Below are 56060 nucleotides of genomic sequence, written 5' to 3' on the forward strand. Positions count from 1 at the left end.
CTGACCCGGTGAAACCCCTCTCTTGCGATTTCTATCGCTTGGCTCCGCCAAGGCGATGAAATCGCTTTCTCTCCCGCAAGGGGGAGAGAGCGCCCCGCGATCGGCCTCAGCGCCCTTCGATCCGCGATCGGGCCACGGCCCGGACCTTTCCGAGAACCGCATCGAGGTCCCCGGCGACGAGCTCGTTCTCGAACCGCAACGTGAGAAAGTCGGCCGTCGCAAAGGCTTCGTCGCGCCGCGTGTCCTGCGATCGTCCCGCCGCCGTTCCGTCATGTTGCCAGCCGTCGATCTCGACGATCAGCCTCGCCTCGTGACAGACGAAATCCGCGATGAAACCGAGCATCGGAACCTGACGTCGAAATTTCAGCTCGTCGAGCCGGCCGGCTCTGACACCGTGCCAGAACGCCCGCTCGGCCGGCGTCGGATCACGACGCATCGACTTTGCCAAACGGCGATGAGCCGGCGTGATCCGAGCGTGCGTTGCCATGAAGCCAATGCACCCCGGAACCGCAGTGATTGCAACTTTCCTGAAACTCGACCGAATGAAGCGCCCTCTCTCCCCTTCGTGGGAGAGAAAGCCATTCCAAGGAATTGGGCCTCGGCTTGCCGGGGACCAAACCTTGAGAATGGCAAGAGAGGGGTTTCACCGTTGACACTGCCGCCGAGGTTGACGGACCGGCCACCGAGGTAGCGGCGCTGAACCTTGGACTCAAACTGATCCGGTGAAACCCCTCTCTCGCGATTTCTACCGCTTGGCTCCGCCAAGGCGATGAAATCGCTTTCTCTCCCGCAAGGGGGAGAGAGGGCGCCCCGCGATCGGCCTCAGCGCCCTTCGATCCGCGATCGGGCCACGGCCCGGACCTTTCCGAGAACCGCATCGAGGTCCCCGGTGACGAGCTCGTTCTCGAACCGCAACGTGAGAAAGTCGGCCGTCGCAAAGGCTTCGTCGCGCCGCGAGTCGCGTGATCGTCCCGCCGCCGTTCCGTCATGCTGCCAGCCGTCGATCTCGACGATCAGCCGCGCCTCGTGACAGACGAAATCCGCGATGAAACCGAGCATCGGAACCTGACGTCGAAATTTCAGCCCGTCGAGCCGGCCGGCTCTGACACCGTGCCAGAACGCCCGCTCGGCGGGCGTCGGATCACGACGCATCGACTTAGCCAAACGGCGATGAGCCGGCGTGATCGGAGCGTGCGTTGCCATGAAGCCAATGCACCCCGGAACCGCAGTGATTGCAACCGTTCTGCAACTCTACCGACGGGGCGCCCTCTCTCCCCTTTGCGGGAGAGAAAGCCTTTTCGCGGTCTTGGGCCGAGGCTTGCCGAGGTCCAAGTCGCAGAAAAGGCAAGAGAGGGGTTTCACCGTCGACGCTGCCGCCGAGGTTGACGGACCGGCCACCGAGGCAGCTGCGCTGAACCTTGGACTCAAACTGACCCGGTGAAACCCCTCTCTTGCGATTTCTATCGCTTGGCTCCGCCAAGGCGATGAAATCGCTTTCTCTCCCGCAAGGGGGAGAGAGCGCCCCGCGATCGGCCTCAGCGCCCTTCGATCCGCGATCGGGCCACGGCCCGGACCTTTCCGAGAACCGCATCGAGGTCCCCGGCGACGAGCTCGTTCTCGAACCGCAACGTGAGAAAGTCGGCCGTCGCAAAGGCTTCGTCGCGCCGCGTGTCCTGCGATCGTCCCGCCGCCGTTCCGTCATGTTGCCAGCCGTCGATCTCGACGATCAGCCTCGCCTCGTGACAGACGAAATCCGCGATGAAACCGAGCATCGGAACCTGACGTCGAAATTTCAGCTCGTCGAGCCGGCCGGCTCTGACACCGTGCCAGAACGCCCGCTCGGCCGGCGTCGGATCACGACGCATCGACTTTGCCAAACGGCGATGAGCCGGCGTGATCGGAGCGTGCGTTGCCATGAAGCCAATGCACCCCGGAACCGCAGTGATTGCAACTTTCCTGAAACTCTAGCGAACGAAGCGCCCTCTCTCCCCTTCGCGGGAGAGAGGGCACCTCGTTTTGCCCCTGCCAATATCTTCCTATCCATCTCCTCCCAACCCCCTGATTCCGCGCGCCCCTCAGAAAAATCTCATCCCCGCTCCTCACGCCCCGCCCCATACTCCCCCATCGCCGGTCCACCCGACACCAGTCGACGGGAACCGGGCACGGGCGCTCACCGGGAGCGTCTGCGGGCCGGCGATGCGGTCTCCGCGCCGTCTTGCCTTCCGGAGGCAAGGCGTCCCGGACGGCCTTCCGGCGCCGCTGGTCCCTCGCGCACTACGGCGCGGGTGCGGATCGGTCCGCTTGAATCCGCCGCGCTGAAAAGGCGCGGGCGGGTGAAGCGCCAGCCGCCACCTCAACCCGTCGATCCGGCGGGGGACGGTTCGTGGAGGTCCGCAAAGAGCCGCGCGGTGCGCCGGAGGCGAGCCGGAATTCGAGACTACTCGGAGGGCTTGCCTCCGGCGCATCGCCGCCCGAGCCTCGCGAGGGCGGCGACCAGGGACCCGTCAGCGAGCCGCAAGGCGAAGCTTAAGGACGGAATAGAGACTCCGCCCGAGCCTCGCGAGGGCGGCGACCAGGGGCCCACCAGCGACGAGCTTCGCGAGGAGCTTAAGGGTGGGACAGAGAATCAGTTCAACCCCGGCCGCAACGCGGCGCGGGCACGCAGACCTGCGGCCGCACGCCGGCAGGACAGGCAGTGCCACCCCGCCTCGTCATTCGTGGGGCCCCGTTCCGATAATCCAGGGGCGGCCTCCGCATTCGGCCGGGGGGAGAGATGAAAGCCAGAGGCCGAGGATCGGATCCTCGGGAGGGAGCCCAAGGGGGGATCTCAATGGCCCGCCCGCAAATTTGCCGCTTCCGCCCCTCGGATGATAGAGCCTGCCGCTTTCACCCTCAGGACGACCGATGATGACGAGACCCTCCCTCATACCGCGCGAGACAACCCCATGCGTCTAGGCGGGCGGCTCGCTGCGGCGATCGAGGTGCTGGGAGACGTCGAGGCGCGGCGCCGCCCGGTGGCCGACGCGCTGAAGGACTGGGGCCTGTCGCATCGCTTCGCCGGCTCCGGCGACCGCGCGGCGATCGGCAACGTCGTCTACGACGCCTTGCGCAGGAAACGCTCCTACGGCTTTCGCATGGGCGACGAGAGCGCCGCGGCGCTGGGCTTTGCGGCGGTGATCGACGGGCTCGGCATGGCGCCGGAAGCGCTTGCCGCGGCGCTGGCCGGCGATCGTTTCGCGCCTGAAATGCCTGCGCCGGAACGACTGGCCGGCTTCCTTGCGGAAGATCTCGCCGCCGCGCCCGCGGCCGTCGCCGCCGACGTGCCGGACTGGATCGGCGAAAGGCTCGAAGCATCGCTCGGGCTGGCCTGGGTCGAGGAGGCGCAGGCGCTCGCTATGCGCCCGCCGCTCGATCTTCGCGCCAACACGCTGAAGGCCGGGCGCGACAAGGTGGTGAAGGCGCTGGCGCCCTTCGGCGCCGAGCCGGCCGGGCTCGCGCCTGACGGCATCCGCATTGCCGCGATCGCGGGCGAGGGGCGGCATCCGAACGTCCAGGCGGAGGCGGGTTTCCAGAAGGGCTGGTTCGAGGTCCAGGACGAGGGCTCGCAGCTCGCCGCGCTGCTTGCCGGCGCCGCGCCCGGCGAACAGGTGCTCGATCTCTGCGCCGGGGCAGGGGGCAAGACGCTGGCGCTGTCGGCGGCGATGGAGAACACCGGCCAGGTCCATGCGAGCGATGCCGACCGCCAGCGCCTCGCGCCGATCCACGAGCGGCTGAAGCGCGCCGGCTGCCGCAACGTCCAGGTCCGCGATCCGCGCGAGGACCTCGCCGGGCTGTTCGGCCAGATGGACCTCGTCTTCGTCGATGCGCCCTGCACCGGCTCCGGCACCTGGCGACGCCGGCCGGACGCCAAGTGGCGGCTGGCCGAGACTGCGCTCGCGAAGCGCCTCGAGGAGCAGGACGCCGTGCTCGACCGCGCCGCGCGCTTCGTCAGGCCCGGCGGCCGGCTCGCCTACGTCACCTGCTCGCTGTTTCATGAGGAGAATGCCGAACGCGTCGCCGCCTTCCTCGCGCGCCATGCCGACAAGGGCTTTGCCGTCGCCGACGCCGGCGCCAGGTGGAACGCGCTGCTGCCGCAGGCGGACGGGCGCTGCCGGATCGATGCGCTCGGCGGCGGCTCGGTGCTCGCCATGACGCCGCGCCTCACCGGCACCGACGGCTTCTTCTTCGCAGCTCTCGAGCGGGCGCGATGAGCGGCGCGTTTCGGCTTTTCATCGCGGCCTGAGGATGGTCAAATCCGGGCGAGGAACAGTGCGGGCGAGCGAGATGACCGAGACCGAAACGATCGAGCATGCCGTCGAAACCCTCAGTGGGCGCCGCATCCTCTTCGTCATGGCGGCGAGGGCCGAATATGGCGAGAAGCTGAGGGCGCGGATTAGGCCGGTGATGACCGGCGTCGGGCCGATCGAGGCGGCGCTCAACACCGGCATCGCGCTTAAGGTGCTCGAGGCCGCCGGCGAGCCGCCGGATCTCGTCGTCTCGCTCGGCTCTGCCGGATCGCGGGTGCTGGAACAGGGCGAGGTCTATCAGGTCGCCTCGGTCTCCTGGCGCGACATCGACGCCTCGCCGCTCGGCTTTACCAAGGGCGTGACGCCGTTCCTCGACCATCCGGTCGAAACGCCCTTGCCGATCCCGGTCGACGGCGTGCCGGCGGCGCGGCTCTCGACCGGTTCCGACATCGTCACCGGTATCCGCTACGATGCGATCGACGCCGAGATGGTCGACATGGAGACCTTCGCGGTGCTGCGCGCCTGCCAGCGCTTTGCCGTGCCGCTCATCGGGCTGCGCGGCATTTCCGACGGGGCGGCCGATCTCCACCATTACGACGACTGGGCGACGCTGCTTCACGTCATCGACGCAAGGCTTGCCGCGGCGATCGACCGGCTGGAGGCGGCGATCGCCGCGGGGGCGTCGTTCTCGCCCGGCTGAGCCTGCCGGCCGCGTCGCGACGAGGCCCGCCAATCTCGCCGCGCCGTCTGGACAACGGCGCCCCGCTTGCCTAAAGCCTCGCCATGACAGCGCACCCCGACACCGTCCTCATCGTCGACTTCGGCTCCCAGGTCACGCAGCTGATCGCACGGCGCGTGCGCGAGGCCGGGGTCTATTCCGAGATCGTGCCGTTCCAGTCGGCCGAAGAGGGCTTTTCGCGCCTCAAGCCGAAGGCGGTGATCCTCTCCGGCTCGCCGGCCTCGACCGGCGATCTCGGCGCCCCGCGCGCGCCCCAGGCGATCTTCGAGGCGAACATTCCGGTGCTCGGCATCTGCTACGGCCAGATGACCATGTGCGTCCAGCTCGGCGGCCGGGCCGAGCCCTCGGCGCATCGCGAATACGGCCGGGCCTTCCTCGAGATCGAGAAGAACTGCGCGCTGTTCGACGGGATCTGGCCGGAGGGGACCCGCCACCAGGTCTGGATGAGCCATGGCGACCGGGTGATCGACATGCCGCAGGGCTTCACGATCTTCGCCCGCTCGCCCGGCGCGCCCTATGCCGTCTTCGGCGACGAGGCGCGGCGCATGTACGGCATCATGTTCCACCCGGAGGTGGTCCACACGCCGGACGGCGGCAAGCTCCTGTCGAACTTCGTCCACCGGGTCGCCGGGCTGAAGGGCGACTGGACGATGGCCGCCTTCCGCGACCAGGCGATCGAGGAGATCCGGCGAAAGGTCGGAACCGGCAGGGTGATCTGCGGGCTTTCCGGCGGCGTCGATTCCTCCGTCGCGGCGGTGCTGATCCACGAGGCGATCGGCGACCAGCTGACCTGCATCTTCGTCGATCACGGCCTGTTGCGCCTGAACGAGGCGGAGGAGGTGGTCGCGATGTTCCGCGACCACTACAACATACCGCTCGTCCACGTCCGGGCTGAGGACACCTTCCTCGACGCCCTCGAAGGCGAGAGCGACCCGGAGGTCAAGCGCAAGACCATCGGCCGGCTCTTCGTCGAGACCTTCGAGGCCGAGGCGAAGAAGCTCGGCGGTGCCGACTTCCTGGCGCAGGGCACGCTCTATCCGGACGTCATCGAAAGCGTCTCCTTCAGCGGCGGTCCCTCGGTGACGATCAAGTCGCACCACAATGTCGGCGGCCTGCCCGAGCGGATGAAGATGAAGCTCGTCGAGCCGCTGCGCGAGCTCTTCAAGGACGAGGTCCGCATCCTCGGCAAGGAACTCGGCCTGCCGGCGCATTTCATCGGTCGCCAGCCCTTTCCGGGGCCGGGTCTCGCCATCCGCTGCCCGGGCGGCGTCACCCGGGAGAAGCTGCGCATCCTGCGCGAGGCCGACGCGATCTATCTCGACGAGATCCGCAAGGCCGGGCTCTACGACGCCATCTGGCAGGCCTTCGCGGTGCTTCTGCCGGTCCAGACGGTCGGCGTGATGGGCGACGGGCGCACCTACGAATTTGCCTGCGCGCTCAGGGCGGTCACCTCCGTCGACGGCATGACGGCGGACTTCTATCCCTTCGACATGGACTTCCTCGGCCGCGCCGCGACGCGGATCATCAACGAGGTCAAGGGCATCAACCGCGTCGTCTACGACGTGACCTCGAAGCCCCCCGGCACGATCGAGTGGGAATGACGGATTTTCCCGCCGTGGCCGGCTGACGAGTCGGGCCGCTCGGGGACGGGGCGACGGTCGGCCTATCGGCGGGCGGTAGGGCCGGGTCATGGGTTCGGCCGGGCGGCACCCCATCTTCTTAACCGGTGCGTCGCGCCAATGCGTGCGCCCGCTCCGCCGATTCGTCCCGTCCGGCCGGTGCGCGCGGGGGCATACCAGTCCGCCTGTCTCGCGATCGGCGATGACGAACGGTCTGTTCGCTCGGGGCATAAAAGTCGGCCGTCAGCCGGGCGCGCCGGTTCTTGCCGAGCGCTGCCAGTCGAGCGCCGCGAGGAGGACCGAGACGTCCGCGGCGTCCGGCAGGGTCTCGACGGCCTCGAAGAAGCGTTCCATGCCGGCATCGTCGAGGAGGCCCGCGGCGCAGTCGCGGAACTTGTCTTTCACCGCCGCGTCGTCGAGCGGATTGTGCGGGCTGCCGCGATAGGCTTCGTCGGCCCATTTCTCGAAGCGGCGGCCGTCACGGGTCACGAGCGCGATCCTGGAGCGGATGCGGTCCCAGCCCATGTCCTCGATCTCCTGGTCGAAGCGGGTCTCGATGCGGGCCTGCATCGCCTGGCACGCGTCGGAGAGGACGAATTCGTCGGTGAATTCGGCCTTGCCCGCGCCGTGCCGGAGGATGATCGCGGAAAGCAGGAAGGCGAAGGAGAACTTGCCTTCGAGTTCGCTCTTCGCGATCCGGTAGCGGATCGGGCCGAGGACGTTGCGGCCGGCATGGAGCGTCACGCTCTCGATCGCGTCGGCGGCGATGCCGTGCGCCTTCACGAGGGCGAGCATCGCGTCCATGCTCGGATGGGTGAGAACGCCCGAGGGGTAGGGCTTGATGGAGAGCCCCGGCGCCGCCATCGAGAAGGGGCGCCCGAGACGCCCCAGCACCAGCCGCGCGTCGCCGCCGCGCCCGGCGACGGCGAGATAGCCCCACGGGCCGTCCAGCGCCTCGTCGTTGCCGGTGAAGCCCTCGCGGGCGAGCAGCGCGGCGGTGACGCCGTTCTCGGCGGCGCGGCCGACATGCAGCGGCTTGGTCATGGTGCCGAAGCCGGCGCGGATCCCCGATGCCATCGAGGCGGCGATGCCGATCGCCCGGGCGGTCTCGCCGGCATCGAGGCGCATCAGCTTGGCGGCGGTCGCCGCGGCGGCGAAGGTGCCGATCGTCCCGGACGTGTGGAACCCCTTCATGTAGTGGTCGGGATCGATCGCCTCTGCGATCTTGCAGGCGACCTCGAAGCCCGCATTGAAGGCGACGAGAAAGCGCCTGCCGTCGACCGGAGCGCCGGTCTCGCCGGCGACGAGGTCGGCGACCGCCAGCGCCGCGGCGAGCGGCGGGACGGTCGGGTGCATCAGCAGGCCGTAGGGCCGGCCCGGCCCCTCGGCGAGCTGGGTGTCGTCCCAGTCCATCGCATGGCCGGCCGTGCCGTGCCACAGCGCGGCCCTCGGCGCGGGCACGCGCAGGGCGGCATCGCCGAGGAGCCGGCTCTGGCCGGGGCCGCCCTGGGCGGCGACGAAGCGGCCGAGCGGCGCCATGATCGCCTGTTCGGTGCCGGCGATCATCACCCCGCAGCCGTCGATCAGGCACCGCTTCGACAGATGCACGACGTCGTCGGGAAGGTCCTCGAAGCGCAGGCCGTCGACGAAAGCGACGCAGGCCCGCGTCAGGCCGGCGAGCGCGTCGGCGTCCTGCGGCGGCAGATCGGCATTGGCGGTCATCGTTTCCTCCCCTCGATGGTCCGTAAATTTGCGCTCAGAGCGGGATGGAAATGAGCGTCGCTCATCCTCCCGCTGCATCGTCCTGTTTCCCGCATGATCTCTTCCGAAAGCCGGTTCGGACTTTGCGGGATCATGCCCTCATCGCGAATGCCGGGCGGCTGCATCGCAAGCGCGCGCGTGCGGCCGGGCGCCGGCGCCGCGCCGGCGCCGCGCTGATGCGGGCCGGAGGCGACGGAGACCGGCGGACCGTCGCTGCGGTCAGTCGCGGCGGATGTCGGCGTCTCTGAGCGTCGAGACGAAGCGGAGCTTCGCCCGCTGCACGTGCCGGAAGAAGGCCTCGTGCGCCCTCGAGACGTTTCCGGAGGCGAGCGCGTCGACCATCTCGCGGTGCTCGTGGTTCGACACCGCGAGCCCGTTCGCCTGGACGAGGGTGCGGGCTCTGCACAGATGCAGCCGGTCGACGAAGCTCTGATATTCCCGCTTCAGCGTCTTGCTGCCCGTTGCGGTGACGAGATAGGCGTGGAATTCGAGATTGAGCGGATAATAGGCCTCGAAATCCTGTTCCTCGGCGAGCTGGTCCATCCTGACGAGATAGGATTTCAGATCGACCAGCATCTCGTCGGTCAGCCGGTCGGCGAGCAGGCGCCCGGCGAGCCCGAACACCGCCGAGCGCAGATCGTAGATCTCCAGCGCCTCCTCGACCGGGATCTGCCGCACGAAGACGCCGCGATTGCGCACCACCTCGACGAAGCCGCGGGCGTTGAGGCTGCGCATCGCCTCGCGCAGCGGCCCGCGGCTCATGCCGAAGCGGTTGGCGAGCTGGAACTCGTTCAGCCGCTCGCCGGGCTTCAGCGTGCCGCCGAGGATCATCCGTTCGATCTCCTTCTCCACCACGCTGGTGAGGGAGGAGGTCCGAAGCGTCGTCAGTTCGCTCGATTCCGGCTGCGGTTCGATTGCGGACATCGCCTACCTTCTCAGGGCCCATCGTCTCAGTGCACCTTCTACGCGACGCACATCCCCGCGCAAAGGTCCGCATTGGTCGCATATGGTCGATTGCCGACAATTCCTCCACCCTCCGTCGCTTCCGGCCGAGCGGCGTCACGCCGCCGCGGGACGGCCGATGCCGGCGAGGATCGCCTCGACCATGTCGCGCTGGGTGCCGACGCCCCGGATGTCCCGCGTGCGGGATTCCGGCCGCGACAGGGCGTGGTCGACGCCGCGCCTGATCAGGGCGGCGGCCTCGACGGCGGCCGGCACCTCCCGCCGCCGACCCAGCCAGTCGAGCAGCATCCGCGTCGATTCGACCATCGCATAGGGGTTGGCGAGGCCCTTGCCGGCGATGTCCGGCGCCGAGCCGTGCGTCGCCTGGGCCATGGCGATGGCGCCGCGCCCGATGCACAGGCCCGGCGCCATGCCGAGGCCTCCGACGAGGCCGGCCGCCTCGTCGGTGAGGATGTCGCCGAACATGTTGGTGGTCACCACCACGTCGAAGGTCTGCGGGTCGCGCACGAGGCGCATCGCCATGGTGTCGACGATCACCTCGTCGACGGCGACGTCGGGGAACTCGGCGGCGACCTCGTAGCAGCTGTCGACGAACATGCCGCAGCCAAGCTTGAAGACGGTGTTCTTGTGGACGAGGGTCAGCCGCCTGCGGCGGGCGCGGGCGAGCTCCAGCGCGGCGCGGGCCACCTTGCGGCTGCCCTCGCGGCTGATCACCCGCACCGAGATCGTCAGGTCCTCCGTCGGCCGGAATTCGCCGGAGCCCATGACGACGTTGCGGTCCGGCTGAAAGCCCTCGTTGTTCTCGCGCACGATGACGAGGTCGATGTCGTCGCGCAGGCAGCCGATGTCGGGAAAGGAGCGGGTCGGCCGGACATTGGCGAAGAGGTCGAAATGCTTGCGCAGGATCGGGTGCGGATTGATGGCGCCCGGCACCTTCGGATAGTCCCGGTGGCCGATCGGCCCGAGGATGAAGCCGTCGAGACGCGAGAGCGTCTCGAGCGTTCCCTCCGGCATGGTGTGGCCGAGCGTGTCGAGGGCGCGCCGGCCGATCGGCACCTCCGTCCATTCGATCGACAGGCCGGCGGCGCCGGCTGCCGCCCTGGCGATCTCGACGGAGGCCGGGACGATCTCGTGGCCGATGTCGTCGCCTTCGAGGATGCCGAGCTTGAGGGTCTCACTCATTCGTCGCTGCTCCTGTCCAAATTTCATTCTGCGGCGGAGCGGAGCTTGTCCGAGCGGGCCGCCCTCGCCACGTCGCCGGCGTCGCTCGCCGCCTCGATCGCCCAGGCTGCCGCGAGGATGCGCTCGGCATCGGCGGCGCCGACGACGAGTTCGGCCTGGCGCAGGAATTTCGTGTCGAGCATCTCGTTGCTGAGCGGCCGCTCGCGGCTGCCGATCGCCCGGTCGATCTCCTTCGTCATGGTCGAGCCGTCGTCGAAGGTGATTTCGATGACCACGGAGGCCTCGTGGATCCGCCGGTCGGCGGTCGCCCTGACCTTGTCGCGCAGCGCGACGACGGCGGGGTCGGCGACAATCTCGTCGGTGAAGGCGGTCGGCGCGCCGTCGCCGTGGAGCAGCGCGCAGGCCGCGGCGTGGTAGACGCTGAACTTGCCTTCCAGGCCGGTCTTCGGGCTGGTCTTGCCGGTGAGTTCGAGGACCAGCGGATGGGCGGTGAGCTGGACCGACGCGATGGCGCCGACGCGCGCGCCGATCTCCTCGCGGATCTGCTGGCAGCCGTCGATGGTCGGATGGATGACGATCCCGCAGGCAAACGGCTTGTAGCTGTTCAGCGCGGCCTCCCAGCGGCTGCCGAGGTCGTCGAGGATCTCGCCGTAGTCCTGCTTGTCGGACATGACGTTGGCGAAGCCGCGCGGCGCCTCGATGCCGCGCAGCGAGGAATCGAAGCCGGCCTCGGCGAGGAGTGCCGACATCGCGCCGTTCTGCGCCGCGCGGCCGGGATGGAAGCTCTTCGTCATGGTGCCGAACATCTCGCGAAGGCCCGCCGACTGGCTGGCGGCGAGGCCCAGCGCCCACTGCATCTTCGTCGCGTCGAGGCCGATGGCGTGGCCGACGGCCGCGGCCGCGCCGAACACGCCGGCCGTGCCGGTGATGTGCCAGCCGCGGTCGTAGTGATCGGGGTAGACTGCGTTGCCGATCCGGCATTCCACCTCGATGCCGACCAGCATGGAGGTGATCAGCGCCCGCCCGCTCTGCGGCCGCGTCTCGGCGAGGGCGAGGAGGGCGGAGGCGACCGGTCCCGCCGGATGGATGATGGTCTTCAGATGCGTGTCGTCATAGTCGAGGACATGCGAGGAGATGCCGTTGACGAGCGCCGCGTGCATGGCGTCGAGCTTCTCGCTTCGCCCGAGCACGGTCGAGGTCTGGGGTCCCGAGAACGGCGCGACGCCGCGGATGGCGGCATCGACCGTCTCGTGGCTGGCGCCCCCGACGGCGCAGCCCAGCCAGTTGACGAAGGTGCGCACGCCTTCCTGACGCACGTCCTCGGCGATGTCGCCGTCCTTGACGGAAACGATCCATTCGGCGAGGGCGCGGGTGACGGGAGGGGTAGTCATCATAGGATCTCCGATTGAAATGATGGGAAGGGCGGCCCGCCGCGGCCGCCCCTGAAAAGCGTGTCAGAGCAGGCCCTTGGCGATGCCGCCGTCGACGTTGATCGCCTGGCCGGTGACGTAGGCGGCGAGCGGGCTCGAGAGCCAGGTCACCATCACCGCCACCTCTTCCGGTTCGCCGAAGCGGCCGAGCGGGATCTCGCCGGAAAATTCCTTCAGGATCGTCTCGCGGTCGGTGCCGCGTTCGGCGGCCATGGCGTCGGCGCGCTTCGTCCAGAGCGGCGTCAGCGTGCGGCCGGGGGCGACGCAGTTGACCCGGATACCGTCGGCGGCGAACTCGCTGGCGAGCGTCTTGGTGAGGCCGAGCAGGCCGGCCTTGTGGACGTTGGAGACGACCTGGTGCTGATAGGGCATCTTCGAGGCCGCCGCACCGAGCGTGACGATGCTGGGCGCATGGCCGGCCCGCAGCAGCGGGGCGAGGGCGCGGATCGCCCGCACCGCCGACAGCACGTTGAAGGTGTAGTTGCCGAGCCAGTCCTCGTCGGAGAGGTCGGTGAAGGCGGAGCGGATCGAGCCGCCGACCGCGGAGACGAGGACGTCGAGGCCCGTCCACAGCCCTGCCGCCGCCGCCGCGATCGTTTCGCCGGCACCCGGCGCCGTGACGTCGGCGACGACCGTCTCGGGCCGCCGGCCACCGGCCTTTTCGATCGCGTCGGCGGCCTCCTGCAGATTGTCGGCGCTGCGCGAGGCGATCAGGAGGTGGGCGCCTTCGCGCGCCATCTGCGTCGCCGCCGCGCGCCCGATGCCGTAGGTGCCGCCCACGACGACGACGCGCCGGCCCTCAAAGCCGAGATCCATCGCTGCCTCCCTGAAGCCTGGTGTAGATCTGGAAGACCGGCAGGATCGTCGACGAGACGATGGCGATCCGCATGATGTGGAAGGCGGTCACGAGCTCCGCATCGAGATGCAGATACTGCGCGGTCAGGACCATCTCGGTGACCGCCGCCGGCGCCAGCGCGAGAAAGCCGGTGGTATAGGGAAGCGACGTCGCAGCCGAAAGGGCGAAGGCGCCGATCGCGGCGGCCGAGATGAGGAGCGCGGCGATCACGACGCCGGCGGCGGCCACCCGCGGCAGGGTGACAATGATCTCGCGCTTGAACTGGCAGCCGAGCCAGGTGCCGATGGCGATCTGTGCGACGACGATCAGCGGCGAGGGGACGGCGAGACTGAGCATGCCGCTGGCGCTGAGGACGAGGCCGAGGAAGATCGGCCCGACCAGCCAGGGATTGGGCAGCGGCGTCGGCTTCAGGAGGCGCGCGACGCCATAGCCGGCGACCAGCGCGACGACCAGGAGGAGGCCGTTCCGGGTCATCTCGTCGGTATGCGGCGGGATCTGGCCGCTGGAGCCGAACATCACCGCCAGGATCGGAACCAGCGAGACCACGCCGGAGACGCGGAGCGCATGGACGATGGCGACGGCATTGGGGTTGCCGCCCTTGTCCTTGGCGACGACCGCCATGTCGGCGACGCCGCCGGCGGCGGTCGCGAAGAAGGCGGTGACGACGTCGACCCCCGCGAGACGGCGGAACAGGAAGGCCGCGAGCATGGTCACGACGATGACGTAGAGCGTCGCCGCCAGCATCGCCGGCAGCAGCGCCACCATCGCGGCAAGAATCGCCGGCGTGAAGCGCATGCCGACCGCCAGGCCGATCGCCACCTGCCCGAGCTCGCGCCCCATCGGCAGGAACGCCAGCCGCACGCCGCAGGCGGAGACCGCGCCGCAGACGAAGAACGGTCCGAGCATCCAGGGCAGGGGCAGATGCGACAGCGTCGCGCCGTAGCCGGCGACCGTGGCGAGGGCGTAGGTCGCGACGATCCGCGGGCCGCCGCCGCCGGCGCGCCAGGGCGCCGCGAGCCAGCGGATCGGCCGTCTGGCGCCGGCTCGCCCCGTATCGCTGCGCTCCTCGCCGCGCGGGATCCGCCGGTCGGAGGCGAGCCGCCCGGCCGACCGGATGGCGGACGCCCCGCACGGAGCCGACGGCTGGCTGTCCTGCATGACGGGTTCCGTCATGGGGCCGAAGAGGCAAAGCCGGCCGCACGCGCCGCGCGGTGCCGGAGCGCGGGGTCGCCGGACGAGGCGGCCGGTCGATCCTCACCCCGCGACAGGACGGCTGCGGGCGCGAAGGCCAGGCACGTCGCGATCCTTGGAGCGGGGTGGTCAGACATCTTGCGGCGGCACCTTTCGTCGAGATTCGTCGCGGCCGGGCAGGGACCCGCGCTTCCAATCTATAAAGCGACGGGCTCGAAAATTGTCAACAGATGGCAGATGCGATCCGACCTGCCGGCTTGCCGAGCTGAATTTGAGCGATCTGCCGGCCGTTTGGCGGTGGCGGCTGCGATCGTGCGGCCTGCGGCAAAGGCATCGCGACGGCTCGACCTGAAGATTGTTGACAATTTATCGCGAGGTGACCTACCGTCTGCCTCCGCGGTCCGACGCGGCCGCTTGTCTGATCCGGACGCTCAAGGGAGGAGCCATGTCCACGAAATTCACGCGCCGCCAAGCGCTGCGTCTCGCAGCCGGGAGTGGGCTCGCCGCGACTGCACTCGCCGCCCCGCGGATCGCCCGTGCGCAGTCGTCCTATCCGGAACAGCCGATCAACGTCGTGGTGCCGTTCGACACCGGCGGCTACAACGACCGCCTCGCACGCGCCTTCACGCCGTTCCTGCAGGAGCGGCTCGGCCAGCCGCTGGTCGTGGTCAATCGCGGCGGCGCGGGCGCGCTGCTCGGCCACACCTATTTCCTGCAGCAGCCCGACGACGGCTACACGATCCTCTGCACCTCGGCGGCGCCCTACATGCCGCTGAACATCCTGTTGCAGGGCGCGCAGTTCAAGATTTCCGACTTCCAGATGATCAACCTGCCGTCGCGCGACTATACGCTGATGGCAACTGAGGCGGGCAGCGAGCTGAAGTCGGTCGACGACGTCATCGCCAAGCTCAAGGCAGATCCCTCGAGCCTCAGCATCGGCGTCCAGCCGGCCTCGGCGGACCTCGTCAATCTGATGCTGTGGGCCGACGCGAACGGCATTTCCCGCGACGGGCTGCGCATCGTGACCTATGACGGCGGCGGCCCCGCCCGCAACGCCGCGGCCGGCGGCGTCGTCGACATCGGCCTCGTCGGCGGTGAGGGCTTCCTGCCGCTCGCCGAAAAGATCCGGCCGCTGCTGATCTTCGATTCCGAAAAGCGCGACAACTGGGACGCCCCGAATTCGGGCGAACGCGGCGTCAGCAAGTCGGTCTCCGGCTCGCAGCGCGGCTGGGCTGTCCATGCCAGCATGAAGGAGAGCCACCCCGACCGCTACGAGATCCTGGTGAAGGCGATCGAGGAGACCTCCAAGGATCCGAAGGTCGTCGAGTCGCTGACCAAGCAGCAGCTCGCGACCGAGTGGTACGGCCCGGAGGCGTCGCAGGAATCGCTGCGCCAGACCGCCGAGGTCATGGAGCAGCACGTCGATCTCCTGAAGGGCGCCTGACGGCCCGCGAGAGCGATCCGGAACGCCGCGCCTTTTCAGGGCGCGGCGTTCAACTCATTCTCGATCCGGAGACAAGGTCTCATGCGCAGCGGCATCCGCCGAGGTCCCGTCGACTGGGGGCACCTCGCCTTTCTCGCCTTCATTTCCGTCGTCGTCATCGCCTATCTCTTCGATGCACGCGGCGTCTCGCTGAAAATCAACAATCTGCTTCTCGTCGAACCGGCCGCGATCATCGCGCTCGTCCTCGTCGCCTGCGTCCTGCCGCAGTGCTTCAGGCGGCGCGACGCGGAGCCTTCGGCGCCGGCAGAGGCGCCCGCCGAGGACGAGCGCGTGAAGGTTCGGCACGAACTCCTGCGCGTCGGCGCGCTCGCCGCGCTGCTCGGCGTCTTCAGCTTCTTCCTTGAGCAGATCGGCTTCGACGTCGCGACCTTCCTGTTCATCGCGATCGGGGTGGTCATCTGCGGCGAGAGGCGCCCGCTGGTGATCCTCGCCTTCGCCGCCGCCTTCACCGTCTTCGTCGTCTACGGCTACAGCACGCTCGTGCCCTATCCGTTCCCCATGCGGATTCTCTGAGGGCCCCGCCATGCTCGAATTCGATGCGATCCATTCCGCCTTCGGCCTGCTGACGAGTTCATGGGAGGCCTGGATCTGGGTGCTTCCGGGCCTGCTGGTCGGCCTGTTCTTCGGGGCGATGCCCGGCATCTCGATCACCATGGCGATGGCGATCTTCCTGCCGCTCACGCTCTACATGGACTTCCTGCCGGCGATCATCTTCCTGACCTCGATCTACACCGGGGCGGGCTTCGGCGGCTCGGTTCCGGCAATCCTGATGAACATTCCCGGCACCTCCTCGGCGGTCGCCACCACCTTCGACGGCTATCCGATGGCCCGGCAGGGGCGCCACAACGAGGCGCTGGGCGTCGCGCTGGCCGCCTCGGTCATCGGCACCCTGTCGAGCTACGTGCTTCTGGCCTTCCTGATCGCCCCCGTGTCCGCGGTGGTCCTCAAGATGGGCCCGCTCGAAATGTTCGTCGTCGCGATCTGGGGGATGCTGCTGCTCGGCTCCCTGGCCGGCAGCTCGATCCCGCGCGGCCTGCTGGCGGGCGTCTTCGGCGTGCTGCTCGGCACGATCGGCATGAACACTGCCGGCTTCATCCGCGGCACAATGGGCGTTCCGTGGCTGCTCGACGGGGTGCCGACGATCCCGGCGATGATGGGGCTCCTCGCCGCGAGCCAGCTTCTCAACCTCGTCAACGTCAACTATCTCATCGAGGACGAAAGCTCGCGCACCCTCAGTTTCGGCCGCATCGTCAGCGGCGTCCGGCTGGCGCTCCGCTACCCCACCATCATCGCGAGGGGTTCTATCGTCGGCGTGCTGGTCGGGGCGGTGCCCGGCGTCGGCTCGTCGATCTCGAACCTGATCTCCTATTCCGAAGCCAAGCGCAACGCCGACGACGGCGACACCTTCGGCCAGGGCAATCCGAAGGGCGTGATCGCCGCCGAATCCGCCAATTCGAGCTCGGAAGGCGGGGCGATGGCGACGATGCTCGCCCTCGGCATTCCGGGCGGCGGCGCCACCGCCATCCTTCTCGCCGCCTTTGCCATGCACAACATCGTCGGCGGGCCGAGCTTCATCGGCCAGAACAAGGACATCGTCTACGCGATCATCTTCTCGAACTTCGCCCAGGCGGTGCTGCTTCTCGTCGTCGGCCTCGGCTTCGTCTTCCTGGCGAGTTCGATCGTCCGCGTGCCGCTGCGCTTCCTCATTCCGAGCGTTCTCGTCGTCTCGGTGTTCGGCAGCTACGCCCTCACGGGCTCGGCCTCCGGGCCGATCACTTTGTTCCTGTTCGCCGTCATCGGCTGGGTGATGCTGCGCTACGACTATCCCGTCGCCGCGACCGTCGTCGGGCTGCTGCTCGGCCGGCTGCTGGAGACGAATCTCCTGCGCAGCTGGCAGATCAGCGGCGGCGACGTCGGCTACGTGCTGGAGCGGCCCGGCGCGGCGGCGATCCTCGCCCTGATGCTCCTGTCGATCGGGCTGACGGCGCTGTCGCGCTACAGGCGGCGGCGCCGGATGGCGGCCGTGACGCCGGAGGTGGCCTCGTGAGGGACCGTCCCGCGTGAGGACGCCCCGATCCTGCCCATGCGAAGAGGGGCGCGGTTTTCACCGCGCCCCTTCTGCAATGAGACAGGTCCGTTTCGCTCGACGTTCCGAAGGTCAGGAGCCGGGCTTCGGCGTCAGGCGGAACTCGGCGCGCTCGGCCTCGTCGAGCTGGGCGACGAGGCCGGTCTCCCAGGCGAGGTAGCGGCGCGAGGCTTCGAGGTTGCCGTCGTGACGGTCGTGGACGAAGGAGAGGAAGTCGATCGCCGCCGCGTCGTCGGGCGTGTCCGGGCTGGCGCGGACGGGGGCGCCGGCGGCGACCAGCCCCTCATGCCCGCCTTCAACGACTGCCGCCGCGCGCCCGTGCGATCCCTGCCGCACTGCCTCATCGAGATCCAGCAAGACCCCGTCCAGCACCGCTGCGTCGTCGGCGACGAGGAGCAGCCTGCCGTCGCCTGCGAGCGTCTCCAGCACCGGCGCGAGACGTGCGCGGGTGGCCCACTCCGCCGCTTCGACATGTCCGGCGCGATAGGCCTGCGAAGCGCGCAGGTCGAGCAGCGACGCCGCCCCGGCCTGAAGCTCGGCCAGGGCCTGTGCGGGGGCGACCCGCGGCGTTGCCGGGATTGGCAGCGGCCGGGGACCCGGCGGCGGCGCGATGCCGCGCAGCCGCGCGTCGATCCGCGCGACGAGAGGCTCGAAGCCGAGCTGGCGCAGCCAGAACGCCGCGAGGCAGGCGCGCAGGCCGAGATCGTCGCAAAGGACGATCCGCGCGCGGCGCACGCCGACATATTGGTCGCTCGCCTGGACCATCTGGCCGCTCGGCGCATGCGCTGCGGCGGCAACCGGTTCGGCGGCGGCCTCTTCGGCCGAGCGCACGTCGAACAGCAAGGTCGTGCGGCTGTCGTCGCCGAGCATCGCCTGCACCGCGTCGGCATCGACGAAGCGGATCTCCCATTTTTCGGCGAAGGCATCGGCGCGGGCGCGTGTCTCGGCCCGTTCGGCCTCGCCGAGCGCGGGGAAATCGGCGGAGGCGACGCCGCGTTCCAGCGTCTCGCCGGCGAGGGCCCAGCCCTGTGTGCCGTTTTCCAGCGCATAGACCGGTCCGTCGTGGCCGGCGAGCATCAGCCCGATCGCCCCGACGATGCCGCGCGTGCGGCCGGCGCAGCCGACGACGAGGGGCGGCGCGCCGCCGCCTTTCGGCAGGACGGCGGGCAGGCGGTGGGCGAGTTCGCCGTTCGGCAGGCAGACGGCCCCCGGAACGTGCATCTTGCGATATTCCGCCGGCGGGCGCCCGTCGAACAAGAGCGCCTCGCCGCCGGCGAGCCAGCCCTTGACCTCTTCGGCCGTCGCGAGCGGCGGATGCCAGATCGCTTCGGCGAGTTCGCCGAGCGTCTTCGACGGCACATTGACGCCCTTGTAGAGGGTGTGGCCCGCCGCCGCCCAGGCGGCGCAGCCGCCTTCGACGATCGCGACGTCGCCATAGCCCATTGCCTCGAGCCGGCGCGCCGCCCGCTCCGCAACCTCGTCGCCGTGATCGATGAGGAGCACCGGGGTCGCCGGCCGCGGCACGAGGAGCGGAACCCGTTCCTCCAGCGTGCCGTAGGGGCAGGGGACGGCGAAGAGCGGGTGCCCCTCGCCGAACTGGCCGGCCTCGCCGAGGTCGAGGAAGGCGATCTCGCCGCCAGCGTGGACCGCCGCCTTGGCGGCGTCTGCCGAAACGTACCGGGTCATGCCGCGAAAGGCTCGGGCTCGCGACCGGTGAAGAAGGCGCGGAAGGCCGGTTCGACGAGGTCGGGCCGGTGTTCGGCCGGGTAGTGGCCGGTCGGGATGGCGTAGCCTCTCAGGTCGTCCGCCCATTCGCCCCACGCCTCGATCGGCTTGAAATGCCGGCCGCAATGGCTGTTCGAGCCCCACAGCACGAGCACCGGACAGGCGAGCTTCGCCTTGCCGTGCTGACTGGTGTCGAGCGGGAAATCGATGCCGATCGTCGCGCGATAGTCCTCGCAGACCGCATGGATCTGCTCGGGCGTCGCGCAGCGCTTGTATTCGGCCATCGCCTCGGGGGTGAAGATCTGAAGGCCGACGCCCTTCTTGTTGAGCTTGTAGTCCATGTAGTAGCCGAGATCGGCCGAAAGCAGCTTCTCCGGGAAGGGTGCCTTCTGCGCCATGAAGAACCAGTGGTAGCTCTCCATGCCCCAGCCGAGGCTGACCTTGGACAGGACGTTGTAGGTCGGGACGATGTCGAGAGCGGCGAGGCGCGCGACGCGCTCGGGACGGTCGAGCGCCATGCGGAAGCCGACCCGCGCGCCGCGGTCGTGGCCGGCGACGGCGAAACGCTCGTGGCCGAGCACGTCCATCACGTCGAAGACGTCCTCGCCCATCGCCCGGAAGCTGTAGGCGGCGTGGTCCTCGCCGCCCTCCGGCTTGGAACTGTCGCCGTAGCCGCGCAGATCGAGCGCGACGACGGTGAAGTCGCGGGCGAGCGACGATGCGATCCGGTGCCAGGAGAAATGCGTCAGCGGATTGCCGTGGAGGAGCACCAGCGGCGGCCCGTCCCCGGCCGTCGCGACGTTGATGACGGCCCCACGCGTTTCGATGCGGCGGTACCGAAAGCCCGCGAGCGGGCCGTCCGCCGGTTCGACGCCCGCCGTTCCGGGGAAATGATCCGGCGCATCTGCGCCGCTCGACGACGTATGGGGCACCCTGAGCCCTCCTGATTGTTGACAGAGCCTTTGGTCGGGCATTCGCGCGAAGATCGCTTCGTTCGACGGGGATCGCCGGGAAGAACGCCGGGCAAGCCGTTCATAGCGGCAAAAATTTCCGAGGACAATTGTCGACACTTGACAATATCGCGGTCTCGCCGGAGATTGCCGCCATCGGGACGGGGCGGTTCTTGCGGCCGCCCCGGTCGGGAAAAAGGGAGGATCATCGTGAAGGCAATCAAGGCAGCCATTCTCGCGGCGGCGCTCGGTCTTGCCGCGCAACAGGCGGCGGCGGACGACTATCCCGTCGACACGGTGACCCTCGTCACCCATTCCAGCGTCGGCGGCGGCAGCGACGTCTTCCTGCGCGAGCTCGCCAAATATCTGGGCCCGAAGCTCGGCGCCAACGTCATCGTCGAGAACGTCAAGGGCGGCTCGGGCGCCAACGCAATGGCCCGTCTGGTCGCCTCGCCCGCCGACGGTTCGGTGTTCTACGCCACCACGCCGACCTTCATCTACACCTCGCTGCTCTCCAATCCGGAAGCGACCTACAAGGACCTCGAGCCGCTGGTGAACGTCTTCAGCGATCCGGAAGTCATCTACACGGCGGCGGGAAGCGACTTCAAAAGCCTGAAGGACGTGGTCGCCAAGGCTAAGGAGAGCCGCGGCACCTGGGGCGCGGCAAATCCCGCCTCGCTGGAGCGCCAGCTGCTCGAACGGCTGAAGACGGCGGCCGGCGTCGAGGCCGCGATCGTCACCCACGAGGGCGGCGGCGACATGATGATCAACGTCCTCAACGGCACCTTGGACATCGGCGTCGGCGAGGTGCAGGAGCTGCAGTCGCAGCTCGAGGCCAAGCAGGTCCGCATCCTCGCGACCTTCACCGCCGACCGCATCGCCACCCAGCCGGACGTGCCGACGGTCAAGGAATCCGGTTACGACGTCGTGGCCCGCAAGTTCCGCGGCCTCGCCGGCCCGAAGGGCCTGCCGGAAAACGTCATCGCGGCCTGGGAGAAGGCGATCCCGGAGCTTCTCGAAGACCCCGACTACAAGGCGGCCTATACGGCGGCGAACCTTCGCCCCGAATTCATCCCACACGACGAATACGTGACCTTTATCGACGAGTTCGGGACGGACACCGCGAAGTTCCTCAAGGACAGCGGCGTCATCGAATAAAGCGCCGGCTCGGCGGGGCCGGCGGGACCGGCGCGTCCGGCGGGGCGCCGGGGAGGGCGCACGGCGGGAGCGGGCTCCCGTCCGGTGCGGCGGGGCCTTGCGGCATGCGCGGGCGGCCCCGCCTTCCGACCCCCCGCGGGCGGCCGGCCGGGCGGGGTCTGCGCGACGAGACGTTTTTGCGAAGGGGCGGGACGTGGCCAATCGACGTGATCTCATCGGCGGGCTCGCCGCCATCGCGATCGGCGCGGGCTATCTGTCGATGGCGCTGGAGATCCGGCACAGCGCCCTCGACGATGCCGTCGGCCCTGCCGGCCTGCCGAAGGTGCTGGCCTTTCTGATGATCGGCCTTGGCGCGATCCTCTGCGTCAAGGCGGCGCTCGCCGGCGGGCCGGCGAGGCCCGCCGGCCCGGTTTCCGACGAGGCGGCGACTGCCGAGGCGACGGGTATCCGCTTTTCCGGCATCGCGAGGGCCGGGGGCCTGCTCGCCATCGCCGCCGCCTATCTCCTCGTCGTCCACCCGCTCGGCTACCTGCCGAGTATCTTCATGCTCCTCGTCGCGGCGTCCCTCTACGGCGGGGCGGCGCTCACCTGGCGGGTCTTCGCCATCGGCGCGGGCGGTGCCGTCTTCTACTGGCTTCTCTTCGTCCAACTCCTCGGCATTCCGCTGCCTCCCGGCATTCTCGGCTGAACCGGCGTTCTCATGGCAATGTTCTCGCAAGCTCTCGACGTCCTTCTGACGACGCCGGCCGTCTTCTTCGCCATCATCGGCGTCGCCTGGGGCATTCTCGGCGGCGCCTTGCCGGGCCTGTCGCCGTCGATCACGATGGCGCTCCTCCTGCCCTTCACCTACAGCCTCGATCCGGCATCGGCGATCGTCCTCCTCGCCGCCACCTACATCGGCGCCGAATACGGCGGCTCGATCCCCGCCATCCTGATCCGCACGCCCGGCACCAACGCCGCGGCGGCGACGGTGATCGACGGCTTCGAGATGAACCGCCAGGGCAAGGCCGGCCTCGCCCTCGGCATCTCGCTCTATTCCGGCGTGATCGGCAGCCTCATCGGCCTGGTGATGCTGGTGGCGCTGAGCGAGCCGCTGTCGGCGGTGGCGCTGTCGTTTCGCCCGCCTTCCTATTTCGCCCTCGGCATCCTCGGCCTCAGCGTCATCGCCTCCCTGTCCGGCGGGTCGCTGGTGAAGGGGCTGATCGCCGCGGTCCTTGGCCTGATGGTCGCGACCATCGGGACCGATCCGGTGACCGGCGGCAACCGCTTCACCTTCGGCACCGCCGATCTTCTCGCCGGGGTCGAGCCCGTCTTGATCATGGTCGGCCTCTTCGCGGTCAGCGAGCTGTTCGTCCAGACCGCCGAACAGGGCGGCCAGATCCGGGTCGAGAGCCGGGCCCGCATCGAATTTCCGGGGATCGCGCTCGCCCGGCGCCTCGTGCCGGCGCAGATCATCGGCAGCATCATCGGGACCTTCGAGGGCGTCATGCCCGGCGCCGGCGGCACCGTCGCCTCCTTCATGTCCTACAACGAGGCGCGGCGCTGGTCGCGGCACAAGGAAGAGTTCGGCAACGGCTCGCCGGAGGGTGTCGCCGCTCCGGAGACCGCCAACAACACCGTCGCGGCGACGGCGATCATCCCGCTTCTCTCCTTCGGCATCCCGGGCTCGAATTCGACCGCGGTCCTGCTCGGCGGCTTCCTGATCCACGGCATCACCGTCGGGCCGATGATCTTCGTCAAGTCGGCCTCGACCGTCTACGGCCTCTATGGCGGCATGCTCGTCGCCTCGATCGCGCTGTTGTTCATCGGCATGGCGATGATGGGGCCGTGCATCTGGCTGGTGAACCGGCCGCGCGCCTATCTCAACGCCTTCATCCTTGCGCTGATCTTTTCCGGCGTCTTCTCGATCCACCAGAGCCTGTTCGACCTCGTCCTCGTCCTCATCGCCGGCGTCGTCGGCTTTGCGATGCGGATGCTGAAGTTCCCCTTCCTGCCGACCGTCCTCGGCCTCGTCCTCGGCTATCTCATCGAGAGCAACTACCGGCGCTCGCTGGTCCTGTCGGGCGGCGACCATTCGATCTTCCTCGAGGACCCGATCGCCGTCGGCTTCCTCGCGGTCGCTGCCGTCTTCGTCATCGGATCGCTTCTGCAGCCGGCTCTCGCCGCATGGCGCAGCCGCAGGCGCGGCGAGATACGGGACGTGCGCGGCTGACCGCACGACCAGCGTTGAAACTGAGGAGACCCGCATGAGCGATGCGAGCCTTTCCATGCGCCTCGCCGAATGGGGCGCCGGACTTCGTCCCGCCGACGTTCCACGCGAGATGGCCGAGACCGTCGAGCGCATCCTCGTCGACGTCACCGGCCTCTGCCTCGCCGCCCGCGACACCGACTATGTCGGTGCGACCCTTGCGGCGGCTGAAACCGGCGCGCACGTCGCCATCGGCCACCGCCGCTGGCTGACCGCCGCCGATGCGGCGCTCGTCAACGGCACCGCCGCGCATGGCGAGGATTTCGACGACACCTTCGAAGGCGGGCCCGTCCATTCGGGGGCCGTCGTCGTTCCCGCCGTGCTGGCGATCGCCGAGCGCGAGGACCTGCCGGGCGAGCGCGTCGCGCTCGGGCTTGCGGCCGGGATCGAGCTTCTCTGCCGCCTCGGCCTCGCCGCCCCGAAGGCGATCCACCGGGCGGGATTTCACCCGACGGCCGTCCTCGGCGCGCTGGCTTCCGCCTTCGCCGTGGGCGTTGCGACCGGCACCAACGCCAAGGGGCTGGCGAACGGTCTCGGGATTGCCGGATCCACGGCGTCGGGGATCATCGAATATCTCGGCGACGGAAGCTGGACCAAGCGCATGCACGCCGGCTGGTCGGCCCAGGCGGGCATGCGCGCCGCGCTGCTCGGGCGCGCCGGCTTCGTCGGGCCGAAGGCGGTGCTCGAGGGCGAGCACGGCTTCTTCAAGGCCTTCGCCCCCTCCATCGAGCCTCTCGTCGGCAAGATGATGGACGGGCTCGGCAGCCGCTGGGTGGGGGAGGGCATCACCTTCAAGCCCTATCCCTGCGGCACCATGGTGCAGCCCTATATCGACTGCGCGATGAAGCTCAGGGCGGACGGCATCGAGGTCGGGCGCATCGCCCGCATCCACTGCCTGACCTCCGACGGCTACGTCCACCGCCTGTGGGAGCCGATCGCGCTGAAGCGCCGGCCGCCGACCGACTATGCGGCGAAGTTCAGCCTGCCCTTCGGCATCGCGCTGGGGCTCCTGCGCGGGACGGCGGGGCTTCGGGACTTTTCGCCCGAGGCGATCGCCGATCCGGCGCTGCTCGACCTTGCCGGGCGCGTTACCTACGAGATCGATCCGAAAGATCCCTATCCGGCCCGCTTCACCGGCCACGTCCGGGTCGAACTCGACGACGGCTCGGTCCGCGAGGTGCGGCAGGATCACATCCGCGGCGGCGTCGAGGCGCCGCTGTCGCGCGGCGACATCGAGGAAAAGTTCGCCGCCAATGCCCGTTACGGCGGGATCGAGGATCCGGACGCCTTCCTCGCCGCCGCGACCGCCGTGCTCGGCTCGGCGGCGAGCCGGACGGCGATCGCCCGCCTCGCCGTCGCCTGAGCCAATCCGCGGCACCCTGCCGCCAACAGGAGGAGTTACAGCCATGTCGGGACAGTCGCTCGCCGGCCGGGTCGCGCTCGTCACCGGTGCGTCGCGCAACATCGGGCGGGAGATCGCCCGCGCCTTCGCCCGCGAGGGCGCCGCCGTCCTCGTCCATGCCGCCCGCGACCTCGATGCGGCGAAGGAGACGGTCGCCGCCGTCGAGGCCGAGGGCGCCCGAGGCCTTGCCGTCGTCGCCGACCTCGCGGACCCGAAGAGCGCCGCGATCCTTGCCGAGGCGGCGGGCGAGCGGTTCGGCCGGCTCGACGTCCTCGTCAACAACGCCGCGATCCGCCCGGAAGCGACGATCGACGATCTGACCTACGAGGACTGGCGGCAGGTCATGGCGGTCAATCTCGACAGCGCCTTTCTCGTCACCAAGGCGGTCCTGCCGCTGCTGCGGAAAGGGGAGGCGGCGGCCATCTGCAACATCGGCGGGCTGACCGGCCACACCGGCGCGCCCCACCGGGCGCATGTGATCGCCGCCAAGGCGGGGCTCGTCGGGCTCACCAAGGCGCTCGCCCACGAACTCTCGCCGCAGGGAATCACGGTCAACTGCGTCTCGCCCGGTCTCGTCGACACGCGGCGGGCGGGCGGGGCGCCGAAACATCACGACAGCCGCACCAATCTCGTCGGCCGGCGGGGCGGCGCCGACGAGATCGCCGCCGCGGTCCTCTATCTCTGCGGGCCCGGCGCCCGTTACGTGACCGGCGAGACGCTGCACGTCAACGGCGGCGCCTATCTGTCGTGACGCCCCGCGCCGGCCTCCGGCTCTCGGGCGGGCTCGTCTCGGCAGCACTCGTCGGGATCGCCTTCCATCTGCTCGGCCTTCCGCTCGCCTGGATCTTCGGATCGATGCTCGGTTCGGCGGTCTACGCCAACTGCGTTCCGGGGATCGGCCGAACCCATCTCATCCGCCGCGCCGGCCAGCTTCTGATCGGCTCGTCCGTCGCCTCGGTTCTCGACGTCGCGACGATCCGCGACGTCGCCGGCTATCTGCCGGCGATGGTCGCCGCGGCGGTGGCCTCCAACGCCGTCGGTGTCCTGCTCGCCTTGCCGCTCGCCCGTCTCGCGGGCGTCGACAGGCTGAGCGCGCTGCTTGCCGCACTGCCGGCGGGCATGTCGGAAATGGCGTCGCTGGCGGCCGATCTCGGCGCGCGGGCCGACTTCGTCATGGTGGCGCATTCGCTGCGCGTCGTCCTCGTGGTGCTGACGGTGCCGGTGCTGATCGGCCTCGACCGCTCGGGCGCGCCGCTGCCAGCCGGGCCGGCGGGCGGAAGCGTCGAGGCGCTGGTCGCCTGCCTTCTTCTCGGCAGCCTCCTCGCATACGGCGCGAGCCGGATGAATCTCCTCAATCCGTGGATCATCATGCCGATGAGCGTCGGCGTCGCTCTGGTGCTCGCCGGCTTCCAGCTCGCGGCGATGCCGTCGCCGCTCCTTGCCGCAGCCCAGATCGCCATCGGCTTCTCCCTCGGCACCCGGCTGAAGCGCGAGGACCTGACGCGGCTGCCGCGCGCCACCCTGGCGGGGCTCGCGGCGAGCCTTGCTCTCGTCGCCGCGATGATGGTGCTCGCAGCCTTCGTCATGCCGGGCCTGACCGGCCTCGGTTTCTCCTCCCTGGCGCTGGCGATGGCACCCGGCGGCCTCGGCGAGATGATCGCGACGGCCAAGGCGCTCGGCCTCGCATCGGCGCTCGTCGCGAGCTTCCAGTTCGTGCGCTCCTTCATGACCAATCTGCTCGCGCCGCTGATCATCCTGAAGCTCGTCGGCCGCGACCGCGGATCGTGACTACGGCGCCGGCGCCGGCCCGGCCGGGCGCCGGAGCTTCGGCGGGGGCCGGTCTCGGCGGCCTCGGACGACGCGCAGACGAAAGGGCCGGACGGGGTGGGCCGTCCGGCCCTTGCTTCTCGTACGGTTTCCGGCAGATCACTTCGTGATGCCGGAAACAAAGACGCTCATTCGCCGCGCGGGCTTGATACAAGCCCCGCTCTGATCGAGCGGATCTCGTATCATTCGACGCGGAAATGCGTCAGGCGGCGAGCGCCGCCGCGAGCCTGCCGAGATCGGCCATGTCGTCGAGCGAGGCCACCATGTCGACGATCGCCTCGCTCTTGTCCTTCGGCCAGCGGGCGAACTCGGCGCAGCCGCGGAACTTGTCGGCGGCCTCGCCATAGGTCATCGGATTGGCCGGCGAGCCCTTGCCGAAATCGGCCCGGCCCTCGATCGTCCGGCCGTCCTCGAGCGTCACCTTGATGATCGTCGTCATCTTGGCGTAGCCGGCGGCCTCCGCCTCCGGATGGACGTGGAAGTTGACGCGTTTGATCATCGCCTGGACGTCCTCGCGCAGCACCGTCTCGTCGGTGAATTCCGGCAGGTTGGCCCGCCCGTCGAGAAGCAGGATCGCCATGCAGAATTCCATCGAGAACTTCGCCTGCAGCTCGTTCTTCGGCTGGTGGTGGATCAGCGCGTTCAGCATGTTGTGGTTGGTGCCGACATCGACGCTCGCCACCTCCTGCGCCTTGATGCCGTGCTCGCGGATGAGTTCCAGCATCTCGGTCATGCCGGGATGGGTGAGTGAGCCGGAGGGGTGCGGCTTGATCGAGACGCCCGGATCCGCGAAGCTCCACGGGTTGCCGAGCTTGCCGCGAATGGCGTTGAGGTCGTAGCCGCCGCCATGGGCCTGGAAGAAGCCGCGCGGCGCCTCGAGGATCTTGTCGGTGGCGCTCCAGCCGAGCCCGGCGAGGTCGCAGGCGACGACGCCGGCTTCCGACGACCGGCCGGCATGGAACGGCTTGGTCATGGTGCCGAAGTTCTCCCGCAGCCCGGCGCTCTGGCTGCCGGCGATCGACAGCGCGCGCTGCAGCGTCTCGCGGTCGAAGCCGCGCAGCCGCCCCGCCGCCGAGGCCGCCGCGAAGGTGCCGCAGGTGGCGGTGGCGTGGAAGCCGTGCTGGTAGTGGCGGGGCGAGATCGCCTCGGCGATCTTGCACTCGACGTCGACGCCGACGAGATAGGCCGCCAGCATGTCGCGGCCCGTCAGCCCGCGCAGTTCGGCTTCGGCGAAGGCGGCCGGCAGGCAGGGTGCCGTCGGATGGGTGAGGAGGCCGTAGACCCGGTCCTCGGCGACGGCGAGCTGGGTGTCGTCGTAGTCGTCGGCGTGGATCCCGACGCCGTTGGCGAAGGCGGCGAAGCGCGCCGGCGCCTTCATCGCCGTGCCGATGACGGTGGCCCCGCCCTTGCCGGCGACGTCGGCGAGATGCTGCTGGACGTAGCGGCCCGACATCGCGACGGACCCCGACAGAGCGAGACCGAACCCGTCCAGGATCGACTTCTTGGCAAGGTCGATCACCGCCGCCGGGATCGCGTCATAGGTCGTGTCGAGCACGAACTCGGCGACCTCGGCGGTGAGGCCGGCGCCGATGGACGGATCGCTCTGCGGCGTGAAATGGGTCGGGCTGCGCTGTTCCATCGTCTGTCGAAGATCCCGTCTTGACGGCGGCGGGCGGCAAAGCGTGGCGCCGGTCCGCAGCCGTCGTTGCAATGCAGGCAGCTAGCGCGGCTTTTCGTCTATTGTCAACAATTCGGCCGGGCGACGGGTCGTCACGCCGAGGCCGCTGCCTTCGTTGAAAGCCCAGCGGAAGGCGCCGACGCGGCTTGCCGCAGGTGCCCGCCCTGCCGGGCCTTAAACCTGGAACCGCATCGGCGGCAAATTCGCAATTCCCCCGATTGTCAACAATCCTGCCATCATGTACCTCCCATGTCGGTCGCGGGACTGCCTCTCGGCGTCGCGGTACAGGGTCGGCCCGGAGGGAGGGGAGAACGCATGGCATCCGACAGGGCATCCTACAGGATTGCGGCGATCCCCGGCGACGGCATCGGCGTCGAGGTGATTGGAGCCGGCATCGAGGTGCTGGAGGCGCTGGCGCGCCGCGACGGCGGCTTCGCCCTCGATTTCGAGCATTTCGACTGGGGTTCGGCGCTCTACAGGCGGACCGGGCGGATGATGCCGGAAGACGGGCTCGCCCGGCTCGCCGGCTTCGACGCGCTGTATTTCGGGGCGGTCGGGGCACCGGACGTGCCCGACCACGTGACGCTCTGGGGCCTTCGCCTCGCCATCTGCCAGTCCTTCGACCAGTATGCCAACGTCCGGCCGACGCGCATCCTGCCGGGCATCGAGAGCCCGCTGCGCGGCGTCGGTCCCGACCGGCTGGACTGGGTCATCGTCCGCGAGAATTCCGAGGGCGAATATGCCGGCCAGGGCGGCCGCTCGCATCGCGGTTTGCCGGGGGAAGTCGCCACCGAGGTCGCGATCTTCACGCGCGCCGGCGTCGAGCGGATCATGCGTTACGCCTTCGCCCTCGCAAAGGCGCGGCCGCGCCGCAAGCTCACCGTCGTCACCAAGTCGAATGCCCAGCGCCACGGCATGGTGATGTGGGACGAGATCGCCGCAGAGGTGGCGGCGGACTATCCCGACGTCGACTGGGACAAGGAACTCGTCGACGCGATGACCATGCGCATGACGCTCAAGCCCGAGACGCTCGACACCATCGTCGCGACCAACCTCCACGCCGACATCCTGTCCGATCTCGCCGCCGCCCTCGCCGGCTCGCTCGGCATCGCGCCGACCGCCAATCTCAACCCCGAGCGCCGCTTCCCCTCGATGTTCGAGCCGATCCACGGCTCGGCCTTCGACATCACCGGCAAGGGCATCGCCAATCCGGTCGGCACCTTCTGGACCGCCTGCCTGATGCTCGACCACCTCGGCGAACCCGCGGCGGCCAGCCGCCTGATGCGGGCGATCGAGCGGGTGACGGCCGACCGGACCTGCCACACGCCCGATCTCGGCGGCAAGGCGACGACGCGCATGGTGACGGACGCCGTTCTCGCGGCGATCGAAGGCGACAACGAGTGAACGGAGCGGCCCCTCGCGCCCGCCGCGAAGCCGAAGAGGAGAAGCCCATGGCCGACAGGCCCGTCATCGCGCTCGTGCCCGGAGACTGCACCGGCATCGGGCCGGAACAGACAGCCCGCATCCTTGCCGAGGGCCGCGTGGCGGGCGCTGCCCGCCTCGTCGTCGTCGGCGACCGCCGGGTCGTCGAGCGAGGCGCCCGGCAGGCGGGGGTGACGCTGAAGCTGGTCGACGTCGCCTCGCCACGCGCCGCGCGATTCGCGCCCGGCGAGACGCCGATCGTCGATCTGAAGAACATCGACCCGGAAGCGCTGCCGATCGGCGTCGCCGATCCGGAAGCCGGCCGCCTGACCGGCGAGACGCTTGCCCGCGCCGTCGCCTTCGCCAAGGATGGAGAGGTCGATGCGGTCAGCTTCGCGCCGCTCAACAAGCAGGCGATGTTCCGCGGCGGCTGGCACTTCCCCGACGAGCACAAGATGTTCGCCCATCTCCTCGGCCATGTCGGGCCGTTCTCGGAGATGAACGTCCTCGAGGGACAGTGGATGACCCGGGTGACCTCGCACGTCTCGCTGCGCGAGGCGGTCGAGCAGGTCACCTTCGACAATGTCTGCAAGGCGCTCCGCCTCGCCGACGCGACCATGCGCGGGGCCGGAATCGCGCGCCCGCGCATCGCCGTCGCCGCGCTCAATCCGCATGCCGGGGAGGGCGGCCTGTTCGGTCGCGAGGAGATCGAGATCATCGCGCCCGCCGTCGCGGCGATGGCGAAGGAGGGCATCGACTGCAAGGGGCCCTATCCGTCCGACACCGTCTATCTCAAGGCCTTTGCCGGCGAGTTCGACAGCGTCACGGCGATGTATCACGACCAGGGCCAGATCGCGACGAAGCTGAAGGGATTCAACAAGGGGGTGACGGTGACGGCCGGCTTGAAGACGGTTTTCACCACGCCGGCGCACGGCACCGCCTACGACATCGTCGGCAAGGGCATCGCCGACGTCGGCGCCTTCGAAAAGGCGATCGAACTCGCCGCGATGCTGGCCGGACGGGCCGCGGAAAGGGCCGCCGCACGCGCCGGCTAGGGTCGGCCAGCGCCGGGTCCGGCGCACGCGCGGCCGCGCATCGTCGTGTCGCTACGTGTCCCGACAATGGGATGGCGCATTTTCGATAGGGCGGAGCGTCGTTTTGATGCCCCGCCTCCGGCGCCGTGCCCTAGATCCCGTCGGGTTGGTGTTCGTGGGAGACAGGTAGAATGGGCGGGCAGACGGTCATTGCGGTCCCGGCAGCCGGGGCGATGGGGGCGGGCCTTTCCGCCCGGCTCGTCCATCGCGGCGCGCGTGTCGTCACTCTCACCGAGGGCCGCTCCGATGGTACCTTGCGGCGCGCAGCGGCGGCGGGAATGGAGAGCGTCACGCCGGAGTCCCTCGCCAGAGCGCCGGTGATCCTCTCGGTGGTCCCGCCCGAGGTGGCTCTTTCCACCGCCGAAACCTTCGCCCGGCACGTTCCGGCGGGGAGTTCTCCGCTCTATGTCGACCTCAACGCCGTCAATCCCGGGACCGTCCGCGAGATCGAGGCGGTGGTGACGCGGGCCGGCGCGCGGTTCTGCGACGGCGGGATCATCGGCCTGCCCCCGAAGCAGGCGGCGGGCGAGGAGGGCCCGCGGCTCTACGTTTCCGGCCCCGGCGCGCAGGCGGCGCTCGATCTGCGGGCGTTCGGCCTCGACGTCGCGCTACTTCCAGGCGGGACGGGCGCGGCCTCGGGGTTGAAGATGTGCTACGGCGCCCTCACCAAAGGGCTGACCGGCATCACCACGGCAATCATCCTGGCGGCGGAACGCGAAGGGCTCGGCGATGCGCTTCACGCCGAACTCGGGCGCAGCCAGGCGGCGCTTCTGACCCGCAGCGGGACGCAGATCCCGGCGATGTTTCCGAAAGCCTATCGCTGGGTCCGCGAGATGCAGGAGATCAGCGCGTTCCTCGGCGCCGGGCGGCCCGAAGCGGCGATCTGGGAAAATCTCGCCGACCTCTATGCGCGCCTTGCGACGGATGCCGGTGACAGGGAGGCGGCCGAGGCGTTTCTCGGCCGCGGGTCGGACGCGGAGCGCTGAGGGCCGAGCGCTGAGGGCCGAAGGCAGCGGGGAACGGCACGGAGGCGTGCCCGGCCGAAGTGGCGATGGGCTTCGCCGACGCTGCACCGAGAGCGCAAGCGAAAGCCCCGACCGCGGGGGAACGATCGGGGCTCTTCGTCCGGTGCGGGATGCGGAAATCTGGGGGATTACTCCGCGGGCACCAGTTCCGGCGTCCTCGTCGATGCGGGGGAAGCGAGGAACAGCCAGAGGAAGAGCAGGGCTCCGAGGATGACGATCGGCGCGCCGATCATCAGCAGCAGATTGGGATGGCCGGTCGCGTCGACCATGATCTTGCCGGCGAGGAGCACGATCGTGCCGATCTCGTAGACGGCGAACTGCACGGTGGCGAGGCCGCGCTCGCGCAGCGCCGGCCAGGCACGATGGACGAGGCCGAAGAGCATCGAGGCGACGAAGCCGAGCAGCCCGACATGGGCGTGCGACTGGCCGAAATTGAAGTTTCCGCTCGCGCCGAGCCACGTGCCGAAACCGGCCGCGAAGATCAGCCAGCCGAAACCGGTGGCGACATAGAGCCTGTCGATGTTGCGCATGGTTGTGATCTCGAGAAGCGCCGAAACCAACGGGAGCATCCGGGCAACCCAGCCAGCGGATCCGTTCGGCGAGGGCTTCTCTAGACCGCAGCCATTTCGCTATGATTGCGAGTTGTGTTTCGCTCGCGTTTCGTTTCGCTTTCGAGTTATTCGGTTCCCTGGAAGGCGACGCCGTCAAAGGCAAACACCTCCTCGCCGTCGTCGTTGACGCCACTGGTGACGAAGCTCAGGAGGCCCCAGCCCGGCCGCGTCTCCGAGCGGCGCTTCTCGGTGACCGTCTGGGTGAAGGTGACGCGGTCGCCGGCAAAGACCGGCTTCGGCCAGCGCATGTTCCGGAAGCCGGGCGAGGGGCCGATCCGCGGCACCGGATTGCCGGCGGCGATCCACTCTGCGACCTTGCGATAGCGATATTCGACGTTGAGGCGCATGCAGGCCGCGGCGGTGTGCCAGCCGGAGGCGCAGAGCCCGCCGAGGACGGAGGCCTTCGCCGCCTCCGGATCGAGGTGGAACGGCTGCGGGTCGTACTGCCTGGCGAAGCGCACGATGTCCTCGGCGGTGAAGCGGTGTGAGCCGAGGGTGACCGGCTCGCCGACGACGAAACTGTCCCAGAAGGTCACGACGCGGCTCCCTCGCGGGTGAGGAGGAGGAGGGCGTACTCGCTGACGAGGACGCTGGTGCCCGCCTGGTTCGAGAGCGTCGCGCTAAGCTTCGCGATGCCGAGGGTCGGGCGCTTGGACGACATCCGGCGCGACAGCACGCGGGCGGTGCCGGCCAGGCTGTCGCCGGGGCGGACCGGCGCCTTCCAGTCGACGAAGTCGACACCGGGCGAGCCCTGCGAACTCGCGCCAAGCAGGAAGGAATCGGCCATCATCCGCATCAGCATCGAACATGTGTGCCAGCCCGAGGCCGTCAGCGAGCCGACGAGTTCGTTGGCGCCCCCCGCGGCCTCGTCGAGATGGAAGGGCTGCGGATCGAACTCGCGGGCGAAGGCGAGCATCTCCTCGCGCTCCGCCACGTAGGGACCGAGGGGAAATTCCCGGCCTTCGACGAAATCCTCATAGGTCAGCAATGCCGCCGCTCCTCCGCTTCAGGGCAGGTGCTCTCATAGGCCGATGTTCGGAAGGCGAGAAGATCGGCCTTCGGGATAAGCGCGGATTTTTTCCGCGCGCCGGCGGGGCGCGGCACCGAGCGATGCGGTCGGCCGCGGCGGGCGGGCGGGGCGCCGCGCGGCAAAAATTTCCGGCAGGTTCACAACGGCCGCGCCGGCTGCAATCATGGCACCCGGCTCAACCACGCAAGGAACGCCACGATGCGCCACACTCTCCGTTTCCCGGGAGCACTCGCGACCGCCTGCCTCGGCCTCACCCTCGCCGCGCCGCTGCCGGCCTTCGCCGAGGATGCCAAGCCGGCCGCGCCGGAGGCGGCCGCGACCGGACCCAACGATATCCTCAATGCGACGCTGTGGATGCAGCGGTCGGTCGAGTACAAGGCCAATTCGATGGCGGTCTACGCCCTCGGCAGGCTGCGGCTCGACGAGGAACTCGCCGACAAGAGCGCGAGCGCCCTCGACCAGACCGACGCCGGCGACCTGCCGCCCGCCGTCATCCTCGATCTCGACGAGACGGTGATGGACAATTCCGCCTATGAATCCGGCCTCGTCACCACCAACAGCGACTATTCCTCCAAGACCTGGGACGACTGGACCAAGGCCAAGGACGCCAAGGCCGTGCCCGGCTCGCTCGACTATCTGAAATATGCCGACGAGAAGGGCGTGAAGATCTTCTACGTCACCAACCGCAAGGCCGGACAGGAGGAGGCGACCCGCGCCAATCTCGAGGCGCTGGGCTACCCGATGGGCGGCAATGTCGACACCTTCCTGATGCGCGACGAGAAGCCGGAATGGACCTCCGACAAGGCGAGCCGCCGCGACTTCGTCGCCAAGGACTACCGCGTCGTGGCGCTGTTCGGCGACAATTTCAACGACTTCACCAGCGAGGCGGAGGGCTCGATCGAGGAGCGCGCCGCGGCCTTCGACAAGCTCAAGGCACATTTCGGCAAGGACTGGTTCATGCTGGCCAATCCGACCTACGGCTCGTGGGAATCCTCGGCCTATGGCGACAACTTCAAGCTCTCCAACGAGGAGAAGCGCAAGATGAAGGTGGACGCGCTTCAGCCCTGGACGCCGGAAGGCAAATGATCCGGTAGCGGACGGACCTGCGCGAGGCGACCCGGCTATTTCAGAAGGTTCGCCTTGCGGATCTCGACGGCGGCCTTTCCGAGGTCGCCGCCCGACAGGACGAGGGTGACGATGGCCGCGCCGCCGTCGAAGCGCATTCCGGGGGGAACGTTGACGACGAAATACTCCTCCTCGCCGGGGGCGTTCGCCTCGGTGAAGGCGACGGTGCCGGCAAGGCGGCTGGCGTTGTCGCCCGACAGGCGGGCCGCGCTGTCCGGACTGTCCGCTCTCGCCGAGGGGCCCGCGGTATCGGGGAGAGCCGGATCGGGGCCGGCAGCAGTGTTGCCGGCAGCCTCGGCCGGCTGCAGATAGACGTCCATGAAGGCCCGCGTGTCCGGCTCGACGGTGACAGGCGAAAGGACGAGGGAGAGACGCGTCGGGGCGAGCGGTGCGGCGATGCGGACCACCGCATCGTGCTCCACGGTGGCGACGACGCTCGCGGCCGCCTCGTCGCCGCCGGCAGCCAGCCTCTCGCCCGACTTGTCGGTGGTCTCGGCGCCCGCCGGCGCGGCGGATGCCGCGACGAGGGCGGCAGCGGCAAGGAGGCCGGCAAGGCGGAATCGGGGCGAGCGGAGGGCCCGGGGGCGCCGCGCGGCCCTCGATTGTGGCAAAAACGCATACATCGCCGCACTAAGCATTGCGGCAGCGCCTTTCGCAAGCGCAGCGGCGAGACGTGTGAAGAAAGGGTTACCACGGTCCGGCGGGCGGCCGCATCGCCCGCGCTTTACGGGAGGCTCGAAAACAATGGCAGGCCGAATTCACCGCTACGCCGTCGGGCTGAAATGGACGGGCGATCGCGGCGAGGGAACCGCGCACTACCGCGCCTATTCGCGCGATCACCGCATCGAGGCGCCCGGCAAGCCGGCGATCGAAGGCTCGGCAGATCCCGCCTTTCGCGGCGACGCCGCCCGCTGGAACCCGGAAGAGATGCTGCTCGCCGCGCTCTCCTCGTGTCACCAGCTCTGGTACCTGCATCTTTGCGCCGAGGCGGGGGTGGTCGTCGTCGGCTATGCGGACGAAGCCGAGGGCGAGATGCAGGAAGCTGCCGATGGGGGAGGGCAGTTCGTCCGTGTCGTGCTGCGGCCGACGGTGACGGTCGCGGCGGGGAGCGATGCGGAGAGGGCCGAGGCGCTCCACCACGAGGCGCATGCGAAATGCTTCATCGCCCGGTCGGTGAATTTCGCGGTGGCCTGCGAGGCCGAGATCGTGGTGGCGGAGAACCGACAAACTGTTCCGCGAGCTTAGCTTTCTGAAGCATAGCGTGAGAGACCGGGCGACGCGGTCGGCGGCGTTTGATGAGAAGGTCAGGCGGAGAAGCCATTTGACTCCAGGGCCTCTATGCATCTTATAATTGCATATATGCCGCAAGGGGAGGTAGCAATGACTTCAAGTAAACCGCGTTCAAGAAAAATATTCGCAAAAATTGCCCGTCCAATTATCCAATATTGGCTGCAGTTCGTCGCGGCGATGTTTTTCTTAGGTGTCTGCACTGCTGCGTTTATGATATTATTTTGGGCGCTGATGCCATTCTTTTATCCCGGAAAATATTATTCGGACATGCTGGATAGTAGTAGCAAATTTTTTCCCGTTGAGATGGCATATTACATTTCGAGTACAATGATCTTCTTTATCAGCGGATTCGCACTTCTCATCGCGTATTCACAGTCGAGCGAGGCGAGCCACGCTCGGCGTGCAGCCATCTATCTCGAAATCACCCGCCGCGTTGAAAGCAAGAGTGTTCGCATTGCCCGGCGAAAATTGATCGCAATACAAAAGCGGTTTGCGGACAATCCTAACCAGGCGCATCAGCATCCGAGCCTCAAATCCTTCGCAGGCCAAGTTGTCAAAGACCTCAAGACGGATCATGACCGCATCATTTTAACAGACAGCGAATGTGATACAGAATTCCGAAAGCTGCACACGATCCTATCATTTTTTGAAGACGTCGGCGTCCTTGTTCGGCACGGTCATCTAAAGCGTCGCGACGTCTTTGAAATAATGTCCAGTTTGATTGAAATGACGGAAAACATATTTTCCGAATATATTGAAATGCAACAAAAACTAAATGGCGATCGAATCTATGCGAACGCTCTTTGGTTGATGCTTGAGAACAGAAAGTACGTTGCGAAGGGGAGAGCGTTCTCGTTCCCCGTCGCGGATTTGACCGGCTACTCCAATTCGACGGCAATTACACATTGAATTTGAAGTTCATGATGTCGCCGTCCGACACGACGTATTCCTTGCCCTCGTCGCGGGATTTCCCCGCCTCCTTGGCACCCACCTCGCCGCCGAGGGCGACGAAATCGTCATAGGCGATGGTCTGGGCGCGGATGAAGCCCTTCTCGAAGTCGGTGTGGATGACGCCGGCGGCCTGCGGCGCCTTTGTGCCTTGGTTGATCGTCCAGGCGCGGGTCTCCTTCGGGCCGGCGGTGAAATAGGTGATCAGGTCGAGGAGCTCGTAGCCCGCCCTGATGAGCCGATCGAGGCCGGGCTCGTGGAGACCCATCGCCTCCAGATAGTCGCCGACCTCCTCTTCGGGCAGCTGGGCGATCTCCGCCTCGATGGCGGCCGAGATGATCACCGTGCTCGCTCCCTGCGCCTCCGCCATCTTCGCCACCGCGGCAGAATGGGCGTTGCCGGCCGCGGCGTCCGCCTCGGCGACGTTGCAGACGTAGAGGACCGGCTTGGAGGTGAGGAGGTTGAGGCCGCGCAGCATGCGGCGTTCCTCGACGTCGAGATCGGCGAGGATCACCCGCGCCGGCCTGCCGTCGTTGAGGACCTTGAGCGCCTTCTCCATGACGGGGAGGACGGCGAGCGCCTCCTTGTCCTTGCCGGTCGCCTTCTTGCGGGTGCCCACCACCCGCCGCTCGAGGCTTTCGAGGTCGGACAGCATCAGCTCGGTCTCGACCGTCTCGGCATCGGCCACCGGATCGACCCGGCCCTCGACATGGACGACGTCGCCATCCTCGAAGCAGCGTAGCACGTGGACGATGGCGTCGACCTCGCGGATATTGGCGAGGAACTGGTTGCCGAGGCCTTCGCCCTTCGAGGCGCCGCGCACGAGCCCGGCGATGTCGACGAAGGTGATCCGCGTCGGCAGGATGTTCGCCGATCTGGCGATCGCCGCGATTTCCTTCAGCCGCGGGTCCGGCACCGGCACGTCGCCGGTGTTCGGCTCGATGGTGCAGAAGGGATAGTTGGCGGCAGCCGCCGCGGCGGTCTTGGTGAGGGCGTTGAACAGCGTCGACTTGCCGACATTCGGCAGGCCGACGATCCCGCATCTGAAACCCATGGGGGTGGTCCTTCGGAAAGCTTTCGTCCGGCCGCCGGCGCGGCCCGATCGTTGAGGCGCTGTTTGCCGCCGAACGGGCGAGGGGTCAACAGCGTCGCCGTTTCGATGCGCCGGCCATGGTGTTAGAGTTGCGGCCGCGCCGGTTCCTTTTCGGGCCGGCCTGAACGAGAAAGGACAGTCGACATGCGCCTTCTCATCGTCTTCCTCGCCACCTTCGTTGCCGTGCCCGCCTTCGCCGCCTGCGAGGACGGCGGCCCCGCGGCCGGATTCATCAAGGACCACTGGCTGACGCGGATCGGCAGCGGCCAGAAGACCTGTATTTTCTACGGCGACTATTCCGGCGACGGCGCCGCGGACGCCGTGGCGTTCTTCTATTACGAAAAGCCGCAGCACGGGCGCTACCAGAAGCCCGGCGACGGCGTCGTGGTCGAAGCCGCGCTGTTCCGCCGGGTCGGCGAGGGCTATCGCTTCGACGGCTCCGCCGATGTCGGCGGCGACAATCCCCGCAACGTCATCTTCGACAAGCGCAAGGTGACGGTCGAGACGACGGTCGCCTGGCAGGATCCCGGCATCGACCGGAGCTGGACGATCCGCGCGCCGAACTGACGAGGGGCAGCCGCCGGGCTACTCCTTGCCGCCGAACATCCGCTTCAGCATCTCCGCCATCGGGCCTTTCTCCGGCAGCTTGACCGAAGGCTTCGGCGAGCGCGCCTGCCGGATGTGGCTCTGGCCCTTCGGGGCGGACTTGCTGCCTGCCGAGCCCTTGGCGCCGGCCGGCTCCTCGCGGCCGCCGGTGGCGACGCTGACCTTGTTCATGAACAGGGCGTCCTCGCCCTTGACCAGGCTCTCGGCGTTGCGGGCGACGGCGTCGAGAAACGGCTCCAGCCACTCGCGGTCGACCTTGGCGAAGTCGCCGAGGACATGCGGCGTCACGGCCTCCTTGCTGCCGGGATGGCCGATGCCGAGGCGCACGCGCCGATAGTCCTTCGTTGCGAGATGGGCGTCGATCGACCGCAGCCCGTTGTGGCCGCCGTGGCCGCCGCCGGTCTTCACCCGCAGCTTTCCGGGCGCAAGGTCGAGCTCGTCATGGATGACGACGACGTCCTTCGGTTCGAGCTTGTAGAAGCGCACCGCCTCGCCGACCGAGCGGCCGGAGTCGTTCATGAAGGTCTGCGGCTTCACGAGCAGCACCTTCTCGCCGGCGATGGCGCCTTCGGCGATCTCGGCGGAGAACTTCTTCGAGAAGGCGGGGAAATTCGCCTGCCGGGCGATCTCGTCGACGGCCATGAAACCGATGTTGTGGCGGTTGCCGGCGTATTTCGGGCCCGGATTGCCGAGACCTGCGATCAGAAGCATCGGGGCACTCCCTGGGATTGGTGGGATGGCAGTGGCTCAGAGTGGCCGAAGGTGCGCTCCCGGCCAAGTCCCAGTAAGACGGGCATACCCTTTCAACGGCAACAGCAGAGGCGGAAGGCGACGCATCGGGGCTGTAGGGTCGGCGCACCAACGCTTCGTCATCCCGGGCTTGACCCGGGATCCATTCCAAATCGTCGACCGAGCCAGCCTCCTCGTCGATGCTTTCGGCAGCTTGTGCGGTTTGGAATGGATCCCGGCTCGGGGGCCGGGATGACGAGACTTCGATGGTCGCGTCCTGACTTCGAGGGCGATGGCGCATGACGATTCTGCGCCACACAAAAACGGCCGGACAATGCCCGGCCGTCATTGATGTCGCAAGGAAAGCCGGACGGCTTATTCCTTGCCGGCCTTGGTCTCGCCCTCGGCGGTCTGGGCCCGCTGCTCGGTGACCTCGGTCTCGGCCTCCTCGTCGCCTTCCGAGCGCATCGCGGCCGGGGAGACGATGGTGGCGATGGTGAAGTCTCGGTCGGTGATCGTCAGCTCGACGTTGGCCGGCAGCGTCAGCGCCGAGGCGTGGATCGCGTCGTTGATCTCGAGACCCGTCAGGTCGATCGCGAAGAACTCCGGAATGGCGTTGGCGGGAGCCTCGACCTCGACCTCGTGGCGCACGACGTTGAGCGTGCCGCCGCGCTTCAGGCCGGGGGACTTTTCCTCGTTCTCGAAATGCACGGGGATCTCGACCGTCACCCGGGTCTCGTCGGAGACGCGCAGGAAGTCGACATGGATGAGGAAGTCGCGGACCGGCTCGAGCTGGTAGTCCTTCGGCAGGACCTTGATCTCCTTGCCGTCGAGCTCGATCGTCGCGATCGAGGTCATGAAGCCGCCGGCGTGGAGCGCCAGAAAGGTCTCCTTGTAGGGGAGCGCGATCGGCAGCGGCTCTTCCTTGCCGCCGTAGATGACGGCGGGAATCATGTTGTTGCGGCGCAGATGTCTGGCGGCCCCCTTGCCGACCTTGTCGCGCGCCTCGGCCTTGACCGTGAAGGTCTGGTGCATGGCGTGTCGTCCTTCAAATTGTCGAGGGGTCGTAAAGGGCCCCATGCCCGAAACGACGAAAAGCGGCGCCCCGGATGGGGACCGCTTCACTCCGCGCTGCCTCCAAGGGTGTCCGCGCGGACGCCGCAGCCTATAAAGCACCGCGCCGGGGGAGGCAAGGCTCGCCCGGTCTGCGGTAAAGGACGGGTCCGGCCGCTGCGCCGGACCCCGAGGTCGAAGTCGCCGGCGACGGTCAGCCGCCGAAGATCGTCTCCAACAGGCCCGGCCGGCTGAGGACGCCGGTCTCGGCATAGACGTTCTTCGCGCCGCGCCCGTCGGGGCCGATCACCACGACCTTCGCGCCCACCGGCACGCGGCCGTAGAGATGCTCGACGTCCTCGTTCATCATGCGGATGCAGCCCGACGACATCATCTGGCCGATGGTCCAGGGCTGGTTGGTGCCGTGGATGCGGAACATCGAATCGTTGCCGTGGCCGTTGTAGAGATACATCGCCCGCGCGCCGAGCGGATTGCCGGGGCCGCCCTCCATATAGGCGGGGAGTTCGCGTCCCTTGGCGCGCTCGCGCACCACCATCGTCGCCGGCGGCGTCCAGCCCGGCCATTCCGCCTTGCGGCCGACCTTCATCGTGCCCGACCAGCCGAAGCCCTCGCGCCCGACGCCGACGCCGTAGCGCGTCGCCATGCCGTTCCCCTCGACGTAATAGAGGTAGCGCCGGCTCGAATCGACGATGATCGTGCCGGGCTTCTCGTCGGTCTTTATGCGGACCTCGCGGCGCATGAACTCGGCCGCGGGCTTGCGGGCAAGCATGCGCCGCAGCTCACCACCCGTCGGGGCGTTGGCGTCGACCTCTTCCCAGGAGAAAGTGGCGTAGTTGTAGCGGCGGACGGTCTCCGCCGCGGCCGGGCTCGCCAGCGATGCGAGCATGCCGGCGGCCGCAACGCCGAAGACGAGCGTCTTGAAGGTCTTCATCGATTTCTCTCCAGCCAGTGCCCGCTCGTTGCGGCGGGTTCGTTCGTTTATCCGGACGCGGAATCGTTGCCGCGCCGGTCATTTCCGTTCGATCGTCTGGCAGTCGCGTGGCGTCCGGCCTGCGCCTTCGCCTCGCGTGCCTGTCGATGCGGCGAGACCGTGCCTCGATCGGACCACGATTTCGCCATGTTTCAACTCCGCAACAGCCGGGAACGATCCCTAGGGAAAGTCCGCGCATCGTTCACATTGCCGTGATGCGATTCCTGTCGGCACCGTCCCCGATGCGCGGCGGCGGTCATCGCGCCCGGTCTGTCGTTCCGGGCCGCCTCAGAGCACCAGCACCTCGGTGCCGACCGATACCCGCTCGTAGAGGTCGGTCACATCCTCGTTGCGCATGCGGATGCAGCCGGAGGAGACGTTGCGGCCGATGGTCCAGGGCTGGTTGGTGCCGTGGATGCGATAGAGCGTCGAGCCGAGATACATCGCCCGGGCGCCGAGCGGATTGGCCGGACCCCCCTCCATGTGGGCGGGCAGGATGCGGCCTTTCTTCCTTTCGCGCGCGATCATCTGCGAGGGCGGCGTCCAGCCCGGCCACTCGGCCTTGCGGCTGATGCGATGGGTGCCGGACCAGCCGAAGCCGGGCTTGCCGGTGCCGACGCCGTAGCGGCGGGCCGTGCCGTTCTCGCCGACGAGATAGAGAAAATGCGCGTGCGGATCGATGACGATCGTGCCGGGCTTGCCGGCGCCGGCATAGGCAACGGTCTGCGGCAGGAACTGCGGGTCGATCGCCTGGCGCGGATCGACGGTGCGGGCTGCCGGCGCCCCGCGGACGGCGAGCGCGGCTGCGCTCATCGCCGCCGGACCGTCGGGCGTGCGCGCCGCAAGGACGACGCCGCTCGGGGAGGGGGCGGCGAACTCCATCACCCAGGGGCCGCCGATGCCCGGCGCGATGCGGACGGCGGGGCGAAGCGGCCGGCGCTCCTGAGCCACGGCATCAGCGGCGAAGGATCCGATGGCCGCTGCGAGAAAAAGCCCGGCAAGGGCGGCGCGTCGATACATCCTGGTCTCCTCATGTGACGTTCGGTCGCAGACATCGCGGCCGTTTCGAGAGGAAGGCTCGCGCGAAACGGCGAGCGAAGGGTTAACGCCCGCGGCCCCGGCGCTAACGATCTTTGCCAACTCTTCCCTAGGGTTAATGGAGGGTTTCGCCGGCGGCTCGCCGCCCCGACCGGCCGGCGGCGCAGGCAGGCCCGGGCAAGCAAAAGATGAAATAGTAGGCGGCAGACAAAAAGGCCCAATTTGAGGGCATTGTGCAATGCAGCAAAACTGCTAGCATCGTCGTCGCCTGCCGGTTCCACTGGCAGGTCGAAACCTGAGTGCAGCGACGCAAGGCAACGACCGTCGGCAGCCATGCCGGCGGCGCGGGAGAGCCGTGCCTGAGCAAGAAAGTCCGGCAGCCGCCGGAGATCCAGCAACCGGCCGCAGGCGGAGGCGCGGCACCAACGATCGGAGACGTTCGATGATCGCCCTGACCCTCGTGATGTGTCTCAACGCCCAGCCCCAGAACTGTCGTGCCGAGGACGTCGCCTTCGACGGCTCGATCATGCAGTGCGCGATGTTCGGCCAGGCGGCCGCGGCGACCTATATGAACGGCCGGCCGAAATGGTCGCTGAAGCGCTACAGCTGCTCCAGCCGCCGGCTGAAGGACGCCTGATCCGGGCTCCCGGCGCATGCTTGCGGATTTTCCCGCGGGCTGACACAAGCTGTCGGCGATGGCCGACCCCGAACACCTTGCCGACGGACTGCTTCGCCGCGAAGACGGCTCGGCCGGCTGCGCCTGGCACGGCACCGACCTGCTTTACCGCCGGTATCACGACGCCGAGTGGGGGCGCCCCACGGCCGACGACGACCGGCTCTACGAAAAGCTCTGCCTCGAAGGTTTCCAGGCCGGGCTCTCCTGGCTGACGATCCTCAGGAAGCGCGAGGCGTTCCGCGCGGCCTTCGACGGTTTTTCGATCGAGCGCGTCGCCCGCATGGGCGAGGGGGACGTCGAGCGGCTGGTGCAGGACCCCGGCATCGTGCGCCACCGCGGCAAGATCGCCTCGGCGATCAACAATGCGCGGCGCGCGGCGGCGATCAAGGAGAGCCACGGCTCCTTCGCCGCGTTCCTCTGGGGCTTCGAGCCGCCGGCTGAGGAGCGCCCGGCCGCGGTGACGGCCGAGTTCGTCCGCCAGACGCCGGCGAGCGCCGCCTCCCTGCGCCTTTCCAAGGCGCTGAAGAAGGCCGGCTTCAGCTTCGTCGGCCAGACCACGGTCTATGCCTTCATGCAGTCGATGGGCTTCGTCAACGACCATCTCGAGGGCTGCGCGGCGCGCGAGCCCTGCGAAGCGGAGCGGGCGGCGTTCCGGCGACCCGCGACGGGCTGATGCGGCCCGACGCGGGGTTCACGCTTGGAGAATGCGGCACTGCCGGAACCTCGATCGTTCTTTGAAACGAACCGCGATGGCACCGTCGCAAGCCGCAAAGCCATTGGCAGTTGAAAAGTCCGTGGGTAAGCTCTTTCGACTGTCGGCAAGCGGGTCCACACTGATGGCTTCGATGACGGTAGAGTTGCGCAGCGTCGACACCACGCAAGCCGCTTTGGGCTGGGCAGGCGGCCATACGATCGTCGTCGACCGGCCCGAGGGAAAAGCCGGCGGCTTGGGGTTGGGGTTCAACGGTGCTCAGCTCCTCGGCTTGGCGATCGGCGGCTGTTTCGCCAATGATCTGCGATACGTCGCCCATGATATGAGGGTCGAACTCGGGACGATTGCGATCACCGTCACCGTCGAACTGAACGGCGATCCCTTGCTCATGACCGGAGCGACGATGACGGTCGCTTGTGAAATGCTCGATGGCTCGAATGCTGAAGACCTGATCGCAAAGGCAAGCGCGACGACGATGGTCACGAACTCCATCCGCAACGGCGCTCCGGTCAAAATCCAGGCAATCGGATCGAACGGCGCGAACTCAGGCTGAAACAGAATACAATGATTCTGTTTCAAATGCGTGATCATTCATCATGGCTAGCGTGTGGAATTATCTTTCTTCGACAGCGTACGGTTCAACCAAACATCGTGGGACGAGGGAAAAACGATAGGATCTAATCCGAGGATGCGCAAAAATTGTGGGATAACCGTGCCATCCTGAGCGATAGTGTCATCATAACTGAAGTAGTGTCCATTCTTGCCGAAAAATTCTCGAATCTTATCGTGATCTAGCAGCCACGATTTATCTGAAAAGTCGAAAGTTCCGTCTTCTAATACCTCATTAGAGACTGAATCTTTAAGAATACCGCTACGCTCGACCTGTGCACGCCAACTCTGCATCCAAGTCGACTTATTCCGGAAAAATCCTATCGGCCGAAGTTGAAACCCGTCCGTAAGATCGGAAAGTAGATCTCTTTCAACGGCTGTACGAAGAAAAGAGAATGATTCTGAAGATAATACAATATTTCCTTCTGGAAATTTATGAAACATATTATTTACTGATTTTGCAATAATATTTGCTCGATTATTATCAAGTCGGACGCCAATTCCCTTAAGACGCATAATAGTATTAAGTTTAGGTCGTATTAATACATGCGCCAACTGAAAACAATTAGCGCGATTTTCTGTTTCGATTTCTCCTTTATCGATTATTTTGATATCTTGAATAATACGAAACCCACGTCCTTTAAAAATACTCTTATGCGTATTAATATAGCTTTGGATTGACGTAGTGCCGGTCTTATGCAAGCCAAAATGAAGAAAAATAGTCTTGGCCAATTCAGCATCTCCTGATATTCAGACACACAATTTTCCTGTAATATCCACAGGAATGCTAGCCGAAAAGACGGCCACGTGAGCAATCACAAGCTTGGTCGAACATGAAACAGAATTGTCAATTCTGTTTCAGTTTCAACCCCGTGGGCGATCCTCGAAAATTCGGGCGTTACCCCACCAGCATCAGCCGCAGGGTCAGGGCGACGGCTCCGACGAAGCCGACGCCTGCGCACCACAGGAGGAGGAACCACAGCCAGCGCTGCCATCGCGGCCGGCCGGCGCTCGCGCGCCTGACGTCTTCCGGGGTCAATGGTAGCCCTCGCCTTCCCGCACCTTGCCGCGAAACACCCAGTAGGCAAAGCTCGTATAGATCAGGATCGTCGGGATCAGCACCGCCGCTCCGGCGAGCAGGAAGCTCAGGCTCTCCTCGGGCGCCGCCGCCTGCCAGATGGTGACGCTCGGCGGGATGATGTGCGGGTAGAAGTTGATCCCGAGACCGACGAAGCACAAGAGGAAGAGGCCGAGCGCCGAGAGGAACGGCCGGTAATGGCGGCCGGCGGCCAGCGACTGGAACAGGCTGAACGCCAGGACGAGGAGGAGGAGCGGCACCCAGGCGACGCTCAGGAACTGGGCGGTGCCGGAAAACCACCGCGAATAGAACTGCGGCTGGCGAAACGGCATCCACAGGCTGACGGCGGCGATCGCGGCGAGGGTGCCCACGGCGAGGAAAGTGGCGTAGCGGCGGGCGATGTCGTGGACCTCGCCTTCGGTCTTCATCACCAGCCAGGTCGCCCCGAGCAGCGCATAGCCGACGACGACGGCGAGGCCGGTCATCAGCGAGAACGGCGTCAGCCAGTCGAACCAGCCGCCGGCATAGCTGCGGCCTTCGACCGAAATGCCCTGCACCAGCGCCCCCAGCGCGATACCCTGGCAGAAGGCGGCGGTGAGCGATCCGGCGAAGAACGACACGTCCCAGAGCCAGCGCCCGCGCACCGTCTTGAAGCGGTATTCGAAGGCAACGCCGCGGAAGATCAGCGCCAGGAGCATGACGACGATCGGCGCGTAAAGCGCCGGCATGATGATCGAATAGGCCAGCGGAAACACCGCGAACAGGCCGCCCCCGCCGAGCACCAGCCAGGTTTCGTTGCCGTCCCAGATCGGCGCGACGGAGTTCATCGCCGTGTCGCGGCTCTCGTGCCGGCCGAGGAAGGGAAACAGGATGCCGGTGCCGAGATCGAAGCCGTCGAGGACGACATAGGCGAGAACGGCGAAGGCGATGAGGAACGCCCAGAGAACGGCAAGGTCCATTTCGTCTCTCCTGTCGAGCAGTCCGTCTGCGGCTATGCGGCCGGATCCGCGGCGCCGCGCCGGCCGAGCGAGGGGGCCGGCGTGATGCCGGCGGTCCGCGTCGGCTGGTGCGGCGTGTCCGCCTCGTAGGGGCTCGGCGCCCGGCCCATCAGCCGCAGGATGTAGAAGGTGCCGGCGCCGAACAGCAGGAAATAGACGACGACGAAGGCGACGAGCGAGGCGCCGACGGCCGGCGCGCCGATAGGCGAGTGGCTCTCGGCGGTGCGCAGCAGCCCGTAGACGGTATAGGGCTGGCGGCCCATCTCGGTGGTCACCCAGCCGCACAGGACGGCGACGAAGCCGGCCGGCGACATCAATATCATCGCGCGCTGCAGCCAGTCGGATTCGTAGAGCGTGCCGCGGAACCGCTTCCAGAGCGACCACAGGCCGAGGCCGAGCATGGCGAAGCCGATGCCGACCATCACCCGGAACGTCCAGAAGATCACCGTCGAATCCGGCCACTCGTCGCGCGGGAAGGCCTTCAGCCCCTTCACTACGCCGTCGAGGCTGTGGGTAAGGATCAGCGAGCCGAGATAGGGGATCTCGACGGCGTATTTCGTCTTGGCCGCCTGCATGTCCGGAACGCCGAACAGCGTCAGCGGCATCGGATGGTCGGCATTCGTCTCGAAATGGCCCTCCATCGCCGCGACCTTGGCGGGCTGGTATTCGAGCGTGTTGAGGCCGTGGGCGTCGCCGGCGAAGATCTGCACCGGGGCGACGAGCGTCGCCATCCAGAGCGCCATCGAGAACATCGTCCGCGCCGACGCATTGTAGCGGTTCTGCAGGAGATGGAAGGCGCCGACCCCGCCGACGACGAAAGCCGTGGTGAGGAAGGCGGCGAGCACCATGTGGACGAGGCGGTAGGGGAAGGACGGGTTGAAGATCACCGCCCACCAGTCGTTCGGCACGAACTGGCCGTCGGCATTGACGCCGTAGCCGGCGGGGGTGTGCATCCAGCTGTTCGCCGAGAGGATCCAGAACGCCGAGAACAGCGTGCCGAGCGCGACGACGCAGGTGGCGAAGAAGTGCAGTCCGTTGCCGACCTTCTTCTGGCCGAACAGCATGATGCCGAGAAACCCGGCCTCGAGGAAGAAGGCCGTCAGCACCTCGTATCCCATCAGCGGGCCGAGAACAGGGCCGGTCCTGTCGGAGAAGACCGACCAGTTGGTGCCGAACTGGTAGCTCATGACGATGCCGGAGACGACGCCCATGCCGAAGACGACTGCGAAGATCTTCACCCAATACTTGAACGTGTCCATGTAGACCGGCTTGCCGGTCGACAGCCACAGCCCCTCCAGCACCGCGAGATAGGCGGCCAGCCCGATGGTGAAGGCCGGAAAGACGATGTGGGCGGAAACGGTGAAGGCGAACTGGAAACGGGCCAGGTTGACGGGGTCGTAGCCGTCGAACATCGCGGGGCTCCGGTGTTCTTTCAGGGGCAGTCCGTTCCCATCTAGTGGATTGAATTTGACATTTGAGTCCCGATCGGGCGAGGCGTCGTATCAAATGTCAAATTCGAAAAATCCACTAGCATCATAATCTTGGCTCGTGGTCTTTCGAATCCGACATTTGCTGCGCGGTCTCCACGAGGCGTTACCAAATGTCGGAATCGGACCACTGGGCGCGGGCCGGCGCATCGCGAGGCGGGCTGGCGGCTTTTTGCCGAGGCGGCCACCGGACCGGACGTTTGCCAAACGTGCCGATCTCTTCTGCGGCCGACGATCCGGACGGCGCCAGGGCCGCCGACCACCGCGGAGCCTCGGGTGAGGGGTGAGGGGATGAGGCCGACGGCCCGGGAGGCTGATGCGCCGGAAAGCTGAGGGGGCGGGGTGCGCGGTATCGTCGCGGCCGGAGACCGCGCTCGGCGAAAGCTCCTCTCATTCGCCACGCATGGTTTCAATAAGTCCGCCAGTCTTACCTTAAGTTTTTCCAGAGGATGGAAATATAGCCCAAAATTAACGTCTTCCTGACATGGTCTGACCGACGGTGCGAAAGCACACTTACAATATCAATCGGTTGTTCAGTTCGATGCCGGGCGGTCCTTCCTCAAAGCGCCATCTCTGCGACGACGGCGGCACCGTCGCCGTCATTTTCGCGCTCGCTCTCATCCCGATCGTGCTCGCCGTCGGCATGTTCATCGACCTCGCGCGGCTCTACAACAAGCGAACCGAGCTGCAGGCGGCGCTGGATTCGGCCCTGCTCGCCGTCTCGGCGCGTTACAGTTCCGATATGAGCGACGCGGACATCGCGCAGGTGGTTTCCAGCTTCGTCGCCGTCAATTTCGCCGACGACGTGCCGAGCTTCGGAACGCCGGAACTCGACTCCGACGGTGCGGAGCTGTGCGTTTCGGCGGAGGATTCGATCGCCATGACCTTCATGCAGCTCGCCAAGGTCGAGACGATGCCGCTCAAGGTGCGGTCCTGCGCGACGATGACCGAGGAGCGGAGCGTCGAGATCGCCCTCGTCCTCGACGTCTCCAGTTCGATGATCGAGAACGACCGCTTCGCGCCCCTGCAAGCGGCGGTTCAGCGCTTTCTCGACGATTTCTCGGCGAGTTCCAAGCTCGCCAGCCGCACCAAGATTTCGATCGTGCCGTTTTCGAGCCGCATCAACATCGGCCTGGAGCACACGTCCTGGCTGAAGTCCTACGGCGGCAACGCGGCCGTGCCGACCCGTTGGACCAACCCTTACTCGGTCTATTCGTCGTCGAGCTACAGCCGCGACTACTGGATCGATGGCGTGACGCCGGTGATGTACAATTCCAAGAACTACTACTGGATGGGCTGCATCGAGCCGCGCGAAGACGTCGAGGTGAAGGACAATGGCGGGTCCGCCGGCCCCTATGGCTTCACCGACGCGACGCCCACGGCCTCGGCCTTCGTGGCGATGGATTCCAATTCGGGCTCGTCGCAGAGCTTCTGCCCGCCGCCGATCACCCCGCTGTCGAACGACTACGCGACCCTCAGCACGGCCGTCTCGAAGCTGACGTCGGAGGGCTCGACCCGTCTCGACGCCGGCGTGATGGGCGGCTGGTACACGCTTTCGCCGAAATGGCGGGGCGTCTGGGGCAGCGACACCACCAGCCCGGCAGACTATTCCAGCAAGGTGCACAAGGTGATGGTGTTCATGACCGACGGGTGGATGAACACGCAGTACGGCAAGAGCTCCGGCAAGCTCGACTGGTTCTGCACCTACAGCCAGTCCACGACGACCTCCTCGGTGTGCAACGACGCGGCCTATGCCGGCATGCTGTCGATCTGCGATGCCATGAAGTCGAACGGCATCGAGATCTACACGCTGTCCTACGGCGACAGCGCGGACACCACCAACATCGCCAAATGCGCCACCGACACGAGCTATTACTACGCCGCTTCCACCAGCGACGTGAACGACATCTACGAAGCGATCGCCCGGGCGATCCGCGGCCGCTCGGTGAGGATCGTGCAGTGACGGGGCGGGAAGCATCTGAGCCGGCGCCGGCCGTCGCCGCGCGCCGCCGGTCCGGCGTCTTCGCGCGATCGATGCGCAGCGAAGGCGGGGCCACCGCCGTCGAGTTCGGCCTGATCGCCCTGCCTTTCGCGACCTTCCTCTTCCTGATCTTCGAGGTCGGGCTGATGTTCTTCGCCGCGACCGTCCTCGACGCCAGCGTCAAGAGCGCGGTGCGCGAGATCCGCACCGGAGAGGCGCAGTCGAACGGCGCGACGCTCGCCGCGATGAAGACGGGCATCTGCGACGGGTTCCTCGGCCTCTTCGGCTGCTCCTCGGATCTCGTTCTCTCGGTGCGCAAGGTCGACAGCTTCGCGGACGTCACGCTCACCGACCCGGTGTCGTCGGACGGCACGCTTTCCGTCACCGAGGGCTTCGACGACGGCGGGGCCGACGACTACGTCATCGTCCAGGCCTTCCTGCCGTGGAGCCTGTCGACCGGTCTCTTCGGCAGCGCCAAGGCGACCCTTTCGGACGGCCGGTTCCTGCTCGTTTCCACGACGCTGTTTCGCAACGAGCCCTTCGATGAGTGAGGTCGATCGCGGCAGGGCGGCGTGCCGCCCGGGACGTTTCTGGCGCGACGCCGGCGGCGCGGCGGCCGTCGAGTTCGCCCTGGTGGTGCCGATCCTGCTCCTGATCTTCCTCGGGGCGGTCGAGATCGAACAGGCGCTCGTCGCCGATCGCAAGCTCGGCGAGGTCGCCTCGACCGTCGCCGACCTCGTCGCGCGGGAAAAGAGCCTCGAGGCCGCCGACGTCGAAGCAATCCTGACCGGCGCCTCGGCGATCATGCTGCCCTACGACGTCAGCGATCTCGGCATTCTGGTGATCGTCAGCGACACCACGAGCTCCGGCGACACGACCGCCTGGTCGGTGGCGAAAAACGCAACGGCGCTCACCGCCGGGAGCCCGACCACCATTTCGGTGCCCGACGCGGTCCGCGAGGTCGGCGTCCAGATGGTCGCCGTCAAGGCGACGTTCGATCTGACGACGAGCTTCTCCGAACTGTTCGGGCAGTATGGGCTGAGCAAGGTCCATTTCGCGCGCCCGAGAATGAGCGACGCGATCACCTACGAATGAGCCGCCACCCGCCCGGCGAACCGGCAGCCGGCCGGATCGCCGGCGGGGGACGGCCCCGGCGCGGTTTGGCCGCGGCGCGCGGCGGTCGATCCCTTGCGCCGCGGCGGCGTCATACTGTTTCCGGCAGATTGCTTCGTGATGCCCGAAACAAAGACGCTCATTCGCCGCGCGGGCTTGATGCGAGCCCCGCTCTGATCGAGCGGATCTCGTATCCCACCGGCCGAGCCGTGATTCTGTGGACAAGCGCTGCCTGCGGCCAGCGCAGCGGGGCCTCGGCGTGCTAGAGGCAGACGGGCGCGCAGCCGGGCGCGGCCTCGGCCGGGTCGAGCCCCGATTGCGCGTCAGCGCCGAGGACAATTCGCAAACCGCATTTCGAAAGGCAGTCGATGACCGTCGCCGTCGACCTCGGCACGACCCGCAACGGTGATGCCGCCGAACTCGATCTCGAAGAGCTGCTGTCGACGCGTCTCCTGGTTCAGGGCAATTCCGGCTCGGGCAAGTCGCATCTGCTGCGCCGGCTGCTGGAGCGCAGCGCCGGCCACGTGCAGCAGGCGATCGTCGATCCGGAGGGCGACTTCGTCACGCTGGCCGAGCGCTACGGCCATGTGGTGGTCGACGCCAACCGCACGCCAGCCGAGCTCACCCGCATCGCCAGCCGCATCCGCCAGCATCGCGCCTCCGCCGTCCTCAATCTCGAAGGCCTCGACGCCGAGGTGCAGATGCTGTGCTCGGCCGCATTCCTCAACGGGCTGTTCGAGGCCGACCGGGCCTTCTGGTTCCCGATGCTGATCGCCGTCGACGAGGCGCATCTCTTCGCGCCGTCGATGTCGGGCGAACATTCGGAGGAGGCGCGCAAGGCATCGCTCGGCGCGATGACCAACCTGATGTGCCGCGGCCGCAAGCGCGGCCTCGCCGGAGTCATCGCCACCCAGCGCCTCGCCAAGCTCGCCAAGAACGTCGCGGCCGAAGCCTCCAACTTCCTGATGGGCCGGACCTTCCTCGACATCGACATGCAGCGCGCGGCCGATCTTCTCGGCATGGACCGGCGCACCGCCGAGCGGTTCCGCGACCTGAACACGGGAGAGTTCGTGGCGCTCGGCCCGGCGCTCTACCGCCGGCCCGAGCAGGTCCGGATCGGCCCGACGGAGACGCATTCCAAGGCCGGGCGTCCGACGCTCGCGCCGCTGCCGGAGCTCGCGCCGGAGGATCTCGCCGATCTCGTCTTCACCGCCAGTCCGGCCGAGCAGGAGGCCGAGCGGCGCCAGGCGCGCCGCGGCGTTCCGGGCTTCCCGCCGGCCGCCGCGGCGCCGTCGCCGGATCCGGCGGGCCCGGCGGTCGCGACCCGCGCCCTCCTCGAACGGGTCAGCCAGAGCCCGTCGATCTCGGAGCCGGCGGAGCCGGACGACCCGCGCAGCGCCGAGGAACGGGCCGCCGCCGTCGACGCGATCTTCGCCGAGATGCTTCAGGATCCCGAGGCAGCCTTCCGGCCGGTGCCGGTGCTCTACCAGGAATTCCTGACCCATTGCCGGCTGAAGCGCATTTCCGGGGCGGCGACCGACATGACGGCGTTTCGCCGCCGCCTGTCGCTGGCGCGGGCGGGGATCGGCGAGGCGACCGACGATCCCGAGTGGCAGGCGGTGATCGAGCGGGCCGGCGAATTGCCCGAGGAGATGCAGGGCGTCTTCATGATGCTGGCGCGGGCGGCGCGCGACGAGGCCGAATGCCCCTCCGACGAAGCCCTCGCCAGGGCCTATGGCAGCCATTCGCCGTCGCGCGGGCGGTTTCTGCTCTCCTTCATGGACGAGCGCGGCCTGATCACCGCCGACCGCGACTTTCGCGGCAACCGCGTCGTGACGATCGCCGGAACCGCGTGGCGGACGAAGCTGCCGCAGGTTGCCCTCGACAGCATCGACGAAGCCCGCGCGAGACGGGCGGCGCGGATGGCCCGCAAGAGCGGCTGATCGGCGCGGGTGGCAAGACGCGGCAGGCCGCGCTCTCCCGAAGATCGCACGCTTGGTCTCGCGAAAATGCGTGAAGGTTCGACCCGATGACCGCCTTCGCCCTGTTCTGCCCGCCCTATTACAGCCATCTGCGGCTGTTCGAGGCGCTGGCCGAAGAGCTGATTTCGCGCGGCCATGCGGTGAATTTCATCGTCAATGCCGGCGCGGCGGCGATGGTCGGCCTTTCCGGCCCGGGGATCCTCGTCCACGAGGTCGGACGGCGCTCGGACGAGGCGATGCGTCGCCTCGTTTCCAGGGCAGGGAACGGCCGCAACCCGCTGTCGATCCTCCGCACCGTCCGCGATTCGGCCCGGCTGACGGATGAATTCTGCCGAAAGGCGCCGGCGCTCTGCCGCAGCCTCGGGATCGAGGCGATCCTCGGCGACCAGATGGAACCGGCGGCGGGGCTGGTCGCCGCGCATCTCGGCCTGCCGCACGTCTCGGTCGCCGCGGCGCTGCCCGTCCACGACGACCCGACGGTGCCGCTGCCGTTCCTCGACTGGCCCTACGATCCGAGCGAGGCCGGGCTGAAGCGCAACCGGGGCGGGGTGATGGTCGCCCGCATCCTGCTCAGGCGGCAGAACCGGACCATCGCGCGGTGGGCGGAGCGTTTCGGCCTGCCGCCGCGGCATTCGCTGGCCGACTGTCTGTCGACAACCTGCCAGATCAGTCAGCTCACCGAGAGCTTCGACTTTCCGCGTCAGGCCTCCCCGCGTCAGGCCACCTCGATCCGCCACGCCGTCGGCCCGATCCGCGCCGCCGCGCGGGGCGGCGGCACCCTGCCGATCCGCCGCGACCCGGGACGGCCGCTGGTCTTTGCCTCCTTCGGCACGCTGCAGGGCCACCGGCTGCGGCTCTTCCGCAAGATCGCCGAGGCCTGCCGGCGCGTCGGGGCCGACTGCGTGATCGCCCATTGCGGCGCGCTGGACGCGGCGGCCGCCGCGACCATCGACGCGCGGCTCGTCACCGACTTCGTGCCGCAGCAGGCAATGCTCGCCGAGGCCGATCTGTGCGTGACCCATGCCGGCATCAACACGGTCCTCGACGCGCTCGCCGCCGGCAAGCCGATGCTGGCGATCCCGATGGCCTTCGACCAGCCGGGCATCGCCGCGCGCATCGTCCATCACGGCGTCGGCCTGCGCCCGGCGCGCGGCCATTTGTCCGTCGCCTCGCTTGCCGACTGTCTTGAGCGATTGCTGCAAACCCCTAGTTTCACGGCCAATGCGCGCCGCATCGGCGCCGACATCAGGGACAGCGGCGGCGTGCGCCAGGCAGCGGACCTCATCGAAGCGACAGCGGCGGCCGGCGGATCGCCGGGCGGGCGGGAAGGTCGCCTGAATGGCTGACGACCTCGACATCGCCCTCGTCGGCGGCGGTCTCGCCAACGGCCTGATCGCCTGGCGGCTCGCCGAGCGGAGACCGGATCTGAAGATCGCGGTCTTCGAGGCCGGCGATGCCGTCGGGGGAAACCACACATGGTCGTTCCACGAGGGCGACCTGACCGCCGACGAGCATCGCTGGATGGCGCCCTTCGTGACCTATGCCTGGCCGGACAACGAGGTCCGCTTCCCCAATCGCCGCAAGCGCCTCGGCACCGGCTACCGCAGCGTCTCGTCCGAACGGTTCCGCGAGAGGCTGACGGCAAGGCTCGGCGGGCAGATCCGCTGCCGTCGTCCGGCGGTCGCCGTCTCGCCGACATCCGTCGTCCTCGCCGACGGCAGCGAGATCGCGGCGCGGGCCGTCGTCGACGGCCGCGGCCATGCGGCGAGCCGGCACATCCGCCTCGGCTTCCAGAAGTTCCTCGGCCAGGAAATCGAGATGGCGGCGCCGCACGGCGTCGCGCGGCCGGTGATCATGGACGCGACGGTGCCGCAGTCGGACGGCTACCGCTTCGTCTATCTCCTGCCGCTGACCGAGACCCGGCTGCTCGTCGAGGACACCTATTACGCCGACGGCGCGGAGCTCGACAGGGATCGCCTCGCCGCCTCGATCGGCGACTATCTCGGCATCCGCGGCTGGCAGCCGCGCGCAATCGTCCGCGAGGAGGAGGGAATCCTGCCGATCGCCATCGACGGCGACATCGAAGCGTTCTGGGCGGAAAAGGCCGGCGTCGCGGCATCGGGCCTCGCCGCGGCGCTGTTCCACCCGACCACCGGCTATTCGCTGCCCGACGCCGTCAAGCTCGCGGACCGCCTGGCGCTGATGAGCGACCATTCGGCGGCGGCGATCCACGCCGAGACCCGGCGCCATTCGGTCGAGACCTGGAAGGCCAGGGGCTTCTTCCGGATGCTCAACCGGCTGCTCTATTTCGCCGGCGACGCCTCCGAGCGCTACCGCATCCTCGAGCATTTCTATCGGCTCGACGCGCCGCTGGTCGCCCGCTTCTACGCCGCGAGGCTGAAGACCCGGGACAAGCTGCGCATCCTCACCGGCAAGCCGCCGGTGCCGTTCGGCAACGCCATCCGCGTGCTCGCCAGACACCGGCTGACGGGAGAGCTCGCATGAGCGCGGCCGTCGACCTCGGCGCCTTGCGAGGGCGGGACCGGCCGGCCCGTGCGGTGGTTATCGGCGCGGGCTTCGGCGGCATCGCGCTCGCCATCCGCCTGCAGGCGGCCGGGATCGACACCGTGCTTCTCGAAAAGCGCGACAAGCCGGGCGGGCGGGCCTATGTCTACGAGGACGCCGGCTACACCTTCGACGCAGGTCCGACGGTGATCACCGACCCGACGGCGCTCGAGAAGCTGTTCACGGCCGCCGGCCGGCG

54 protein-coding genes (1 of these 54 running past the window's edge) are annotated in these 56060 nt (G+C 67.9%); 29 read left to right on the forward strand and 25 right to left on the reverse strand.

Annotated features, from left to right (window positions below):
• Positions 1-106: 106 nt before the first annotated feature.
• The 3 genes from J1C47_RS19780 to J1C47_RS19790 all read right to left on the reverse strand — a co-directional run bounded on the left by J1C47_RS19780 (position 107) and on the right by J1C47_RS19790 (position 1916).
• Positions 107-487: an endonuclease domain-containing protein gene (locus tag J1C47_RS19780; RefSeq protein ID WP_207352526.1), complete on the reverse strand. Its 381-nt coding sequence runs from the start codon at positions 485-487 to the stop codon at positions 107-109.
• Positions 488-822: 335 nt separating this feature from the next.
• The gene (locus tag J1C47_RS19785; RefSeq protein ID WP_207352527.1) at positions 823-1203 is read right to left on the reverse strand and encodes an endonuclease domain-containing protein; all 381 of its coding nucleotides are present in this window, start codon (positions 1201-1203) and stop codon (positions 823-825) included.
• 332 nt (positions 1204-1535) lie between these two features.
• Positions 1536-1916 carry an endonuclease domain-containing protein gene (locus tag J1C47_RS19790; protein WP_207352528.1) on the reverse strand — a complete coding sequence of 127 codons (381 nt, stop codon included), beginning with the start codon at positions 1914-1916 and terminating at the stop codon, positions 1536-1538.
• Between the two features lie 1029 nt (positions 1917-2945).
• On the opposite strand from J1C47_RS19790, the gene J1C47_RS19795 reads away from it, so the two are divergent.
• The 3 genes from J1C47_RS19795 (at position 2946) to guaA (ending at position 6626) form a co-directional block, all read left to right on the forward strand.
• A complete protein-coding gene (locus J1C47_RS19795; RefSeq protein ID WP_207352529.1) occupies positions 2946-4250 on the forward strand; it encodes an RsmB/NOP family class I SAM-dependent RNA methyltransferase in 1305 nt (434 codons plus the stop codon).
• 91 nt (positions 4251-4341) lie between these two features.
• Complete coding sequence (locus J1C47_RS19800) at positions 4342-4986, forward strand: 5'-methylthioadenosine/S-adenosylhomocysteine nucleosidase (protein ID WP_207352578.1); 645 nt, start codon at positions 4342-4344, stop codon at positions 4984-4986.
• Between the two features lie 83 nt (positions 4987-5069).
• Positions 5070-6626, forward strand: a complete 1557-nt coding sequence (gene guaA / locus J1C47_RS19805) for a glutamine-hydrolyzing GMP synthase (protein WP_207352530.1) — start codon at positions 5070-5072, stop codon at positions 6624-6626.
• A gap of 261 nt (positions 6627-6887) precedes the next feature.
• On the opposite strand, the gene J1C47_RS19810 is transcribed toward guaA, so the two are convergent.
• The 6 genes from J1C47_RS19810 to J1C47_RS19835 all read right to left on the reverse strand — a co-directional run bounded on the left by J1C47_RS19810 (position 6888) and on the right by J1C47_RS19835 (position 13994).
• Positions 6888-8366 (reverse strand): MmgE/PrpD family protein, encoded by a 1479-nt coding sequence (locus J1C47_RS19810; RefSeq protein ID WP_207352531.1) that lies wholly within the window; start codon positions 8364-8366, stop codon positions 6888-6890.
• A gap of 258 nt (positions 8367-8624) precedes the next feature.
• Complete coding sequence (locus J1C47_RS19815; protein ID WP_207352532.1) at positions 8625-9329, reverse strand: FCD domain-containing protein; 705 nt, start codon at positions 9327-9329, stop codon at positions 8625-8627.
• Positions 9330-9464: 135 nt separating this feature from the next.
• A complete protein-coding gene (locus tag J1C47_RS19820; protein ID WP_207352533.1) occupies positions 9465-10550 on the reverse strand; it encodes an isocitrate/isopropylmalate dehydrogenase family protein in 1086 nt (361 codons plus the stop codon).
• A gap of 23 nt (positions 10551-10573) precedes the next feature.
• Positions 10574-11944 carry an MmgE/PrpD family protein gene (locus tag J1C47_RS19825; protein WP_245396697.1) on the reverse strand — a complete coding sequence of 457 codons (1371 nt, stop codon included), beginning with the start codon at positions 11942-11944 and terminating at the stop codon, positions 10574-10576.
• 60 nt (positions 11945-12004) lie between these two features.
• Positions 12005-12796: an SDR family oxidoreductase gene (locus J1C47_RS19830; RefSeq protein ID WP_207352534.1), complete on the reverse strand. Its 792-nt coding sequence runs from the start codon at positions 12794-12796 to the stop codon at positions 12005-12007.
• Positions 12780-13994 carry an AbrB family transcriptional regulator gene (locus tag J1C47_RS19835; RefSeq protein ID WP_207352535.1) on the reverse strand — a complete coding sequence of 405 codons (1215 nt, stop codon included), beginning with the start codon at positions 13992-13994 and terminating at the stop codon, positions 12780-12782. Before J1C47_RS19835 ends, J1C47_RS19830 begins: the two co-directional genes overlap by 17 nt.
• A 478-nt stretch (positions 13995-14472) precedes the next feature.
• On the opposite strand from J1C47_RS19835, the gene J1C47_RS19840 reads away from it, so the two are divergent.
• The 3 genes from J1C47_RS19840 to J1C47_RS19850 all read left to right on the forward strand — a co-directional run bounded on the left by J1C47_RS19840 (position 14473) and on the right by J1C47_RS19850 (position 17578).
• Positions 14473-15471, forward strand: a complete 999-nt coding sequence (locus J1C47_RS19840; RefSeq protein ID WP_207352536.1) for a Bug family tripartite tricarboxylate transporter substrate binding protein — start codon at positions 14473-14475, stop codon at positions 15469-15471.
• 81 nt (positions 15472-15552) lie between these two features.
• A complete protein-coding gene (locus J1C47_RS19845; RefSeq protein ID WP_207352537.1) occupies positions 15553-16044 on the forward strand; it encodes a tripartite tricarboxylate transporter TctB family protein in 492 nt (163 codons plus the stop codon).
• Between the two features lie 10 nt (positions 16045-16054).
• Positions 16055-17578 (forward strand): tripartite tricarboxylate transporter permease, encoded by a 1524-nt coding sequence (locus J1C47_RS19850; RefSeq protein ID WP_207352538.1) that lies wholly within the window; start codon positions 16055-16057, stop codon positions 17576-17578.
• A 111-nt stretch (positions 17579-17689) separates the two neighbouring features.
• Here the strand turns inward: J1C47_RS19850 and J1C47_RS19855 are convergent, their stop codons facing one another.
• Both J1C47_RS19855 and J1C47_RS19860 read right to left on the reverse strand, forming a co-directional pair.
• Entirely contained in the window at positions 17690-19303 is a 1614-nt protein-coding gene (locus tag J1C47_RS19855; protein ID WP_207352539.1) for a rhodanese-like domain-containing protein, read from the reverse strand.
• A complete protein-coding gene (locus J1C47_RS19860) occupies positions 19300-20274 on the reverse strand; it encodes an alpha/beta fold hydrolase (RefSeq protein WP_342592025.1) in 975 nt (324 codons plus the stop codon). Before J1C47_RS19860 ends, J1C47_RS19855 begins: the two co-directional genes overlap by 4 nt.
• A gap of 228 nt (positions 20275-20502) precedes the next feature.
• On the opposite strand from J1C47_RS19860, the gene J1C47_RS19865 reads away from it, so the two are divergent.
• The 6 genes from J1C47_RS19865 (at position 20503) to J1C47_RS19890 (ending at position 26888) form a co-directional block, all read left to right on the forward strand.
• Positions 20503-21450 carry a Bug family tripartite tricarboxylate transporter substrate binding protein gene (locus J1C47_RS19865; RefSeq protein ID WP_342592026.1) on the forward strand — a complete coding sequence of 316 codons (948 nt, stop codon included), beginning with the start codon at positions 20503-20505 and terminating at the stop codon, positions 21448-21450.
• 193 nt (positions 21451-21643) lie between these two features.
• Positions 21644-22138, forward strand: a complete 495-nt coding sequence (locus J1C47_RS19870) for a tripartite tricarboxylate transporter TctB family protein (RefSeq protein WP_207352541.1) — start codon at positions 21644-21646, stop codon at positions 22136-22138.
• An 18-nt stretch (positions 22139-22156) separates the two neighbouring features.
• Positions 22157-23662, forward strand: coding sequence for a tripartite tricarboxylate transporter permease (locus J1C47_RS19875; protein ID WP_245396698.1), 1506 nt, complete (start codon positions 22157-22159; stop codon positions 23660-23662).
• A gap of 34 nt (positions 23663-23696) precedes the next feature.
• Complete coding sequence (locus J1C47_RS19880) at positions 23697-25061, forward strand: MmgE/PrpD family protein (protein WP_207352543.1); 1365 nt, start codon at positions 23697-23699, stop codon at positions 25059-25061.
• A 43-nt stretch (positions 25062-25104) separates the two neighbouring features.
• Positions 25105-25851: an SDR family NAD(P)-dependent oxidoreductase gene (locus J1C47_RS19885; protein ID WP_207352544.1), complete on the forward strand. Its 747-nt coding sequence runs from the start codon at positions 25105-25107 to the stop codon at positions 25849-25851.
• Positions 25848-26888 carry an AbrB family transcriptional regulator gene (locus tag J1C47_RS19890; RefSeq protein WP_207352545.1) on the forward strand — a complete coding sequence of 347 codons (1041 nt, stop codon included), beginning with the start codon at positions 25848-25850 and terminating at the stop codon, positions 26886-26888. The genes J1C47_RS19885 and J1C47_RS19890 overlap by 4 nt, the downstream gene beginning before the upstream one ends.
• A gap of 241 nt (positions 26889-27129) precedes the next feature.
• Here the strand turns inward: J1C47_RS19890 and J1C47_RS19895 are convergent, their stop codons facing one another.
• The gene (locus tag J1C47_RS19895; protein WP_207352546.1) at positions 27130-28566 is read right to left on the reverse strand and encodes an MmgE/PrpD family protein; all 1437 of its coding nucleotides are present in this window, start codon (positions 28564-28566) and stop codon (positions 27130-27132) included.
• Between the two features lie 354 nt (positions 28567-28920).
• Here J1C47_RS19895 and J1C47_RS19900 point away from each other — a divergent pair, with 354 nt between their 5' ends.
• The 3 genes from J1C47_RS19900 (at position 28921) to J1C47_RS19910 (ending at position 32107) form a co-directional block, all read left to right on the forward strand.
• Positions 28921-30009, forward strand: a complete 1089-nt coding sequence (locus tag J1C47_RS19900; RefSeq protein WP_207352547.1) for a tartrate dehydrogenase — start codon at positions 28921-28923, stop codon at positions 30007-30009.
• Positions 30010-30056: 47 nt separating this feature from the next.
• On the forward strand, positions 30057-31082 hold the full coding sequence (locus J1C47_RS19905) for a PdxA family dehydrogenase (protein WP_207352548.1): 1026 nt from the start codon (positions 30057-30059) through the stop codon (positions 31080-31082).
• A gap of 170 nt (positions 31083-31252) precedes the next feature.
• Positions 31253-32107, forward strand: coding sequence for an NAD(P)-dependent oxidoreductase (locus J1C47_RS19910; RefSeq protein WP_207352549.1), 855 nt, complete (start codon positions 31253-31255; stop codon positions 32105-32107).
• A gap of 167 nt (positions 32108-32274) precedes the next feature.
• On the opposite strand, the gene J1C47_RS19915 is transcribed toward J1C47_RS19910, so the two are convergent.
• The 3 genes from J1C47_RS19915 to J1C47_RS19925 all read right to left on the reverse strand — a co-directional run bounded on the left by J1C47_RS19915 (position 32275) and on the right by J1C47_RS19925 (position 33745).
• Complete coding sequence (locus tag J1C47_RS19915; protein WP_207352550.1) at positions 32275-32676, reverse strand: hypothetical protein; 402 nt, start codon at positions 32674-32676, stop codon at positions 32275-32277.
• A gap of 146 nt (positions 32677-32822) precedes the next feature.
• Entirely contained in the window at positions 32823-33293 is a 471-nt protein-coding gene (locus tag J1C47_RS19920) for a MaoC/PaaZ C-terminal domain-containing protein (RefSeq protein ID WP_207352551.1), read from the reverse strand.
• Positions 33290-33745, reverse strand: coding sequence for a MaoC family dehydratase (locus J1C47_RS19925; RefSeq protein ID WP_245396699.1), 456 nt, complete (start codon positions 33743-33745; stop codon positions 33290-33292). Before J1C47_RS19925 ends, J1C47_RS19920 begins: the two co-directional genes overlap by 4 nt.
• Before the next feature lie 240 nt (positions 33746-33985).
• Between J1C47_RS19925 and J1C47_RS19930 the strand changes: the two genes are divergently transcribed.
• Positions 33986-34873, forward strand: coding sequence for a 5'-nucleotidase, lipoprotein e(P4) family (locus J1C47_RS19930; RefSeq protein WP_207352552.1), 888 nt, complete (start codon positions 33986-33988; stop codon positions 34871-34873).
• Positions 34874-34908: 35 nt separating this feature from the next.
• On the opposite strand, the gene J1C47_RS19935 is transcribed toward J1C47_RS19930, so the two are convergent.
• Positions 34909-35523 (reverse strand): hypothetical protein, encoded by a 615-nt coding sequence (locus J1C47_RS19935; RefSeq protein ID WP_207352553.1) that lies wholly within the window; start codon positions 35521-35523, stop codon positions 34909-34911.
• Positions 35524-35656: 133 nt separating this feature from the next.
• Between J1C47_RS19935 and J1C47_RS19940 the strand changes: the two genes are divergently transcribed.
• Both J1C47_RS19940 and J1C47_RS19945 read left to right on the forward strand, forming a co-directional pair.
• Positions 35657-36157, forward strand: coding sequence for an OsmC family protein (locus tag J1C47_RS19940; RefSeq protein ID WP_207352554.1), 501 nt, complete (start codon positions 35657-35659; stop codon positions 36155-36157).
• A gap of 135 nt (positions 36158-36292) precedes the next feature.
• Positions 36293-37111 carry a DUF4760 domain-containing protein gene (locus J1C47_RS19945; RefSeq protein ID WP_207352555.1) on the forward strand — a complete coding sequence of 273 codons (819 nt, stop codon included), beginning with the start codon at positions 36293-36295 and terminating at the stop codon, positions 37109-37111.
• Here the strand turns inward: J1C47_RS19945 and ychF are convergent.
• Positions 37101-38204 carry a redox-regulated ATPase YchF gene (gene ychF, locus J1C47_RS19950; protein WP_207352556.1) on the reverse strand — a complete coding sequence of 368 codons (1104 nt, stop codon included), beginning with the start codon at positions 38202-38204 and terminating at the stop codon, positions 37101-37103. The genes J1C47_RS19945 and ychF overlap by 11 nt on opposite strands.
• Positions 38205-38387: 183 nt before the next feature.
• Here ychF and J1C47_RS19955 point away from each other — a divergent pair, with 183 nt between their 5' ends.
• A complete protein-coding gene (locus J1C47_RS19955; RefSeq protein WP_207352557.1) occupies positions 38388-38810 on the forward strand; it encodes a hypothetical protein in 423 nt (140 codons plus the stop codon).
• A gap of 18 nt (positions 38811-38828) precedes the next feature.
• Here J1C47_RS19955 and pth read toward each other — a convergent pair whose 3' ends face one another.
• The 4 genes from pth to J1C47_RS19975 all read right to left on the reverse strand — a co-directional run bounded on the left by pth (position 38829) and on the right by J1C47_RS19975 (position 42642).
• Positions 38829-39560, reverse strand: a complete 732-nt coding sequence (gene pth / locus J1C47_RS19960) for an aminoacyl-tRNA hydrolase (protein WP_207352558.1) — start codon at positions 39558-39560, stop codon at positions 38829-38831.
• Positions 39561-39953: 393 nt separating this feature from the next.
• Positions 39954-40613: a 50S ribosomal protein L25/general stress protein Ctc gene (locus tag J1C47_RS19965; RefSeq protein WP_207352559.1), complete on the reverse strand. Its 660-nt coding sequence runs from the start codon at positions 40611-40613 to the stop codon at positions 39954-39956.
• A 232-nt stretch (positions 40614-40845) separates the two neighbouring features.
• Positions 40846-41583 (reverse strand): L,D-transpeptidase, encoded by a 738-nt coding sequence (locus tag J1C47_RS19970; protein WP_207352560.1) that lies wholly within the window; start codon positions 41581-41583, stop codon positions 40846-40848.
• 327 nt (positions 41584-41910) lie between these two features.
• Complete coding sequence (locus J1C47_RS19975) at positions 41911-42642, reverse strand: L,D-transpeptidase (RefSeq protein WP_207352561.1); 732 nt, start codon at positions 42640-42642, stop codon at positions 41911-41913.
• A 460-nt stretch (positions 42643-43102) separates the two neighbouring features.
• On the opposite strand from J1C47_RS19975, the gene J1C47_RS19980 reads away from it, so the two are divergent.
• The 3 genes from J1C47_RS19980 to J1C47_RS19990 all read left to right on the forward strand — a co-directional run bounded on the left by J1C47_RS19980 (position 43103) and on the right by J1C47_RS19990 (position 44601).
• Positions 43103-43297, forward strand: a complete 195-nt coding sequence (locus tag J1C47_RS19980) for a hypothetical protein (RefSeq protein WP_207352562.1) — start codon at positions 43103-43105, stop codon at positions 43295-43297.
• Positions 43298-43355: 58 nt separating this feature from the next.
• A complete protein-coding gene (locus J1C47_RS19985) occupies positions 43356-44009 on the forward strand; it encodes a DNA-3-methyladenine glycosylase I (RefSeq protein ID WP_207352563.1) in 654 nt (217 codons plus the stop codon).
• Between the two features lie 172 nt (positions 44010-44181).
• The gene (locus tag J1C47_RS19990; RefSeq protein WP_425354584.1) at positions 44182-44601 is read left to right on the forward strand and encodes an OsmC family protein; all 420 of its coding nucleotides are present in this window, start codon (positions 44182-44184) and stop codon (positions 44599-44601) included.
• Positions 44602-44648: 47 nt separating this feature from the next.
• Here J1C47_RS19990 and J1C47_RS19995 read toward each other — a convergent pair whose 3' ends face one another.
• The 4 genes from J1C47_RS19995 to J1C47_RS20010 all read right to left on the reverse strand — a co-directional run bounded on the left by J1C47_RS19995 (position 44649) and on the right by J1C47_RS20010 (position 48145).
• A complete protein-coding gene (locus tag J1C47_RS19995; RefSeq protein WP_207352564.1) occupies positions 44649-45389 on the reverse strand; it encodes a hypothetical protein in 741 nt (246 codons plus the stop codon).
• Between the two features lie 166 nt (positions 45390-45555).
• Positions 45556-45696 (reverse strand): DUF2474 domain-containing protein, encoded by a 141-nt coding sequence (locus J1C47_RS20000; RefSeq protein ID WP_207352565.1) that lies wholly within the window; start codon positions 45694-45696, stop codon positions 45556-45558.
• Positions 45693-46694, reverse strand: coding sequence for a cytochrome d ubiquinol oxidase subunit II (gene cydB / locus J1C47_RS20005; RefSeq protein ID WP_207352566.1), 1002 nt, complete (start codon positions 46692-46694; stop codon positions 45693-45695). Before cydB ends, J1C47_RS20000 begins: the two co-directional genes overlap by 4 nt.
• Positions 46695-46726: 32 nt before the next feature.
• Positions 46727-48145: a cytochrome ubiquinol oxidase subunit I gene (locus J1C47_RS20010; RefSeq protein WP_207352567.1), complete on the reverse strand. Its 1419-nt coding sequence runs from the start codon at positions 48143-48145 to the stop codon at positions 46727-46729.
• A 604-nt stretch (positions 48146-48749) separates the two neighbouring features.
• On the opposite strand from J1C47_RS20010, the gene J1C47_RS20015 reads away from it, so the two are divergent.
• The 7 genes from J1C47_RS20015 to J1C47_RS20045 all read left to right on the forward strand — a co-directional run.
• Entirely contained in the window at positions 48750-50183 is a 1434-nt protein-coding gene (locus J1C47_RS20015; RefSeq protein WP_245396700.1) for a TadE/TadG family type IV pilus assembly protein, read from the forward strand.
• A 71-nt stretch (positions 50184-50254) separates the two neighbouring features.
• Positions 50255-50752, forward strand: a complete 498-nt coding sequence (locus tag J1C47_RS20020; protein WP_207352568.1) for a TadE/TadG family type IV pilus assembly protein — start codon at positions 50255-50257, stop codon at positions 50750-50752.
• Positions 50745-51296, forward strand: coding sequence for a TadE/TadG family type IV pilus assembly protein (locus tag J1C47_RS20025; RefSeq protein WP_207352569.1), 552 nt, complete (start codon positions 50745-50747; stop codon positions 51294-51296). The genes J1C47_RS20020 and J1C47_RS20025 overlap by 8 nt, the downstream gene beginning before the upstream one ends.
• A 386-nt stretch (positions 51297-51682) precedes the next feature.
• Positions 51683-53257: a helicase HerA domain-containing protein gene (locus J1C47_RS20030; protein ID WP_207352570.1), complete on the forward strand. Its 1575-nt coding sequence runs from the start codon at positions 51683-51685 to the stop codon at positions 53255-53257.
• A gap of 86 nt (positions 53258-53343) precedes the next feature.
• A complete protein-coding gene (locus J1C47_RS20035) occupies positions 53344-54642 on the forward strand; it encodes a glycosyltransferase (RefSeq protein ID WP_207352571.1) in 1299 nt (432 codons plus the stop codon).
• Positions 54635-55801 carry a lycopene beta-cyclase CrtY gene (gene crtY, locus J1C47_RS20040; RefSeq protein WP_207352572.1) on the forward strand — a complete coding sequence of 389 codons (1167 nt, stop codon included), beginning with the start codon at positions 54635-54637 and terminating at the stop codon, positions 55799-55801. The genes J1C47_RS20035 and crtY overlap by 8 nt, the downstream gene beginning before the upstream one ends.
• Positions 55798-56060, forward strand: partial view of a phytoene desaturase gene (locus tag J1C47_RS20045; protein ID WP_207352573.1) — the 5' end (the start) only. Its footprint extends 1264 nt past the window's final position; 263 of the gene's 1527 nt are visible here — the first part of the coding sequence; its start codon is at positions 55798-55800; its stop codon lies beyond the right edge, outside the window. The genes crtY and J1C47_RS20045 overlap by 4 nt, the downstream gene beginning before the upstream one ends.

The organism is Jiella sonneratiae, from assembly GCF_017353515.1.
In the GTDB taxonomy this organism is placed as follows: domain Bacteria; phylum Pseudomonadota; class Alphaproteobacteria; order Rhizobiales; family Rhizobiaceae; genus Jiella; species Jiella sonneratiae.

Bases quoted from the DNA above. Each gene is read 5' to 3' on its own strand.
- J1C47_RS19780 (WP_207352526.1), bottom strand. From the start codon at position 487: ATGGCAACGCACGCTCGGATCACGCCGGCTCATCGCCGTTTGGCAAAG.
- J1C47_RS19785 (WP_207352527.1), bottom strand. From the start codon at position 1,203: ATGGCAACGCACGCTCCGATCACGCCGGCTCATCGCCGTTTGGCTAAG.
- J1C47_RS19790 (WP_207352528.1), bottom strand. From the start codon at position 1,916: ATGGCAACGCACGCTCCGATCACGCCGGCTCATCGCCGTTTGGCAAAG.
- J1C47_RS19795 (WP_207352529.1), top strand. From the start codon at position 2,946: ATGCGTCTAGGCGGGCGGCTCGCTGCGGCGATCGAGGTGCTGGGAGAC.
- guaA (WP_207352530.1), top strand. From the start codon at position 5,070: ATGACAGCGCACCCCGACACCGTCCTCATCGTCGACTTCGGCTCCCAG.
- J1C47_RS19810 (WP_207352531.1), bottom strand. From the start codon at position 8,366: ATGACCGCCAATGCCGATCTGCCGCCGCAGGACGCCGACGCGCTCGCC.
- J1C47_RS19815 (WP_207352532.1), bottom strand. From the start codon at position 9,329: ATGTCCGCAATCGAACCGCAGCCGGAATCGAGCGAACTGACGACGCTT.
- J1C47_RS19820 (WP_207352533.1), bottom strand. From the start codon at position 10,550: ATGAGTGAGACCCTCAAGCTCGGCATCCTCGAAGGCGACGACATCGGC.
- J1C47_RS19825 (WP_245396697.1), bottom strand. From the start codon at position 11,944: ATGATGACTACCCCTCCCGTCACCCGCGCCCTCGCCGAATGGATCGTT.
- J1C47_RS19830 (WP_207352534.1), bottom strand. From the start codon at position 12,796: ATGGATCTCGGCTTTGAGGGCCGGCGCGTCGTCGTCGTGGGCGGCACC.
- J1C47_RS19835 (WP_207352535.1), bottom strand. From the start codon at position 13,994: ATGCAGGACAGCCAGCCGTCGGCTCCGTGCGGGGCGTCCGCCATCCGG.
- J1C47_RS19840 (WP_207352536.1), top strand. From the start codon at position 14,473: ATGTCCACGAAATTCACGCGCCGCCAAGCGCTGCGTCTCGCAGCCGGG.
- J1C47_RS19845 (WP_207352537.1), top strand. From the start codon at position 15,553: ATGCGCAGCGGCATCCGCCGAGGTCCCGTCGACTGGGGGCACCTCGCC.
- J1C47_RS19850 (WP_207352538.1), top strand. From the start codon at position 16,055: ATGCTCGAATTCGATGCGATCCATTCCGCCTTCGGCCTGCTGACGAGT.
- J1C47_RS19855 (WP_207352539.1), bottom strand. From the start codon at position 19,303: ATGACCCGGTACGTTTCGGCAGACGCCGCCAAGGCGGCGGTCCACGCT.
- J1C47_RS19875 (WP_245396698.1), top strand. From the start codon at position 22,157: ATGTTCTCGCAAGCTCTCGACGTCCTTCTGACGACGCCGGCCGTCTTC.
- J1C47_RS19880 (WP_207352543.1), top strand. From the start codon at position 23,697: ATGAGCGATGCGAGCCTTTCCATGCGCCTCGCCGAATGGGGCGCCGGA.
- J1C47_RS19885 (WP_207352544.1), top strand. From the start codon at position 25,105: ATGTCGGGACAGTCGCTCGCCGGCCGGGTCGCGCTCGTCACCGGTGCG.
- J1C47_RS19895 (WP_207352546.1), bottom strand. From the start codon at position 28,566: ATGGAACAGCGCAGCCCGACCCATTTCACGCCGCAGAGCGATCCGTCC.
- J1C47_RS19900 (WP_207352547.1), top strand. From the start codon at position 28,921: ATGGCATCCGACAGGGCATCCTACAGGATTGCGGCGATCCCCGGCGAC.
- J1C47_RS19905 (WP_207352548.1), top strand. From the start codon at position 30,057: ATGGCCGACAGGCCCGTCATCGCGCTCGTGCCCGGAGACTGCACCGGC.
- J1C47_RS19910 (WP_207352549.1), top strand. From the start codon at position 31,253: ATGGGCGGGCAGACGGTCATTGCGGTCCCGGCAGCCGGGGCGATGGGG.
- J1C47_RS19915 (WP_207352550.1), bottom strand. From the start codon at position 32,676: ATGCGCAACATCGACAGGCTCTATGTCGCCACCGGTTTCGGCTGGCTG.
- J1C47_RS19930 (WP_207352552.1), top strand. From the start codon at position 33,986: ATGCGCCACACTCTCCGTTTCCCGGGAGCACTCGCGACCGCCTGCCTC.
- J1C47_RS19940 (WP_207352554.1), top strand. From the start codon at position 35,657: ATGGCAGGCCGAATTCACCGCTACGCCGTCGGGCTGAAATGGACGGGC.
- J1C47_RS19945 (WP_207352555.1), top strand. From the start codon at position 36,293: ATGACTTCAAGTAAACCGCGTTCAAGAAAAATATTCGCAAAAATTGCC.
- ychF (WP_207352556.1), bottom strand. From the start codon at position 38,204: ATGGGTTTCAGATGCGGGATCGTCGGCCTGCCGAATGTCGGCAAGTCG.
- J1C47_RS19955 (WP_207352557.1), top strand. From the start codon at position 38,388: ATGCGCCTTCTCATCGTCTTCCTCGCCACCTTCGTTGCCGTGCCCGCC.
- pth (WP_207352558.1), bottom strand. From the start codon at position 39,560: ATGCTTCTGATCGCAGGTCTCGGCAATCCGGGCCCGAAATACGCCGGC.
- J1C47_RS19965 (WP_207352559.1), bottom strand. From the start codon at position 40,613: ATGCACCAGACCTTCACGGTCAAGGCCGAGGCGCGCGACAAGGTCGGC.
- J1C47_RS19970 (WP_207352560.1), bottom strand. From the start codon at position 41,583: ATGAAGACCTTCAAGACGCTCGTCTTCGGCGTTGCGGCCGCCGGCATG.
- J1C47_RS19975 (WP_207352561.1), bottom strand. From the start codon at position 42,642: ATGTATCGACGCGCCGCCCTTGCCGGGCTTTTTCTCGCAGCGGCCATC.
- J1C47_RS19980 (WP_207352562.1), top strand. From the start codon at position 43,103: ATGATCGCCCTGACCCTCGTGATGTGTCTCAACGCCCAGCCCCAGAAC.
- J1C47_RS19985 (WP_207352563.1), top strand. From the start codon at position 43,356: ATGGCCGACCCCGAACACCTTGCCGACGGACTGCTTCGCCGCGAAGAC.
- J1C47_RS19990 (WP_425354584.1), top strand. From the start codon at position 44,182: ATGACGGTAGAGTTGCGCAGCGTCGACACCACGCAAGCCGCTTTGGGC.
- cydB (WP_207352566.1), bottom strand. From the start codon at position 46,694: ATGGACCTTGCCGTTCTCTGGGCGTTCCTCATCGCCTTCGCCGTTCTC.
- J1C47_RS20010 (WP_207352567.1), bottom strand. From the start codon at position 48,145: ATGTTCGACGGCTACGACCCCGTCAACCTGGCCCGTTTCCAGTTCGCC.
- J1C47_RS20020 (WP_207352568.1), top strand. From the start codon at position 50,255: ATGCGCAGCGAAGGCGGGGCCACCGCCGTCGAGTTCGGCCTGATCGCC.
- J1C47_RS20025 (WP_207352569.1), top strand. From the start codon at position 50,745: ATGAGTGAGGTCGATCGCGGCAGGGCGGCGTGCCGCCCGGGACGTTTC.
- J1C47_RS20030 (WP_207352570.1), top strand. From the start codon at position 51,683: ATGACCGTCGCCGTCGACCTCGGCACGACCCGCAACGGTGATGCCGCC.
- J1C47_RS20035 (WP_207352571.1), top strand. From the start codon at position 53,344: ATGACCGCCTTCGCCCTGTTCTGCCCGCCCTATTACAGCCATCTGCGG.
- crtY (WP_207352572.1), top strand. From the start codon at position 54,635: ATGGCTGACGACCTCGACATCGCCCTCGTCGGCGGCGGTCTCGCCAAC.